This is a genomic window from Alteromonas sp. ALT199 (assembly GCF_018619335.1).
Lineage (GTDB): Bacteria > Pseudomonadota > Gammaproteobacteria > Enterobacterales > Alteromonadaceae > Alteromonas.
Window position 1 is genome coordinate 57672 of sequence record NZ_JAHHDX010000093.1, and the last position, 57671, is coordinate 115342.

Here is a 57671-nt window from a genome sequence, read left to right on the forward strand (position 1 = left end):
ACACAGGAAATATAATCACTCAACTCATATTGAGATAGGGTTTTCTCCACCGACTTTTTACTTCCCCCAGTCACAATACCAATGGTATAGCCGTCGCTTGCGCGTTGGATAATGGTTTCCTTAGCAAACGGCATTAAGGGAAACGCCTGTTTGTCTAAGTAGTCGCTAATGCTTTTGTGTTTCTGCTGTGCCAGCTGGCTTGGCGCTATATCGATATTAAAATGTTCAACTAAGTCGACAGCATTTTGCTTCACTGGAATACCCGCCATCACTTCACAGTAAAAATCCGCGCTAAGCTCAACATCGTACTCCAGCAAAATGTCTTTCCAGAGGTCAAAATGTACGGTTTCTGAGTCAATAAGGGTGCCATCGTGGTCAAATAATAGCGTTGTGGTTTTATCGCCTATCGCTAACTGACGTGTTGATGAAGATACTGAATGCAATGCCAAAATAAACCTCCTTGCTATTAAAATTAAATATCGGTTGTGAAAACATATTGGGCGCAATCGATACCGAAAAAACGATAACACCTATTGGTTATTAAACGTGTAGCACTTTATTAATGATATTTGAAATTGCGCTTGTACCAGAACAATACCAGCCCTGTGGTACACTGAATCTTTCACGAACTAGAACATTTTCAACGTGGAGCTGATTGCGTGCTTTACCACATTTTAGGCTTTGCCAGTGCCGCACTATTTTTACTAACGTGGTTAGGATTATGGTCACAAATTAAAGCTATGACGCACCATCAAGTGTCCGTTACAAGCGAGAAAAGCGATGCGAACCACAGCCTGTCGCTAAACCAGTTTGGGTCCAGCTATTTTGCGTTTTTCTCTATTTTCCTGTTTGGTATTTCGGTAGAGCCTTTTAACCACTACTTGGTATGGACGCGTTTTGGCGCCCTCATTCTAACCCTGGTAATCATTTGGAAAATATGGCAACACAGGCGTACTACAATTTCAGGCTACGTTGCCATGATTGCGCTATTTACCCTTGTCGGAGGCACTCTTTCCATTGCTTTTCGCCCTTTCCCAACGCTTGCACAGCTTGGCGCAAACACCCTAATGCTGGTTGTTACCGTCATATTATTTCAAGGCTCACTGCATCAATGGCTTGTGTTGCAGCGCAGACAAAAAGTAGGCTCGCTGTCCTTTGCGCTATTTCGTAATATATTGATAAAAGACGTTAGCACCTTAATGTTCGGCCTAACAATGCCATTGAGCCAAAGCTGGCCACTACTTATCTTAAATGGCACCAGTGTAATTATGCGGGGCAGTATTTTATTGCAGATGCACAAACTAAAACGCCGAGAACTCCTTGCGTCAGAATAGTATCTCGGCGTATACCAGTTATTTTAGTGTAGCGAGGCATAGGTTTGTCTAGCTAAGCACTGTTTTGATCAATGTTTTCGGTACCAATACTGTAAATCAGCACCAACGCGACGCGTTACAGTACCACTTCGGCCATATTACCTTTGCTTTCAAGCCATGTTTTGCGGTCGCCAGAGCGCTTCTTAGCAAGCAGCATGTCCATTAGCTCCATCATCTCTTCAGCATCTTCAATAGTCAGCTGAACAAGACGACGGGTGTTAGGATCCATGGTAGTTTCGCGAAGCTGTAACGGGTTCATTTCACCCAAGCCTTTAAAGCGCTGAACGTTTACTTTGCCCCGTTTCTTTTCCGCTTCGATGCGATCCAGAATGCCCTGCTTTTCACCTTCATCTAGCGCATAGTGTACTTCTTTGCCTATGTCTATTCTAAATAGAGGAGGCATAGCAACGTAAACGTGGCCCTGATTTACAAGCGTTCTAAAATGCCTTACAAATAGCGCACATAACAAAGTCGCAATGTGCAGCCCATCAGAGTCAGCATCAGCTAGAATGCAAATTTTTCCGTAGCGCAAACCAGACAGGTCAGTCGAATCAGGGTCAATGCCCAGCGCAACTGAAATATCGTGAATTTCCTGTGATGCGAGTACCTGAGAAGAGTCAACTTCCCAACTGTTCAGAATTTTACCGCGCAGCGGCATAATTGCCTGAAACTCTCTATCTCGCGCTTGTTTGGCCGAGCCGCCCGCCGAATCGCCCTCTACTAAAAACAGTTCAGAGTAGGAAATATCTTGGGATGAGCAGTCGGTTAGTTTGCCCGGTAGTGCAGGCCCTTGTGTCACCTTTTTACGAGCAACCTTTTTAGTTTGGCGCAAACGGCGCTGTGCATTATTAATACACATTTCAGCTAGCGCTTCAGCAATTTCAGTGTGCTGGTTTAGCCAAAGGCTGAACGCGTCTTTCACTACACCTGATACAAACGCACTCGCCTGACGTGAAGACAAGCGCTCTTTGGTTTGCCCCGCAAACTGCGGGTCCTGCATTTTAGTTGACAGGATATAAGCACAGCGGTCCCAAATATCGTCTGGCGATAGCTTAACGCCACGGGGCATTAAGTTTCTAAACTCACAAAATTCGCGCATTGACTCTAGCAAGCCTTGGCGCAGCCCGTTAACGTGTGTACCGCCTTGCGCAGTAGGAATAAGGTTTACGTAGCTTTCCGTTACCAAATCACCACCTTCGGGCAGCCACATCACGGCCCAATCGGCAGCTTCTGTATTACCACGGAATGTGCCCACAAATGGAGTATCTGACGGTAAAGTCTCAAACTCTTCTACCGCTTGATATAGGTAGTCTTTAAGACCATCTTCGTAATACCACTCTTGGCTTTCTTTGGTAATTTTGTTGTCAAAGCGAATGCGCAAACCTGGGCTCAATACTGCTTTGGCACGCAGATTATGCACAAGGCGACTAACTGAGAATTTTGCAGAATCAAAATATTGCGGGTCGGGCCAAAAATGAACACGCGTACCTGTGTTTCGCTTGCCGCAGGTATCGATAACTTGTAAGTCTTCTACTTTGTCACCGTTTTCAAAAGCAATTTGATAAACGTTACTGTCTCTTCGAATTGTCACTTCTACGCGATTTGAAAGCGCGTTAACTACCGAAATCCCTACTCCATGAAGACCACCTGAGAAAGCGTAGTTTTTATTTGAAAACTTACCTCCCGCGTGAAGCTTACACAAAATAAGCTCTACGCCCGATATCCCCTCTTCAGGGTGAATATCTACCGGCATACCACGACCATCGTCGATAACTTCCAACGATTGGTCTTCATGCAGAATAACTTTGATGTTAGAGGCATGCCCAGCGAGCGCTTCATCCACACTGTTATCGATGACTTCCTGTCCCAAGTGATTCGGGCGGGTAGTGTCGGTATACATACCAGGACGGCGTTTTACGGGGTCAAGGCCGTTTAAAACCTCGATAGCTTCTGAATTGTATTGATTTGACATAGTTATGGTTATTATTTAAGCCAGCGATAAGGAAAGAAAGCACACAGTGCTATGGTTAACTAAAATAATCACAGCACTGCTCTGCTGTATAATTGATGTTAGCAGGGCTAGTTGAGACTGGCAATGCGCTTATTTAAGCAAAAACTCGGCTATAGCGGGCAAGTGATTTTCGTAGCCTACAAAGCTGTGATCGCCACCTTCTTCAATAATCAAGTGACTTTGCGCGTACTTATCGGCAGCCAAGCGGTAATCCAGCGTTTCATCTGCGGTCTGAAGCAACACCTTGTAATTGCTTGGTTGTTTAATTAAAGCAGCGTCTAACGCTTGAATTACCCCCATATCACTTTCTACTATTTCAAACTTTTCTTTGCTATAAGGGTTTTCATGGGCACCGATAAAGTTTCGCAACAACTCGTACGGGCGTACCGCTGGATTAATTAGCACGGCTTTACCACCAAACTTTTCAAGCAAAAACGTAGAGAGATACCCCCCCATTGAACTACCAATAAGTTTAAGCCCGTTTTCGAGCAATGCTGGCGTGCTTTCAATAACCTCTAATAACTGTCTTTCTACTTTACTGGGAAAATTAGAAAGTTCGGGAATATGTAAGGTAACGTTTGTGTGATGCTGCTCAAAATACGTTTTTGTAGCTTGCGCTTTGATGGACTGTGGTGAACTCAAAAAGCCGTGAAGATATAAAATGTGCTGCATACTATTCTCTATTACTTGTTCTGTTTGGCATTTTTTTAGCGTTAAGCGAAAATAGGTAGCAACCTCAATAGAGAACGCTGCCTACTCTTTCCCGGACAAGCTATACCAGCCTAAATCGATACCGTCAAAGCTCAACTCGATTAACCACAACATCCACCGAGCCGTCATCCATCAAATTAACAACCTGATACCCCGACGCTTCGTTGCTTACTCCAAATTCAGATTGCATTTCCCATTGCCAGCAAGTGGATGGACTGCCGTAAGAAGGCGTATTGTTCGCACCTATGATCTGACGTAGTGGCGAATGCACATGCCCGTGAATCAAAGCTTTTATTTGCGGATGTTCTTCTGTGAGCGTTACAACACGCTGCGCGTTGGACAAAAAGTGCTTATCCATCCAACTGTTCGAAGGCAATATGTGGTGATGAAGTGCAATAAGATGATGAATTTGGGCGGACTTCGCTAGCGACTGCTTTATTGCCTTTAAGTCGTTTTCTTTTACCTCACCGGCGGCCGTGTATTTGTCGTCGGTGGCGCGAGTATCTAAGCCATGTATTTGCCAATTGGATAAGCTTATGGGCTTAGAGCTTTTCAAGTGCCGATTGCCCACATATTTCTCGAAATATGGATTATTGTCGTGGTTACCGGCCAGTACAAACCACTCTATATTAGCGCGCTCAATACATTGATGCATTAACGATGCAAAAAGTTGATAGCTTTCAGCTGAATTGTCGCCGCTAATATCACCTGTAACAAGCACTATAATTTTTTGATGTTTATTCTGCTTCGCTTCCTGTTCTATCCCGCCAGCAGCGTCGTGAAGCTTTTGGTTTTTGGTATCAGCGCTGTTACCTACGTACTTTTGAACATCGCTAAGCACACGCGCCAGCGAATGATAAGGTGCAATACCCGCATATGCCGCCTTATCTTTGTCCTTAAGTAAGTGGCAATCACTCAATTGTATAAGTGTTATCACGCTTCAGAAATAACGTTCGAGGAGTGTTGCAAACAGAAGTTTAACCACTCAGCTAGAAAGATATTTACCATATGCTTCTCGTTGCGTTGACGCATCTTGTTATTAGGGTAGTCATAAGAAGGCTGTAACGCCCCCGTGTTCTGACTATTTATCACTTCTGCCATGCGAGCATCGTGATAAAGGCGCACCGTCATCACAGGCGTTAAGTAAGAAGGCATATCTTTTGTTGTTTGTTTAATACTCAGTGTGCTCGTGTAGCGGGCAGACTCTACAATTCGAATCTCGTAAGACAGACCAGTAGCGACAGAAAACTCATACCTTAGGTCTTCCGTATCGCAGTCAGGCAAAATTCTTAGAACATGGGAATAGTTCAGTTCGCAAAGTGCCTGCATTGATGGAAGATGAGGAATGTATTTTCGTTGATTGCGTTGTGTCACGATGACTGCCATTGCTCCAGAAGTTGTGTTTTATGCATAAAGAACCATTGTAGCGCAATTACCGCTGCGGCGTTGTCAATATGGCCATTTTCCAGCCATTCAAGAGCGGTATTCTCTTTTACACGGTGCACTTTAATGTCTTCAGACTCGGTTTCTAGGCCGTGAATGCCTTGTGCCAAGCTAGCATCAGTCTTTGCTATAAATATATGTAATCTTTCCGTGGTGCCGCCTGGGCTCGATAAATAACTTAATGCCTTGGTCAAGTTTTGTAACTTTATTCCCGCCTCTTCCATCGACTCTCTATGACATACATTTTCTGGAGTTTCTCCTTTATCAATCATGCCGGCGATAATTTCTATTAACCAGGGGCTTGAAGATGTGGCTAATGCCCCAATTCTTACTTGCTCGATTAGCACGAATTCTTGCAGAATAGGGTCGTAGGGTAAAACGCCCACAGCATGACCGCGTTCAAAAATTTCGCGTGTAACTGTGTCGCTCCATTCTCCATTAAAACACTTGTGCTTAAATTGATACTGATTCATGGTAAAGAAACCACGATACACTGGCTTAACGTCGGTGATTTCGACATCATTTGAGGTAAATGAAAGGAATTCCTTGCTCATTTGCTGACACTTATGGTTCAAATAGATTTATCATACATAGTACATTTACACACCAACCATGTATACGCATGAAAAATGCGAAATGGCGTGTGAACGAATAACAGAAAACTCATATTACAAGTCGTCTATTACTATAATAATTGCGTGGGTAGATCACATATTCTGTTACAGTTAATCGAATACTGTTACGAGTTTGGACTTTCGGTTTGTGGTTGAATTTTCATACACTTGGTTTTATTAAGTCGTCTTAACGAATAAACGACGACACAACTTGAACACAACAGGAAGACGTAAGCATGAAACGAACACTTCTGTCGCTGGTTATCGGTGTTTCGATGACAACTGGTGCATTAGCCGATGACCTAGTGCAGGTTTATCAACAAGCACTAGCGAACGACCCATTGGTAAACCAAGCGAAAGCGCAACGTGATGCTGCGTTTGAAGGGATTAGTATTAGTCGCGCAAGCCTATTACCTCAAATTTCAGGCTCTGTAGGCTATACCATGTCTGATTCTGAGCGTTTTCAACAGGCAGCTGGAGACAACGGTCTTCAGGTATTCACGACAGATACAGAAGTCGATACCATCGATTACGGTTTAACGCTTTCAATGTCGCTGTACGACCACGCTAACTGGCTGGGTCTAGACCGCGCAGAAAAAATTGCCGAGCAAACTGACGCACAGCTTGCTGCAAGCATGCAGGACGTGATTGTACGTACTGTTACTGCTTACTTTGACGTTTTGCGCGCCCGTGACAACGTAGAGTTTGTAGGTTCAGAAAAACGTGCGATTGAACGCCAACTAGAACAAACCCGTCAACGTTTTGAAGTGGGCCTAACTGCTATTACTGACGTGCATGAAGCGCAAGCAAACTACGACAGTACCGTCGCCCAAGAGATTCAGGCTAAAAACGAACTTGAATTTGCCCTTGAAGCGCTGCGCGTTATTACAGGTAAATATCACGACCGTCTTTATGGTTTAAATAAAGATAATTTCTCAGCCACAATGCCGGTACCTGAAACCGTAGACAGCTGGCTAGAAACCGCCCAAGACAAAAACCTAGCATTGTTGGTGGACCGTTTAGCCATGGATGTGGCTAAAGAAGACATTGCCATTGCACGTTCTGGTCACCTACCCACTCTATCTTTGTCAGGCAGCTATGGCCGCTCTAAAGACGATGTAGACGCAGAAATTCTTAACGATGATGGCTCTACGACCCCATTTGGTTATGAAACGCCTTATCTAGATAGTAAGTCAATTGGTGTTACATTAAGCGTACCTATTTACCAAGGCGGCAGTGTTAGCGCACAAACATCACAAGCGAAGTACAACTACGTTGCTGCGAGCCAAGCTGCTGAGCAAACGTACCGTCAAACAGTACAGTCGGTTCGTAGCTCGTTTAACAATGTTAAAGCGTCTATCTCGACTATTCGCGCTCTTGAACAGTCAGTTGTGTCGGCAGACAGCGCACTTAAAGCAACAGAAGCCGGTTTTGATGTAGGTACACGTACTATTGTTGATGTACTTGATAGCACGCGTAATCTGTTTGATGCACGTCGTAACCTTGCTGGTGCACGCTATGACTTCATTCAGTCTGTTATTACGCTTAAGCAAGCGGCTGGAACCCTTACAGGTGAAGATGTGGCTATGGTCAACCGCGGTCTTAAGCCGGTAGAGAGCAATAACAACCAATAGGTTGTTTATACCGCTAAGTAAGCATTTGAGTACGACATAAAGAGGGTGGCGACTGGCTGCCTTTTTTTGTGCCTATGTCGGTATTTGAAATTGGTGATTTGAGGATTAGCAGGATTATCTACTCGCTATTTTGCGCAAGAAAACTTCTTTAATGCGCCTAACAACTGCCGATATTCATCACATAATGCTTCAGCGTTTTGCTTAGTCATTACAAAATTAGACAAACGCGTTGAAACGGCGCGTAATTTTTCTTGCAACAGCTGTAACTCATCATCCATGATTATGCCCCTAAAATATTGTTACCTTTGACGATGTTAGTTCTGCAGGATTAGTGGCTTTAAAAAAGCTTACCTGCCCCTACATTATTGGCACGTAAAGCGTGCAAACAACTACTTTAGTATAACGCCAACTAGGTTTACGACAAGCCTCTTGGCCAAACGATTTTTTCTTGAGTGATAAATAAAAATGCAAGCCTCTGAACTACAAAATAAATTTGAGCGCATAAGAGCAAATAAATGGTTTGAAGCCTTTGTTATCAGCGTCATTGTTATTTCAGCGCTACTCGTTGGTGCGAAGACCTATGAACTGCCTACCGGTATGTCATCGGTTACATTGTTTCTGGACTGGTTTATCAGCGCATTCTTTTTAACTGAAATAACCATTCGGTTTTTAGCAGAGAAACGAAAGCGTTATTTTTTTAAAAGTTTCTGGAACTGGTTCGACACACTCATTGTAATTATCAGCCTTATTCCGGCAGACGATACTGAACTTGCGCTGATCGCTCGTTTAGTTCGAGTATTCCGTGTGCTTCGTATGATTTCAATCATTCCAGAGCTTAGAATATTGCTCGTTTCTTTAGTCAAGGCCTTGCCTCAGCTAGCTTATGTCATGCTGTTGATGTTTATCATCTTCTACATATACGCTGCGGTGGGCAGTACGCTATTTGAGAATATTAACCCTGTTCTGTGGGGTGACATTACTATCTCTATGCTGACACTCTTTAGGATCATGACCTTCGAAGATTGGACAGATGTGATGTATGAAACCCAAGAAGTGTACTCACTAAGCTGGATTTTTTACTTAACCTTTATCTTCTTTACCGCATTCGCTTTTCTAAATATGGTTATCGGCATTGTGGTAAACGTGATGGAGAGGGAAAACGAGAAAGCACGGGCAGAAAAAGAGGCAGCCTTGCTTGAAGAGCAAATTGCGCAAGGTCACATTGAGCCTACATTGCATGATGTTATGAGAGAGCTGCGCGAACTTAAAGCTCAAGTCGCATCGCAAAATAGCAAAGCGTAAATAACTAAGGCAACAAGAACGCAGGTGGTAAATCAGCAGTTACCTAAGCAGACGATTAAGTAAGAATAAAAAGAAGGCCACTTTAAAGTGGCCTTCTTTCATTTCAATTTTTGCTGCACAAGAAAAATAAAGGTGTTAGCTAAAACCTTTATTAAAGCGCCTTATACGCCGTATTGCTGCTTAAGGCTTTCTGCTCTTTGCTTTGCAGCCTCAGAGTTAAACTCTCTACTTGCTAAGCGTCGCTTTGCTAACGCCTTTTTATCCAGTTCAAGCAACAAAGCTACGTGATTTAAATACACGTCATCATTAGCAATGGGGCCCGTTGATATTTGCTCATACAGTTTTAGCGCCTCTTCTTTCTCGCCTTTAGCGATATGAATTTGAGCTAACGTATCAACGGCATCTGCGTTTTCACGCTGCAGTGATACCGCTTTTTTCGCTAGCTCTTCAGCTCGCGTCAGGTCTTTATCTTCAAACGCTAAATAGGCCAAGTTATTAAGCACTACAAAATTGTCTGGAGTCTTGGTAAGTATAAGCTCGTAGGTTTTAATGGCGCTGGCTCTATCTTTACCAATTTGACGCTCGGCTAACAACATAGCGCTTTGCACATCGTTTTCGTGTGCTTTAACGTGCTTTTGTAGAAAACTAAATGCTTGCTCTCTTTTGCCCGACATCTCAAGTGCAGCTACAAGAAGCAGTGCATTATCCGAGTTTGCAGTAGCATCATAAGCCACTTTAGCGTGGTCTATGGCCTGCTCTGGTGCTTTATCTATAAGGTGTAAACGGGCGATTACCCCTCTGACAAACGGCAGCGATCTAACGTCGTCAGAAGTATTGTTGATAATTTCCCATGCAGGCTTAGCTTGACCAAGACGGCTATGAAAATAAGCCTTAAGCAAAGTCAACTGCGCATCAGGACGTTTCGCCAACACTTTATTAGTAAGCTCTAAACCTTGGTTGAATTGCTTTTGAGAGTCCACGATAAGCAGCTTACCCAGTACCGCATTTTTGTCTTGCGGGTAGACTGATAGCCAGTGATCAAAGAAAGTCGTTGCTTCTTTTACATTATTGGTGGCAATGAGCGCCTGACCTTTTAAGTTCCAAAATGCTTGAGGTGATGATTCATCGCCTTGAACGTCCGCTAATAGCGAAACAGTTTTATCTAACTGACTATTTAGCGAGTACATTCTTGCAAGTAAAAGTCGTAAGTTAATGTCGCCCTTGCTAGCATTGAACTGCGTTTGTGTATGTTTAACAACAGAATCGGCATTTCCGTTTTCCATTGCCAACGCGAACCACAACGCTAGCGCTTGAACGTCAGCAGGGTTCTCATCGATAAAAGCGCGGATAAACGCGACGGCATTTTCCTTCTTGCCCTCGGCAACGAGCAACTTAGCTCTGGAGTACGTAACTTCATTACCCGCGTCGTTAAGCTCACTCGCTTTATCTAAGTATTGCGCCGCTTCTTGATAAGCGCCTTCTGCCGTTGCAATGTTTCCTAAATAAATCAAAGGCGCTGCTGTATCTGGTGATGTCTCATGCCACTCTTTCGCAGCACTTTTAGCCTTATCAAGCTGATTAGTCGCTATGTAAGCGCGCAGTAACGTTGCTTGTGAGGTGACGGACTCAGGCGCCTGTTCAACAGCTTGTTCAAGGTTTACTAATCCATCGATGTCGTTTAATGATAATTGTAAAACACCTAAACGTGACAGATCTTCGGCTGTGGTACTGACCCCTTCGGATTTTTCTACCATCTGCTGCGCGCCAACTACGTTGCCTTCTTTAAGCAGTTGATAACTGGCTTTTGAAAACAGGGCGGCATCAACACTTTGCTCGCCTTCTACTCTTGCTAATACTTCAAGAGCCTCGTCGTTTTCACCTAGCTGCAGCATGCTGTCTGCCAGCATTCTAAGACCTGGGTGATTATCAGGCAGACTAGATGCCACCATAGTTAGATGACGCTGTGCCGCCTCGAAATCTTGTATTTGGTATGCACTAAAACCCGCTACCAGACGCACAACCTGGTCACTTCTACCGTTTTGAACGGCAATTTCTAAGTGCTCAAGGGCTTTAGCATAATTTTCGTTGGCCGACTCAATAATGCCTTTAAAGGTATTAAGCAGCGGATGATTTTCATTCAGCACCAATAGATCATCGACAATAGGCTGAGCTTTATCTAGGTCTCTTATCTCAATAAGAAGTGCGGCATACGCAAATTTGCTGGTTACGTCGTCTGGAAACTGACTAACATAAACACCATAAACTTCGGCAGCCTTTTCTGGCTCGCCATTTTGTAGGTATATCTTAGCCAACTGTTGAAGTACGTCTTTATTCGTCGGTGCTTGCTCACGCAGCGCCTCAGTTGCGGCTAATGCACCTTCCATATCGTTATCTAACACAAAAGCGTAACTATCAATTAGCCCTTTATAAACCGAGCTGGTATCAAGAGTGGAAAGATCAGCTAAGAGCGCTTGCGCCTCTTCGCTTTTACCAAGTTGCATAAGTGCTTGCAGCTTGTAGAAGCCCACTTCTGCTGATTCAACCGCCGTCATACCTTCTGCGCGGTAATCAACTTCAGCAAGGGCATTTTCCGCACCTGACTGCTGATAGGCAACTGATAACAATGGAATTACTTGGCTAACGGGGTGCCCTAGGTCTATCGCCTTGTTAAGCTCTTTTTCTGCCGCCGCATAATTTTTTTGTTGCAGATACAATTTGCCTAGCTCAAAGCGAGGCTCGGCGGCATTTGGGCCTTTTTGAATAGCATTTTTGTATTCAACGATAGCAGCATCAAGCTGCTGTTGAGATGCATAGTTCCTTGCATCAGCCAAATGGCTTTCCATTGACTTTTCACTACACCCTGACAAAAGTACACTGGTTAACATAACTGCTAGCGTAGTGCGTTTAATTAATTTATTTGTTTTATGCTTTGCCATTGTAATTCCTTGCCCTTCCTAAGATTTTTATCGTCACATTACCGCACATTGCAAAAAGCGCTCGCCAAACTGCTTATTATTTCATCGAATTTGTGCAATTTCGTGGCAACCTGTCCATTATTCGAATATAATACGTTTTTTTGCAACACTGCTGGCAAGCATATCGCGAAATACGCTAAGAATACGCTCTATAAACTCGCCCGAAAGGCCAGTTCATCGCTGTATAGCGTCTTGCGATAATAAACCGAAAAAGTACGGTTTAATCGTATGCCGCACCCTCCTTACTTAATGCACCAGGATCCTTAATGACCACAACTGTCGACATGACATTTAAAGACCTTAATTTACCAGAACCTATCTTACAAGCCCTTGAAAAAGTTGGCTACGAGAAACCGTCTCCTATTCAAGCCGAGAGTATTCCTCTTATCCTTGAAGGGCACGATTTACTCGGTCAGGCACAGACAGGGACAGGAAAAACCGCTGCGTTTGCCCTGCCTATGTTGGCAAATATCGATCCTGAGCAACGTAAGCCGCAATTACTGGTATTAGCCCCAACCCGTGAACTAGCTATTCAGGTTGCCGAGGCGTTTCAGGTTTATGCGAGCTTTAGTCAGAAAATTAAAGTACTTCCAGTATACGGCGGTCAGTCGTACGACAACCAAATTCGCCAGCTTAAGCGCGGCGTTCAAGTGGTTGTAGGTACTCCAGGCCGTATCATCGACCACATAAAACGTAAAACGCTAGACTTGAGCGAGCTTAAGTTCTTAGTGTTAGACGAAGCTGATGAAATGCTTCGCATGGGCTTTATTGATGACGTTGAACTCATTCTTAGCCACGCACCAGAAGAACGCCAAACTGCGTTGTTCTCGGCAACCATGCCTGGTCCAATCAAGAAAATTACCCAGCGTTACTTGAAAGACCCTAAGCACGTTAAAATTGCTTCCAAGGTAAGTACTGCTAGCACCATTCGCCAACGTTACTGCCAAATTGCACCGCACCATAAACTTGAAGCGCTAACCCGCATCATGGAAGTGGAAGTATTCGACGGTATGATCATTTTCGTACGCACGAAAACCGCGACTGTGGAATTGGCAGATAAGCTATCTGCTCGTGGTTACGATGTAGAGCCGCTAAACGGTGATATTCCGCAGGCAGCTCGTGAGCGCACCGTTGAAAAGCTTAAGCAAGGTAATATCGACATTCTTGTTGCCACTGACGTAGTAGCCCGAGGTCTTGACGTTGAGCGTGTAAGCCACGTAATCAATTACGACATTCCTTACGACAGTGAATCTTACGTACACCGTATTGGTCGTACCGGTCGTGCTGGTCGTCAAGGTGACGCAATACTATTTATCTCTCACCGCGAAAAGCGCTTGTTGTTCTCTATCGAGAAAACCACCAAGCAGCCTATTGAAGCGATGCCTATTCCTTCAATTAGCGAAATCAATGAGACACGCTTAAGCCGTTTCAAACAATCGGTTGCCGAAGCTACTCAAGACGATAGCATTGAGACACTTATGCCTATTGTTGAGATGATTAAAGAGGAAAACGAAGCGTCTCCAGAAGTATTGATGGCTGCTCTTCTTAAGATTGCGCAAGGCGATGAGCCGTTAATTCTTAAAGAGTCAGATCGACCAGACATCAACAGCAAGCCTCCGCGCGATAACCGTGAAAGAAACGCTCGTGATGGTCGTGATGGCCGCGAAAGAAAACCAAGAGTACCACGTGGCAACCGCAAGCCAGAAGAAGGCATGCAGCGCTTCCGTATTGAAGTGGGTCACGTTCACGGTGCTAAGCCTGGTAATATCGTAGGCGCTATTGCGAACGAAGCTAACATTAACTCGAAGCACATTGGCGCTATCGAAATTTATGACAACTTCAGTACAGTAGACCTTCCTGACGGCATGCCGAAGGAAACTCGCGATACGCTTCAAGGCACACGAGTTGCTGGACAACGTTTAAACATTCGCGAATGGTCTGATACGCCACCGGCTAAACGTGAAGGTCGTGGCGATCGCGGAAACCGCGGCGACAGAGCACCTCGCGGCAACCGTGAAGACCGTCCAAATCGCGGAGACCGCGAAAACCGTAAGCGTAAGAACTAAATAGCAACACATTTAGCCTTTATATAACTAATTGCAATATAAAGGCTGTTTTCGTTGTTTTCTAATTAAAAAGAATTGGCGCAAAATAGTGTCAGTTCTTTTTTTGTATTTAAAGCTAAGAAAACCTTTATGGATTACTTTCCGCTATTCCTAGACGCTAGAAAACTCGATGTCCTTATTGTTGGGGCCGGTGAAGTGGCAGCCCGTAAGCTAGAGCTTATTATGAAGACGCCTGCAACCATTACAGTTGTGGCGCCTTGGGTTTGTAATACCGTTAAGCAACTAGCGTCAAATGAGAAAGTAACACTCATTGAACGTGAGTTTGAAAATAGTGACCTTACTCACAAGGACATGGTTTTTATTGCCACCGACAAAGGCGATGTTAACCAATATATTCACGACTTAGCACGCGCTAACAAAGTGTTAGTAAACGTGGTGGACAATACGCCGCTTTGCCAGTTCATTACTCCTTCTATTGTTGACCGCTCCCCTATTATCATTGCTATGAGTAGTGGCGGCGTTGCACCTGTTTTACTGCGTTATTTACGTCAGAAGCTAGAAACGGTACTGCCCGCTAACTTAAGTAGATTAGGCGCGTTTTCTGAAAAATTCCGCGAAAAAGTAAAACAGACGCTTAACGGTGTAACCGCAAGACGCTACTTTTGGGAGGACGTTCTCGACGGCGACATTGCAGAAATGGTTGAAAAAGGCCAAGACCAAAAAGCTGATGAAGCGTTTGACTTAGCATTGCAAGCTGCCGCTGAAGACAAAAAAGTCGAAGGACAAGTGTATTTGGTAGGGGCAGGTCCTGGCGATCCAGACTTACTCACATTTCGCGCCCTTCGCTTAATGCAAAAAGCTGACGTTGTAGTTTACGACCGCTTAGTTTCGCCTCAAATTCTTGAGCTTGTGCGTCGCGATGCTGAAAAAATCTATGTGGGGAAAGCTAAAAGCAATCACACGCTTCCTCAAGACGATATTAATCAGCTAATGGTTGATGAAGCGAAAAAAGGTAATCGTGTAGTGCGTTTGAAAGGCGGCGACCCCTTCATTTTTGGTCGTGGCGGAGAGGAAATTCAGACCCTCATTCAGCACGGTATTGAGTTTCAAGTGGTTCCCGGCATTACCGCAGCAAGCGGCGCATCAAGCTATGCAGGCATTCCGCTTACCCATAGAGACCATGCACAGTCTGTCGTGTTTGCTACAGGCCATTTAAAAAACGGCACTATCGACCTCAACTGGCCTGCGCTTGCGCAACAAAATCAAACCGCGGTGTTTTACATGGGGCTTACAGGTTTGCCCATCATCTGTGATAAAATGATTGAGCATGGGCTTGATGCCTCAACGCCAATAGCACTTGTTCAGTCGGCCACCACTGAAAAGCAGCAAGTGTTAACGGGTACGCTTAAAGACATTGTCGCCAAGCAGGAAAGCGCGCAGCTTCAGCCGCCTACACTTATTATTGTGGGTAGCGTAGTAAGCCTTCACGATGAATTAAACTGGTTTCAAGAATAGGCGACATATGTCGCCTTTTAATTAAGTGCGACTGTTCGTGACCGAGTCTCTCAATCCCCCCAGACCGAATTCAGCATAAACTTGTATTTTACACATAGGCGCGCATACTCAGTTATATAATGAACATGTGGCTTATGGTGTGGTAAACGGTGTGAAGTGCGTTGAACAGACAGTGATTGGAAAAGCACTGAACCGATATGTTTTTGGATCTCAATTTCACGCGTTCAGCACATCAAAACCAGCCAGCATGCTTTTGCTGTTTTCTAGCCTCTTTTTAACATCTACTGCATACGGCGAACAGCTCAAATACAGCAAAGTTAACACGGATACTGGGATCAATTTTAGCTACGAATGGTTAGATAACGATAATACGCGACAATCTATTTCTTTTGAGTTATCTAATAGTGCATTGAAAGAAGCGCCCTCTCAGCAAGCTAACTACAAACCGAAAATAGCACAGCGATACATCATTGTTGCATTAACCAAAGAAGCTAAAAAAATAGACCCTAAAGTTGCGCGTGTGAAGATAACGCCCAAACGAGAGTCTATTGATATTCAGGTTACAGGCTCAGACGAAGCGCAAGTTGAAGAAATACTCGATAACTTAAAAGCTATTCAACAGCAAGAGTACGATAGGTACTTGCGGGATCATTACTTTACTCGCTTCACTACTTTGTTTAATCAAAAAGCGATAAAACCGGATCACGTGCGATATGTTGCCGAATCGGTAAAACCATTGATAGCAGCATCCCAAGCGTTTTATGAAAAGGTGGCTTCAGAATCAGATTATAGAGCCTATTTTTCATTGATTCTTAGTTGGCTTCAAAGTATCCCCTACGACACATTGGAAGACAGAGTAGTAAGTAATGGCTCTGGCTATGCGCCACCTATCAGCGTACTTATGCAGAACCTTGGTGATTGCGATAGTAAAGCGGTACTGGCGTCGTCGATGGTGCGCGCATTTTTACCGTCCACGAAAATGATTATGGTATTTTTACCTAATCATGCCTTGCTCGGGGTTGCCTTGACGCCCATGGCCGATGACAGAACAATAGAGCACGACGGCGACACCTACGTACTCTACGACCCGACCGGACCGGCACTTATTCCATTTGGACAAGTATCTCAAAACACCGAACTTCACATTGTAACCGGGCGCTATCAAGTGGAAGTAGTAGAGTAAAGAAATAAAAAGCGCCTTTTAGATTAAGGCGCTTTAGATAATACATTTGAGAAGAGTCACTAGTTAGAGGTTTTCTTCCGCAAAGCTCGCTAGTCGACTTCTTACTACGCCATCAAGATTAATGGTGGCACTACCCGAGAAATCTTTAAACTTCTCAACCAAGTAGGTCAACCCCGAGGTCACAGCACTTAGATAGTTACTGTCTATTTGTGCCAAATTACCACCTACGATGAGCTTAGTCCCCTCACCACAACGGGTGATGATAGTTTTAAGCTGTGATGCAGTTAGGTTTTGCGACTCATCCAATATCACAATAGCATTTTGAATACTTCGCCCTCTCATAAAGTTCACCGATTTATACTGAATATTGGCTTTTTCCATAATGTAATTCATAGAGCCTTTAGTATTTTCGTCATGCTTGTGAAGCACTTCGAGTGAATCGGTTATAGCTGCCAGCCAGGGCAGCATTTTTTCTTCTTCGGTTCCCGGCAAGAAGCCAATGGACTCGGCAATTTCTGGCGTACTACGCGTGACAATAATTTTGTCATACATGTTGCGCTCTACCACCATTTCAAGGGCAGCGGCTAGCGCAAGTAGGGTTTTGCCACTTCCGGCAGGGCCTGTAAGAATAACCATATCAATATGCGGGTCGAGCAGCGCATGAAGCGCCATGGCCTGACCGATATTTTTAGGCGTAATGCCCCAAGCGTGACGCCCCATTAGACGTTCATAACCTAAGTCTAAAACCTCTAAGTGATCATCAGTAATCTCTTCTACTAAGCCTGCAAACTGCCTAGTTTCATCAAGTAAAAACTCATTTACATACGCCTCAGGCAGCATAGATTTAGGGATGGTGTGAATGGTATCCCTTCCTTCGCTGCGGCTATCAACACTTTTCACACTGTCCCAGAAGTTTCCTTCAAAGGTATGAAACCCTCGAGATAAGTACTTAATGTCAGTGATTAGTTGGTCGGTGCGGTAGTCTTCAACATGAGCAAGGCCTGCCCCTTTCGCCTTAAGACGCATGTTTAAGTCTTTGGTTACCAACACCACTTTTTGCGGCGCGAACGTTTTTTGCAAGTGCAGCGCTACGTTAATGATGCGGTTATCATTCTCATTACTGGTAAAGACCTGCTGGGCTTCCACCATATTGAGGTCTGCAAATATAGATAGGCTTCCTGTAGGTGCCGTTTGACCCGCGCCCAACCCTTCCATCGATACGCCTGCAAGCATATCTTCTGGTGTTGCGTCGTGGAGCAAATCCTCCATTGCCCGAATGGATACCCGTGCATCTCGCGCCACGTCTTTTTTACTGTCTTTGATGTAGTCGAGTTCTTCCAATACGGTCATTGGAATAACAACATCATGTTCTTTAAAGGAGAGAAAAGCGTGAGGTTCGTGCAGCAAAATATTGGTATCGAGGACGTAAATCTTGGTATCGGTAGAATTTTTTTTTGGCATCCTTCACTCCGGTAAATAAAGCCAGGTTAGGCGTATAGTTCACTTAAGAACGCACGCACTAACAAGCTACAGTTACGGTCGTAGGAGAATGCCGCTCGAAACAGGACTTCTTCCCCTACTCGCGTCGACTGAGAAGCAGTATTACACTTTCTGCCTCACAGGTTCGTCAGTTGAATTAGCGAACCCTTAATTCCACCTTAATCCAGTTTTTGAGATTTAGCACTGTTTTTTCTTTTTTATTTTGTGCGCCACTCAACACTATCCATTTTGAACTCTCTCAATATTAGCTATTGTGCAAACAATCTACTTTTGTTTGTCAGCGAAGTATCCTGCCCGCTGCAAAATAATCTGCGTTTGCTTTTGTGCACGTTCTAAGGCCTCTTTCACGTTCTTTTCCCCGGTAACCGCATCGTTAATTTGTGCCCCTACTGCATAACCGATAGCGGTAAATTCTGGGATGGGAATAAACTGGCTTCCTATCATAGACTTACCTGCCCCACCGCTTGAAAGCATCTTCAACGCTTGATGTTCGAAGGCTGCATAAGGCACAACTTGTTGATAAGCGTTCGAATAGGTTGAATGTCTAGTACCTGAAGGGGCTGCGTATTCGCCGCGGACTTTCTTAAGGTCAACAATAAAGGCTTTTGACGTTAAAAAATAAGCGAGTCGCTGGGACTCTTGCACATAGCGCGATTGTTTCGGTATGGCAAAATTCCATGACCAAAACCATTGCGCCCCTTTCTGTTGTTTACCGAGCGGCGCATATGTAACACCGGTAAATTGAGTAACCTTAGAATAGCTTTTATCAAATAGAGCGCCACCTAAAGACGAGGCATCAACGAAAAACGCTAATTTCCCTTCAGCAAAGAGTTTTTGGTTCTCTTGCCACCCCATATCTTCGTTTTCAGGGGGGCCCAAGTTCTTTGCAAGATCAATATACATACTTACTGCATCAAACCACGCTTTGCTGTCTAACGTGGGCTGCATTTTTTCATCTAACCACGATGCGCCATAGGTATTGGCCATGGTACTCACTAATGCCATATTCTGCCCCCAACCCACTCGCGTTCTAAGCCCAACGCCATAAACTTCCTTTTCGGGCATATGTACTTGTTGAGCGAGTGCCTTTACATCGGCGTAAGTGAGCACTGAGGGAAGGCTTAAATTAAAATTATCAAGCAGGTCCTTTCGGTAGAAAGTTAGTGTGGTTTCAGCGACAAACGGTAACCCATAAAGTGTTCCGTCAACGGTGTTTGCATGAAGAGCAGCAGGAATGACGTCATTAATATTATAATCGGCAGGGTGAGAATTAAAAGGAACAAGAATGTCTCGCTTCGCCCAAATGGGAAGCCCATAGTTACCAATCAATACTAAATCGAAGCTGCTCTCGTTCACCGCAAAATCACCTAGCAGCCTTCGCCGTAAAACGGTTTCATCCATTATTCTCCATTGGATATTAGACTGCGACAGAGGAGAACCGTACTTATCTAGATATGCCTTGGCGTGAAAAATAGCATTAATATCTGGCGCCCCAACAATTAATGTTTCGCCATTTTGTGAACCTTCATAGATGCCATACTTTTCAAGTATTTGAGTCAAAAAACCATTCTGTCTTTGCTTTTGTAACGCTAAGTTAAACTTCGCAATTAATTTAAGCGATTCAGGATTTTTTTTGGAAAGTGCGAGATGATAATAACTAACTTCCTGTCCACCCGGCACAAAAATAAATTTTCCGTTTAGATTGGGACGCTCATTTACCAAAGTCTCTTTTGCGCTGTATTTATCAATAAATAAAACATCAACCCGACCCTTTCCGAGCAAATCCAAAAGATTGGCGGTAGTTTTGGCGGGATACAAACTGAAGAATGTTTCTTCTGATAATATTTTCGGGGCCGGCGTACCTCTTAGATAGCCGACTCCTCGTAAGTTCTGCCGTTTAAGCCAATCAACAAGCTTGGCGGCACCGCCAGAATTTTTAAAGTTTTCAGTTCTTATTAAGAACCCACGATCTCCTGCAGGAATAGGGTCGGATAACAGTAACGTGTCATCCAATTCTTCATAATTATGGACAGGAAATACGCCATCTATCGCTCCGCTCTCTGCTAACATGATTGCTCTAGCATGAGGGAAGTGCTCAACAGTGAGTTGCTCATTCAACTCTTCAAAAATTTTAAACACTACTTCATTCACGTATCCTTTCGACACATCTTTACTGTCACTGAAAGGGCTAACTTCTGAAGTTGCAAGCACAAAAGGGCGGGCAAAGGCCAAGTTAATGCAAGTGAGGTAAACAATACATAGTAGGTAAATAGCTACTGTTATAACCTGTCCCGATGGCGCGGAACGAAAGCAAACATCCTTTCCAGATACCTTTGACATAATGCAATTCTCTGTATTCATCAGGTGTATTTAAGTAGCGGATAAAAGCAAAAAGTGTTTTACTGTTACCAAATAAACCTCCACTTAATTCGCCAGCGCTTATTAACATTATCCTAACATGACTTTCCAAGTATAAGCATAAAAACTAGAAATACAGATAATCGCAAAACCCAGTATCCCGCCATTATCACTGCACTTAAAAAGGACTTTTTGTCGTGTCAGACGCTCAACGCATTTTAAAAACACTGCTTTTTTCTCTTTTTATGTTGTTAACCACTAGTGTTACAAGCTATAGCAGTTCCGCGAGTGCTATCGATACCACAATTGAAAAAGTGCAAACAGAGAACGGTACCACTTGGGTACTAAGTTATACCCTAAATACGCCATCCGATCGGTTAGTGTTTATAAGAAACCCCGATTCTTCTAGAACAACTCGTTGGCTACCAAAAAACAGCGATATTGAGATTATTTACAACACCGTTGAGCAACAAGAAATTGTACGCTCTAAAACGGGAAAACCTATTTCTAAGGTTTCCTTTTTACTCACTCCCACTTACAAACACCTGGGTAAAGACTATGCGCCGTTTTCGCCCTTTTCAAACGGTGGCAATGCTTTTCATTCTGGTCGTCTGTTTGCTTGTGCTAATACTTGTAAAGATGAATATAATGAATGGCCTATAACCCTTAAAGTGCCAAGTGGCGAACATATCGTTTTAAACGGAAAAGTAGTTAGTGGCAGCGCCTCATGGGTAGATAAAAATAATGGCAGACAGGTTTATGTAGGTAAGCAGCAACCTATTATCACAGACAGCGCTGTTGCTCTTATTGACCCAGCCCTACCTGAAAGCATTCAAGCAAAACTTAAAAACGACATGCCCAAAATAATGGCTTATTTCTCTCACTCTCTTAACCCACTTGCCGCTGAGAAACCTATGCTATTTGCTTCTTACGCCATGGTTGACGGTCATTCATCACAAGGCGGCACGCTGCCAAATCAAATCTTTATGCACTGGAATAGAAATGATTTGGACAAGCGCGCTGAGAATAGCGACTTTGCCAATAAGACATTGTGGTTCTTTGCTCATGAAGCAGCACATTTATTCCAGCCCGGAAATACCGATGGTGTTTCAGAGAATGACGAACAATCTTGGTTACATGAAGGTAGCGCTGACTACTTTGCCGCACTAGCTATGAATTACCTTTATGAAGATGCCAATAGCTATGTAAAAAGGCGTATAACCCACGCGTTTGAAAGCTGTACGCAAGGTTTAACGCAAAGCACACTTGCCAACGCTTACAGGAAAGGACACTTCAACCTTTATTACTCGTGCGGAATGGTAATACACCGCGCCATCGACAGCGTAGTGCAGCAAAAAACGTTAGGTGAGGAGTCGCTGTTTACCGTATGGAAACGACTTCAAAAAGCAGTGAGTAGAGGCATGCCGCCTGGCACAGCGACCTTCTTAGCATTACTTGAGCCTTATAACGCACCTGAACTTATTAACGCCATAAATAATGCAACAAGCGATGATGCATCAAAAGCCATTCAAGGAGTTGAAGCGCTATATCAGATGAACTAGTCCTTTCAACGCTTATGTAGTAAAAACGACAACCAATGGTCTAGTATTAATGACTTATCACAACGCAATGCGTACAATACCGCCCCCCGAAAAATAGGTTGGTGATTTATGAGTTCAGATAGTCAATTTTTAGTTGGTCAGCGTTGGTTAAGCAACACAGAAATAGAGCTGGGGCTGGGCGTGGTTATCGGTAACGATTTCCGCTCAGTTGAAGTGTTGTATCCGGCAACAGGCGAAGCGCGAAAATACACAAAGCAAGATGCGCCGCTTACGCGACTAATATTTGAAATTGACGAAACGGTCAAAAGCCAGGATGGCTGGGAAATGACCATTACTGAAAAAGAAGAGAGCCAAGGTTTATTTATTTATCACGGGCTTCGTGAAGATACCAAAGCCCAAGTGCGTTTACCTGAAACCATGCTAGACAGCCACATTCGCTTAAACCAACCTGAAAAGCGCCTGTTCAGTCAGCAACTAGACAATCCGAAATGGTTCGACTTACGGGAACGCGCCCTAGATCATCAATATGAATATTTACGTTCAAGTACTATCGGCCTTGCCGGTGCGCGCATATCACTTATTCCGCACCAGCTACACATTGCATCAGAGGTAGGCGGCAGACATGCACCTCGCGTATTACTTGCTGATGAAGTAGGGCTTGGTAAAACTATTGAAGCAGCGTTAATTATTCACCAGCAGCTTAAAACTGGTCGTGCCGAGCGCGTGCTTATCTTGGTTCCAGACTCGCTCATGCACCAGTGGCTAGTTGAGATGCTGCGCCGAGTAAACCTTCCCTTCGCCATTTACGATGAGAGTCGTTGCGAAGCAATTGAGAAGAGCGAAGCAATAGAGAAGAGTGAAAGTCTAGAAAATGACGAAACGACTGACACAAGCACAGTAAACCCTTTTGAAAGCGATCAGCTGGTACTTTGCAGTATCGACTTTTTAAGTAAAAGTGAAAAACGACAGCAGCAAATTCAAGCCGCAGGTTGGGATTTAATGGTTGTCGATGAAGCTCACCACCTTGCGTGGTCAAGTGAGGCTCCCTCTGCCGAATACCTGTGTGTCGAAGCACTAGCTAATCAAACACCTGGCGTATTGCTACTTACCGCAACGCCTGATCAACTTGGTCACGAAAGCCACTTTGCCCGCTTACGCTTACTCGACCCGGCACGCTTCCATAGTTACGACGCTTTCTTAGATGAAGAATCGAAATACAGCCAGCTCGCTGATGCGGTAGCGCCATTACTTTCAGACGCCGAGCCTAACGACAAACAGCGTAGCAAACTCGCTGAATTCGCGCCCGACGTAATGGAACATGCGGGAGACTTAAATTCACCGGAAAACCGCCATGCGTTGTTGCATCAGCTCATCGACTGTCACGGCACAGGGCGCATGTTGTTCAGAAACCGCCGTGCCAATATTGAAGGGTTTCCAGAGCGTAAATTAAGCGCTTATGAATTAACTTTACCTGAGGTTTATTCAGAGGCAATTAACGGCGGCGACTTAACCTATTCACTTTATCCTGAGCGTATTGCAAGTGTTGTTAACAGCTGGACTAAGCAAGACCCGCGTGTTGAATGGCTGCTCGATTTTATGCAAAGCGTTAAGCCAGAAAAGATTCTGCTTATTTGCGCAAGCGCCCGCACAGCACAAGAACTAGGCGAAGTCATTCGAACGCAAACCGGCATACGCCATAGCGTATTCCACGAAGGCATGAGTATAGTAGAGCGCGATAAGGCGGCCCATTACTTTGCCGACGAGGAAGACGGCGCACAAATTCTATTGTGTAGTGAGATTGGCAGCGAAGGCCGTAACTTCCAGTTCGCTCATCACTTGGTATTGTTCGACTTGCCTATTACGCCAGACCTGCTTGAACAACGTATTGGTCGTCTTGACCGTATTGGTCAAATTCAAACTGTACAAATTCACGTGCCTTATTTAGCGAAAACCGCTCAGCACGTATTGTTAGATTGGTATCACGAAGGGCTTAATGCCTTTGAGAAAACCTGCCCTACGGGCTCTGGCGTGTTCGACGACGTTAAGCCTTTGCTTATTGGTGCCTGCTTACACCCTGACGATATGAGTGCCCGTGACGAGCTTGTAAACATGAGCGTTACGCTAAATAGTCAACTGGTGGCACAGCTTGAAGCCGGTCGCGATCGTCTTCTTGAGCTTAATGCCTCGGGCGAAGGCCGTGTAGAACAACTGCTTGAAGATATTATCACCCTTGATAGCGAACAAGATTTGTCGCGCTTTATGGGGCGTGTGTTTGACGCTATTGGTGTTCAGCAAGACGAAAAAGGCAATGATTGCTTTATTCTAATGCCAACCGAGTCAATGGTGAGCCAGCTTCCGGGGCTTGACCCAGAGGGCATGACGGTAACTTACAAGCGCCGTGTTGCTACCACGCTTGAAAACGTACAGTTTCTAAGTTGGGATCATCCACTTGTACATACTGCCATGGACGTAGTACTTACAGACGTACACGGAAAAAGTAGCATGGGCTTTATTGCTGAGCCTTCATTACCGAAGGGCGCTTACTGGATAGAAACCCTTTTCGTGCTGCATGCACAAGCGCCGAAAGCGCTTCAATTAGGCCGCTTCCTGCCGCAAACGCCGGTACGCGTTTGTTTAGATGCGCAGGGCAATCCGTCTGATTTGAGCTTTGATGTTAAGCGCAAAATTGGTCGCAAAATTTCTTCTCAACTTCTAAAAGCACTGCAACAGCCACTAGAACTTGCTATCGAGAAAACGCGTAAGCTTGCTCATCATCAAGCTAACCAAAAGCAGCATGATGCCCTTGACGATATGCACAGCACATTGAATGAAGAAATACAGCGCTTGCGCGACCTTCAAAAGCGCAACCCTGCCGTACGCGACAGCGAAATTGAATTTATTGAAATGCAAATGAATGCCCTTGATAAAGCTATTCAGGAAGCAGATGTTCAGCTAGACGCAATACGTATTGTAGTGAACAACCCGTAAATGCAAAACGTGTAACATTACAAACGCGATAATGAAGTAACGAGTACATAATGGCAAACCCGAGTTTTGTTTATAACCCGCCTATGACGCCTTATCTTGATATTTTGTATAAAGATGAGGATATGGTGGTAGCGCATAAGCCTAGTGGGCTATTGAGCGTGCCTGGTAAGGCCCTAGAGCACCGCGACTCGCTCATTAGCCGGGTGAACTGTGTATATCCTACTGCCACGGTAGTTCATCGGCTAGATATGGCGACATCGGGTATCTTAGTGCTGGCACTGAATAAAGATAGTCATCGCCATATATCAAAACAATTTGAGCTTCGACAAACTAAAAAGCGGTATTTTGCCCGAGTACATGGTCATGTAGCTCAAGACAGTGGAGAGGTTAACCTTCCCCTTATTTGCGACTGGCCTAACAGACCAAAGCAAATGGTAGACTTCGAGCGCGGTAAGAAAGCAGTAACGCATTTTGACGTTATTGAGCGTACCCATGATGAAAAAGGTTTGCCCTACTCTTTAGTTGCCCTTTATCCCATTACAGGTCGCTCTCACCAATTGCGCGTTCATATGCTTGCTTTAGGCCACCCTATTTTGGGGGATAGACTTTATGCCCATGAAGAAGCGCTATCTATGGCCTCTCGCCTACAACTACATGCAGAAAGCTTGAGCTTCTCACACCCAACTCGTGGGTATTGGCTGCATTTTCACATCCCTATTCCTTTTAGCCTGTACCAACCCAAAGCCCTTTCTGAAAGCATTGAGTAGCGTTTTCGCGCTACGTAATGCTGCTCAAACACATTATTTTAGTTTTAAAGTGACTTGCCGATAACCTTTCTAGAACGACTCGGTTTATGAATGGATTTGATGCTAGCAAAGCTGTCCATATCGATGATAGCTAAAGGCAAACTACTTTTTATGACAAGGCACGCTCTCCTTTTAACATTTGCAGTTATTATTTCGATGCTGCCTACAACTGCTCACTGTGACTTTTTCACAGATGTCAGTAATGCCTATCTACCTGACGAAGTAAAATCTTTGATGATTGGAGAAGTCGAAGCGCCAATTATAGAAATTGAAGCGCAAACACCATTACCTTTGGGAGTTGCTGTAGTGCTCACAGAGCCATTTCCATCTAGCCTTACTCTTGCGCAGGCAAATAGCCTTGCAAGCGTGCTTGCGGAAAAAGGCTGGAATGTAGTAATAAGCCCTTTCAATTTACCGCTAAACTCGCCAATTGATAAGATCAGAGAGGTAGAGGGTTCAGGTTCAGAAGCACAAGAGGCCCTTCCATCGGCTGATACCTCGCAAGTCATTCACCCTCGAAGTAATCAACTGGGTCAGTACTTGGATTTTGAATTGACGACAACTGCACTAATACTGCAACTCAATGCTCTAGATAATTATTTACAAGATAGAACAGGCTACCGAATGGTCATTGCACAAGGTATGCTTGCAACCGCTTACCTTACTGCAATAGAAGCGCAAACCAATTTACAGCCAGACACATTTGTAGCTATTTCACCATTTTGGCCACAGAAAGAAACAAATAACTTAGTGATTGATACCATCGCAAAAGCCAGCTTTCCTATTCTTGATTTATCCCTTAGTAATTTTAACGATTGGGAAACAAGCACTGCGATGAAGAGGAAAGTTAGAGCAAGAAGTGAACTAAAGTTGCATTACCGACAAGTAACCCTACCAAATAACTCTTTAACCTTTAGTATAAGAAAAATTAAAAAACCCTCAAATATTCATTTAGTTGCAAATAGCACCATAGGTTGGACAAGACACTTAGGCTGGTAATTTTTTTGTCTAAGGCTTACGCTAAATTAACATCCAAAACAGTTACCTACCTTTGAAGAGACCAATAATCGGTTTTGCGTTCTGTGGTAATGACGTAATGGGCTATACTAATCTAAGCAAACAGAGACGGTTGAGTTACTTGTGAATGTTCAGAATTTTGTAGATAACAAAGCGAAACAGCTGTGTTTCTATTTGAGAACATTTTGGCAAGGAGAGCTTCCTATCGAGGAGATCGAACTATTCTTTTGGGATAGTATGGAAGAATGGGGACAAATTGAGTGCAAATTAACGCAGCCTTATACGCAAAAAGAGCGCGTCTTTTGGCATTTACTTCACCAAGTGCATTATTGGAATGAAGATAAATTGACAAAAGACCAGTTTCTCGTGGATGAATTAACAAACTGTGTCAAATTTCTAGAAGGCCTAGGGCACTGTCCTCTGGACTGCGTTGGTATCCGCCCTTAAATTTCACGCACCGAATACAGGTTAGATTAACACCATAAAGTTTTCTGATCGCCAATAAATTATTTATTACGCCCTCACAGTTTTATTGCTAAACACAATGGTTCGTGGCTCAATATACTTTTGAGTTACCGCCAAAGGCCGAAGTATTGCTTAGTGCATTAAAAACATTCAACGACAAACGCTATCTAACTATTTTTCTTTTTGGCATTTCCAGCGGATTTCCTTGGATCATGATTGGTTCCGTACTATCGGCATGGCTAAAAGATGAAGGTTTATCGCGCTCAGCTATTGGTTTATTCGGCATTATCTTCGCCACCTACTCTTTCAATTTTCTTTGGTCGCCCCTCGTTGACAAACTCAAGCCGCCACTATTAGGGCAGCGACGCGGCTGGATTTTTTTGATGCAGAGCGGTGTAGTATTACTATGTTTGGCCATGTCCCAGCTCACCGCAGATAATGATCTGTTTTACGTTGCATTAATCGGTTTACTAATTGCCATAGCCTCTGCTACGCAAGACATAGCAATTGATGGTTTTCGCATTGACTGTATTGAACAAGATGATAAAGATGGCATGTCTGCCGCCTCGTCTGTGGCCACTGCTGGGTGGTGGACAGGCTATGGTGGCCTTGGCGCCATCCCCTTTTTTTTGGCAGATCTAACTTCTTGGACATGGCCAGATATCTATTTATTGCTAGGCGCTATCATGGCTTTTTTGGCGCTAGCTACTTGCTTAGCCAGTGAGCCCATTGTGGATAGAGAAGCTTTGCTTAACAGGATAGCCTCTCCCCACGCTAATAGCAGTGCAGCTTTAAATTGGATGAGAACAACACTAATTACGCCATTTTCTGAGTTCTTCAGTCGAAATGGCATCAAGCTGGCCGCTTCATTCTTACTGTTTATTTTCCTTTTCAAAATTGGTGAAGCTTTTCTAGGTCGTATGAGCATTGTCTTTTACAAAGAAGTGGGTTTTTCCAATAGTGACATTGCTACGTATTCAAAGTTACTTAATTGGTGGGTGACAATTGTATTTTCACTTCTTGGTGGCTTAGTAAACATTCGCTATGGTATTTATCGGGGGTTAATGATTGCGGGGGTTGCTATGGCGGCTTCAAACCTTATGTTCGCTCTTATCGCACAAACCGGACCTTCTACTTCACTATTAGCCATCACCGTTATAGTCGACGGTTTTACCGGAGCATGGAGCACTGTTGCAATGGTCGCTTTCATTTCACTTTTATGTAACCGTGCTTTCAGCGCTACTCAATATGCACTCATGGCCTCGTTAAGTGTCGCAGGAAGAACCTTAGTTGCATCGAGCAGCGGTTTGGTCGTCGACAGTCTGAATGGAAACTGGAGTTCATTTTTCATTTTAACGGCTGTTATGGTAGTGCCTAGCCTTTGCTTTTTGTATTCCATTAGGGAGCATATTAAGCGCGTGGAAGCGCCATAAAACATTTTCACTAACTTTACTCACGTTTCCTTGCAAGTTCGCGTTAGTTGCCTACATTTAAAGAAGGCAATTTATGCAAACATTTGCAAGGAAGATAGTTGAGCTCAAACAAAGCTGACACGCTACAGCACAAACCATTAAACTCTGCTGCTTTTACCTTCTCAAAAGTAAATGTAACTGCCTTATTACTCGCTCTCGTCGTTATCTCGATTTTGCTTGTGTTAATCAGCAAACAACAATCTTTTATTGCTAACCTAAAACAACAAAGCGATATACAAGACAACCTCATTATCTCTGAGAATCGAATCAATCAATTTAACACTCAGGTTCAAAACGACAACCACGCTTACACAGCTTTAAAGTATCGGCTACAAGTCAACTATCAAGAAATAAGTCAATTTTTGCAATACAGGTGGAAGGCAGACACGGCTCTCCTCCCCCTATCTAAAGAGGAATTTACCGAGAAGAACAAGACGTTAAGTAAAGATTCCGTGCAAGAGAGTGCCAAAACCACGTTAACATTACTTCATACGCTTATTGAATTGCCCAACAACGAGATAGTGCGTTATATGCAAGGTGGATTTAGCTTACTCCCTCTTCTACATGCCCTGCAGGCAGAAGAAAAAGCACTGATACTCGGTGTTCAATCACATCGACAAAAAATGCTACTCACTACACTTTTTGGCGCAATAGCCTTGGTTTTTGGGTATCTGGGTGCGTGTTTTTTTGCTACAAATTCGCCAAGAAAATCTCTACGAAAACTACATAAGTCAAAGGTAAGACTCGCCATAGCCGATGATGAAGGTGACTTGCAAAATAAAGAGTTTTTGAAGCTTATCAGCCATGAATTTAGGGCGCCGATTAGCGCCATAATTAGTGCCTTAGAGCTTATACCAAACTTAGAAGACCAGCGTACAAGGTTAATTCGACAAGCTGAGCAATCCAGCTACCGACTGCTTAATTTAACGAATAACCTTACCGATATACTTAACAATCACGTAGAGGATGACCTTCAGTATTCAAAGGTAGACTTAGTTAGCTTGTTGGACGAGTGCATATCTCCTTTCTCAGTTAAAGTAAAAGACAAACAACTCGAACTCAACATGCATTGCAGTCACAGCGTACCTAACTACGCTGAAACCGATCCCGTGTTCTTTTCCAAAGCCATAGTAAATATACTCGATAATGCCGTAAAGTTTACTTCAACGGGGTTGATTGACGTAGCGGTCACAACATTGGTTAAAAACAAAGCCGTTTTTTTAGTAATCATTGTCAATGACACCGGCATTGGCATTGATGAGGATACGCAAAAGCGCATGTTCGAGCGCTTTTATCGAGGAGAGCATCCACAAAGCCAGCGCTATCCGGGCGCAGGTATTGGCTTATCAGTTGCCAAGCGCAGTATTGATAAGCTTGGTGGCACATTAAAGGTTAGCAGCACTGTAAATGTAGGTTCAGAGTTTAAGATTTCACTTCCTATTAAGCCTCTCGAAGGCTCACATTTGGTAAAATCGCCCCCTTCAAATGCTAAATTTGCGGTTGTCGACGATTTAGAAATATCAAGGCTTCACCTACAGTCCATTATTGCTAAAGAAGGGTTTAGTGTTCGCACATTTTCGTCTGGCGCAAACCTTTTAAACCTCCACGAAGAACTGCTTCAGTTCTCTGGAATTATTGCTGATTTGTATATGCCTGGAATGAACGGCCTTGAATTGGTTAAAACACTCACAGCCATTTACGGGGAGCGCGTACCGCCAGTCATCGTATTGTCTGCCACACCGGATATTGCCAATATTATCGCCAAAAGTGAGCTACCTATATTTCAGAGTTTTGTTAAGCCCATCGACAGAAACCGGTTTGTAGATGCCATCCACCAGCTAACAGGGAATAACACAAAGGCCGTAAAAGCGTTGACCAAAGCGAACATCTTAGTGGTAGAGGATGAGCCAATAAATGCAGAAATGGTTGAGTACATGCTACATACTATGGGCCACGATGTTTCAGTAAGCTACACGGGCGACGACGCAATAGGTCGGGTAAATGAGACGGCCTTTGACTGTATATTACTCGATATCAACCTGCCTGATATTAACGGCTTAGAAGTCGCAAAAATAATGAAAGAAGGTCACCCTGACCTTCCCATTATTGCGCTTACCGCCAACGCTCACAGAAACGATAAAGAAGCTTCACTGCGAGCAGGTATTCGATATCACTTAGTAAAGCCTGTTACCTTTCAAGAACTGAAAAACACCTTGCGCCTCGCGCTTTCGTAGGAAGCTTTTCAACCATAGACACGGTACTGATTTCTACCTTTTTCTTTCGCTTCGTAAAGCGCTTGGTCAGCACACTCAAGCCATGTCATTGCTCCCTTAAAGTCAGGAGAGAACTGGGCAAGACCTAGACTTACTGTGAAATTTATCGACTCGTCATCGTGCTCAACTACTAAACGCTGTGCAAATTGACGAATGCGCTCAGCTACCGCTTTCGCATCATCTACTGTTGAGTCGTTAAGGATAATAGCAAACTCTTCACCGCCATAACGGCCCGCAAGATCGGTTTCTCGCACACAACGTTTAATAAGTGCAGCAAGCATTTTAATAACCTTGTCGCCAGCCTGATGGCCGTAAGTGTCATTAATCCGCTTGAAGTGATCGATATCCAACATTAGGGCAGTGCTCGGCTTTTCTCTTCGAACACACAGCTTATGCATTTCATCGAAGCGTTCTTGCCAATATCGACGGTTAAATAAACCTGTGAGACCATCCACTCGACTTGCAGTTTTCAACTCTTCGTTAAGATGCTCCATTCCAAGCTTACCAAGAGCCTGCTCCGTTACATCGTAAACCAGCATACAAAACCGCTCTACATGACCGCTTTTTTCTACAATAGGAAACACGGTTACGTTCTGATACATAGACTCTGCGGCGCAAGTAACAGGTCGGTTACAATCGAATTTAAACAAATACGGTCGCTGCTCCCAAATGATAAACACAGGGCTCTTTAAGTTAAATACAGGGTCAATTTTGGTCCTAAGCCACTTCTCTTCTATTTCTGGAAAGTGAGAAAACAGACTGGTACCAATAATAGCGTGCGCTTTCTTGGCACTGTGGTTCTCAAGAAACTTGTTCCAGACTTGTACTTTGAAGTTGCGATCTATTACCGCAATACCTACTTCAATTGAATCGAGTAGTTCCGAAGGTACGTGAGATAAACTAACGAGAGCGCCTGCAGCTAATGCACCAGTTGAAGCATTCATTGACTTTCCTTGCCTTGTGTTACAAAACCATCATCGAACAATCGCACGTAAATGTGATTCATTGCATCACCAGGAAACAGCAGCAACAGGTCGAAGGAGATATTTCTCGATTTTATTGCGTATCCAATTTCAATGGCCATCAATTTCCCCCAACGCTGTACGTTATCACTTAATAACGTTGATAACCCCTGATGCTGCCCGAGCAAGACAGGATGAGTATGGCTAAAAGCGACGTCAAGTTGTTCAGACAAGCCGTTCAGACAAGCGCCAATAAGAATATTGGAAACGTCCATCAACGCTTCTAGTGCCAATTTATCCGATGACGCCGATGGCGGGTACTTTAGAAGCTCTACAATATTCTGAGAGTTAGTATCGTTAAAGATAACCAGAGCTTCACCGCTAATACCTTCGCTAATAAACCCTTTTGAAACCGCAGAAACACTGTCGTTACGATTAATTTCGGCTATTGCCATAGACAGTTCATTGCTTTCAATTAAGTTTACATTTGGTATGGGTAAATCAATGAACTCACCTAGCAACTGAGCAAGGTTTTCTCCGGCTCGCCCCATAGCGATGTTCACCATTTCACGGCACGCATCTAATTGCTCTTCTTTACTTGTTTCGGTCTTGGGTTGAGCGTTACTCAGCTCACTCTGTGCCAGTGATTTTTCTAAACTAGCACCTGAAGATTGACTCTCGCCGCTGTAAATACCGTAGGAAGCTAAGATATGACTAAGCTTTTCATTATCAATTGGCTTTCGAATGAAATCTAAAGCACCGAGGGCAAGCATTTTTTCCCGCGCTTGCGCCTGAACATCACCGGACACGACCACAACTAAACAAGGCAAGTCCTGTTGACGAATGGCTTCCATGGTTTGATAGCCATCCATTACCGGCATGTTTAAGTCGAGAAAAACCACGTCGCCTTTACCCTCTCGGATAAGCGCTAAGGCTTTTTCACCATTCTCGGCAAACGAGACATCTACATCCCACCCATCGGGTAAACTACGCGCCATTTGTCGCCTTGCGAAGCCTGAATCATCGCAAATCAATATTGGAGTACTCATGGTAACTCCTTAAATAGCGACTGGGGCTTTGATATGTGGGTGTGACTGGTAGTTTTTAAGCGTAAAGTCATCGTAGGAAAAACCAAAGATATCCTTAATATCTGGGTTAATTTCCATAGTAGGACGCGCAAACGGTTCGCGACTAAGCTGCAGTTCTACTTGTTCAAGGTGATTAGAATACAAGTGCGCATCACCTAGCGTATGAATAAAATCACCCGGCTCTAGGTCACACACTTGTGCAATCATCATGGTAAGCAGTGCGTAGCTTGCAATGTTAAACGGAACGCCAAGAAAGATATCACCGCTACGTTGGTACAGCTGACAGCTTAGCTTGCCTTCTAAAACGTAAAATTGAAAAAGCGTATGACAAGGGGGGAGCGCCTGCTTACCCATTGCCGCATTTTCTTTTGGTGAATAGCTAGTATCAGGCAAGACCGCAGGGTTCCAGCCGCTAACGATAAGACGACGTGAATCAGGGTTATTTTTAATTTGCTCAACCACTTCGGCAATTTGATCAACCGAAGTACCGTCACCGCGATCCCAGCTACGCCATTGGTGACCATATACAGGGCCAAGCTCGCCTTCTTCGGTAGCCCATTCATCCCAAATTTTTACGCCATGCTCTTTTAAATAGGCAATATTTGTTTCGCCTTTTAAGAACCAAAGTAGTTCGTGGATTATTGATTTAAGGTGACACTTCTTTGTTGTCACCAAAGGAAAACCTTCCTGTAAATTAAAACGCATCTGATAGCCGAATACACTTAACGTACCTGTACCAGTTCGATCTTCCTTTTTCACACCCGTATCACGTACATGGCGCATGAGAGCGAGATATTCTTTCATCGTTATTCTTATATTTTTTGTTGTTCAACACGGTCTTTTCCGCGCATGTATGCACGGACTATTAATCCTATTCCTAAAGCTATCATAGGTAAACAAAGAAGTTGCCCCTGGCTTAGGCCCATTTGATATAAGCCAATATGAGCGTCAGGCTCTCTGAAGTACTCAACGATAAACCTAAAGCTACCGTAACCGAGCAAGAATAAGCCACTCACTGCCCCTACTGGCCGTTTTTTGGCGGAATAAAGCCATAGAATAATAAACAGCAGCACGCCCTCTAGAGCAAACTCGTAAAGCTGTGACGGGTGGCGAGGAATATTACCTGCATTAGGAAAGATAACAGCCCAAGGCACATCTGTACTGCGGCCCCAAAGCTCCGCATTTAAAAAGTTACCTATGCGCCCTGCACCTAAACCTATAGGCACAAGAGGTGCAACAAAATCCCCTAAACGTAGGAACGTGGTATTCATACACTTTGCGCGCCAAAACAGGGCAGCTAATACCCCTAGCAAGCCGCCGTGGAAAGACATTCCACCTGCCCAAATTTTGAATAGATACAGAGGGTCATCTAAGAACATGCTAAACTGGTAGAAAAACACATAGCCAATGCGACCGCCCAAAATTACGCCCACAAAGCTCCAGAAAAGCAGGTCGCTTAACTGCTCTCGGCTCCAGTTGGTTTGTGATAGGCGTTTTTGCGCTAACAAATACGCGGCGATAAAACCTACCAAATACATTAAGCCGTACCAACGTACGCTTAGTGGTCCCATACTGAAGATAACGGGGTCGATACTGGGAAATACCAGATAACTGCTCTGTTCCATTATATTATTCAATTCCTAAAATCATTCTAATGCTTACTAAAACAAGTAAACATGCCAACATCGCTTTCAACACGCGTACATTTACTCGTTGCCCTAGCTTCGCACCTATATTTGCGGTAAACATGGAGGTGGCCACAATACCAGCTGTAGCGGGTAAATAAACATAACCCATACTGTATTCTGGTACATCTATCTCACCCCACCCAGCGACAACAAAACTGGTTGTGCCAAAAACAGCGATAACTAATCCACAAAAAGCAGCACAGCCAATTGCTGCGCGTACATTAACACGGAACCATACCAACGCAGGAACCAATAATGCACCGCCTCCAATGCCCATAAGTGCACTTAGCATACCGGCACCACCACCAACAGCGATTAACGAAACTTTAGAGGCTTCGTTCTCAGAAGCTTTTTGTTTACCAAAAATCATCTGCAGCGCTATTAATATCACCAGAACAGCAAACACATCTTTGAGTAACTCTCCGGATATATGGCTTGCTACCTGCGCACCGGCAATAGCGCCAAACGCAATACCCAACCCCGTATAAAGCACAATGTGACGTTGAATATTACCGAGCTTGTAGTGAGCAAAAGCGGACGACATTCCAGTGAAAATAATGGTAGATAAAGAGGTAGCTATAGCGACAGGCATAACCGTTTCGGTGGTCATGCCCAGAAAGTGAATCATTAGGTACGACAGAGCGGGTACGATAATTAAGCCGCCGCCAATGCCCAGCATACCAGCCAAAATACCGACAATAGAACCTAAGATCAGGCAGCTGACAATTATTACAACGATTGGGTCCATTCGTTAAGCACCTGCTCGGATGAGGCCTCCTAGGCCTTTAGTTTCAAGATATTGATTCAAGTGCACAAACACTTCTTCTTGGCTAACTGAGGTCAACGCTAACGATAGTAACTGCTTACATTCATCAAGCGTTACTTTTCGAATAAGCCAGTTTATTTTTCGTAAGTTAAAGCCGTTCATACTCAAACGGCGATAACCCATCCCCATAAGCAGCAGCGCACCAGCAGGCTCCCCAGCTATTTCTCCGCAGATAGTCACAGGTACTTGATTTTGATTGGCCTTTTGAACCACATCGTAAAGTGCCCCTAATACGGCCGGGTGATAACTATTGTAAAGTCCCGCCACCCGCGTGTTGTTTCTATCTACAGCCAGTAAGTACTGAGTTAAATCGTTGCTGCCCACTGAAAAGAAATCAACATGCTTGGCTAATTGAGGTAGTTGATATAATACCGACGGCACTTCAAGCATTATTCCTAATTTCGGCTTGTTGAGCGTTTCCCCTGATTCTGCTATTTCGTCAGATATTTCATAAAACGCCTGATTGATTAATCGCTTAGACTCTTGCACTTCAGACACAGTGGAAATCATTGGCAGCATAATTTGTAAATTACTTAGGCCTACACTTGCCCGAAGCATAGCGCGAACTTGAACCAAAAATATTTCGGGATGATCAAGGGTAAGACGAATACCACGCCAGCCTAAAAACGGGTTTTCTTCGTTAATAGGAAAATAGGGAAGCGGCTTATCGCCCCCCACATCCAAAGTACGCATAGTGATGGGTAATGACGGCGCGGCTTCAAGGACTTCGCGGTACAGTTTGACCTGCTCTTGTTCCGAAGGAAAGCGCTCGCGCAGCATGAAAGGAATTTCTGTACGGTATAATCCAACACCTGCGCCAATCTGGTCGGCGTTAAGTTCTACTTCAGCAGAAAGACCCGCGTTGATATACAAAGACATTCTACAACCATCAACACTTTCACACGGCTTGTCTGCCTCTGCGTCGATTTTCTCTGTTATGGCCGATTCTTCATCGATAAGCTGAATAAATTCAGTCTTAATATTGCGTTCTGGCGAAACAATGACTTCGCCAGAATAACCATCAAGCAGTATTTCTTTGTCTTCAAGTAGCGCTGGTGTCACGTTCTGACAGCCCATGACTGCGGGCACACCCATGGCCCTTGCTAATATCGCAGCATGAGAGTTGTTCGAGCCACGAATAGAGATAATCCCTTTTAGCTTATCCCGTGGAAATTCCGCAAGCATTGGCGCTGACACCTCGTCAGCCACTAGAATACTAGCTTCAGTAATTACCTTTTCGGTAACTTTCTGCCCGTTCGCTTCATACAAAATATTGGCTAAGATACGGTCTGACAAATCGACAATATCTATAGCGCGTTCTTGCATGTAAGGGTCGTCCATAGCCTGAAAGCGCGCGGCATACCCCTCTACCACCATTTTCAACGATGATGCCGCATCCCAGCCTTGACGAATTTTTTCCTCTACTTCACGTCCTAAACTATTAGCATCTAGTAGTTGGTGATAAAGCTGAAATATTGATTTAACGTCATCGGGAATGCCGTCATCTAATCCATTGGATAGCGCATCAACATGGCCTCGTGTTACCTCAACGCCTTTGCGGTAAAGCTGAATTTGCTCTTGCGGTGATTGTGTACGCTTCACCACCCAGTTTTTGAGGTTGATAGACTTATCTGGCGAGACCCCTTTACCAATAGCTAAACCTGGTGAGCCTGCGATACCACGAACGTTTTTTTGGCGCGCGATGTTGTCGTTAGAGTTTGATAACGTCAATGCGCCGCGTATATCAGCATTGGTGATCTCTAGCGCAAGCTGTGCAGCGAGGGTAACTAAAAACGCCTCTTCATCTTCGCTAAAGCGTCGCATCTGAGATTGCTGAAGTGTGATAACACCCAGTACGCGCCTTTGATTGATAATAGGCGTACCTAGAAAAGCGTTATACTTTTCTTCTTTTACTTCGGGGTAGTGTTTGAATCTGGGGTGGTTGTGCGCATTGACGATATTAAGCGGTTCTTCACGTTGACCGACTAAACCAATTAGACCTTCTGAAAAGCCAATGCGAACTTGTTCTACCGCATCGGGATGGAGCCCATTAGTGGCTTTAAGAATAAATTCTTGCGTGTCGTAATCTGCAAGATAAATGGAGCATGAGTCAACGCCAAGCGTGTGCTTTACACGAGATGCCAGCCTAAACAGAGCCGTATCGAGTGCAGAAATTTGATTCATTTCCTGCACGATACGTTTCAAAGTGGTTAACATTGCACCTTGCTGGCTTTTAGGGCTCACTGGTTTTTCCTTGTGTAATCGCAGTTTACTCGTCGCTTATTGTTGCACATCGCTGCATTTGACACTTTTACCATCTCACACCTTTATCCGCGCCTGCGTTTTTTACCGCGCTTATGCGGAGCCACATTTTGACGCTGTTGAGGTCGATGTTGCACAGACATAACTACAGGCGAGAACTCTTTCATTACTCGTCTGTATACATCTCGTTTAAACGATACAACGTTTCTTATGGGATACCAGTAGCTTACCCACCTCCAGTCATCAAATTCAGGATGACCTGTTTTAAGCACATTAACATCACTCTCGTTGCAATCTAACTGCAACAAGAACCATTTTTGTTTTTGCCCTATACAAACAGGGTTGCTGCCTTGTCGAATTAATCGCTTCGGTAGCTTATATCTAAGCCAGTTACGGGTAACACTTAAAATAGTGACATCTTTCGGTGTCAGCCCTACTTCTTCGTGAAGCTCGCGGTACATAGCTTGTTCAGCAGATTCCCCTTCATCAATTCCGCCTTGAGGGAACTGCCATGAATGTTGACCATAACGTCTTGCCCAAAATACTTGACCCATTTTGTTGCAAATCACTATGCCCACATTCGCACGGAATCCATCGGCATCTATCACATAGACTCCCGGGCACACTATACTTATATATGTTTTCATTCTTCCACAAACTATGCTCCAATCATAGTCTTAATGTTCGCCTTAGCTTTCAAACAAGGAATTAACCACCTTTATGCAGCCTCCTTCGTCTCCTCCACCTTCGCCGGACCATCTTTTAGCGCGATGTCACGCTATTGCAGGTTTGACACTGGGGGAACTGGCTGAGATGGCGAGCATTGCCATTCCACCTAATTTACAGCGCCATAAAGGGTGGCCGGGCATGCTAATTGAGAAATGGCTTGGGGCAAGCGCTGGATCAAAACCACAGCAGGATTTTCCTGAGTTGGGAATAGAACTTAAAACTATCCCTATAGATGCTAACTTTTCACCACTTGAAACCACTTACGTTTGTTTTGCGCCCCTTTTGATGTCGCCTGGTATTACGTGGGAAACCTCGAATGTGCGAAATAAGCTACAACAGGTATTATGGCTGCCCATAGAGGGAGATAGGGCCATTCCGCTAGCACACCGACGGGTAGCAACAGGCTTTTATTGGCGACCTAACGAAGCAGAAGACAGTCTGCTTCGCCTAGACTGGGAAGAACTGGTCGAGCAAATCGCGACAGGACAAGTAGAGTCAATCACGTCTCGACAAGGTGAAGCCTTGCATATTCGCCCCAAAGCGGCGAATGGAAAGGTACTTACCGACGCATTAGGACCAGAGGGACAGCGCATTAAAACCCGCCCCCGAGGTTTTTACTTGCGCAAAACCTTTACCCACCAAATACTGCGCAATGCATTTAGTGTTTGATGTAGGCCGTGCGAACTGAAAACGCCCTTCACTTTGTAGGAGCAGTATTCAAATGTTTTACAAGGTACTCGCTTAAGAATTTTTCTGAATTAACGCCAAGGCGTTTTGCTACCGCGTCTAGTTTCGCATCGCTATGAAGCAGGACTTTTTTCGCATACTCTAGACGGTAATGAAAAATAAACCGCCTGAAGTTTTTCTTTTCAGTAAGCTGAAGCGCTATGGCTAAAGATGTAGGGTCGATATCAGCCCCTTGGCAAAACGTACTAAGCGTCAGGAAACGTGTTTTGTAGGCTTTTGATTCAATGGTATAGCGCTCTGCTTTAGAAATTACACTGCTTATTTCATAGGGCGTTGCCTTACCTTCATCCAGACGCTCATAATCTAGCGGAGATGGTGCAGTGCGGCGAATAAATGTCAGTGAAAAAAGTACCACCAACAATGCAGATCCAATCATTAAATGGTGAAAGCTTTCCCAAAAAGGTACGGGGAAAAAACCAAAAGTAGCCGCGGTGACAAGTAAAATACTCATAAATGCCACCCCAACTAAGCTTCCCATTACACCAGCGAGTTTAGGCATTTTTAAGTTTTTAATATCCACCGCCTGCTCAGGTAAATGCCTGTGATACATTTGAATATGTTCGGTGATAAGAATGCCAATCAGCAATACGCTAAAGCCTGTTAAGAGTGAGGCGAAATAGGCAGGCCATAACAGTAAAGGTTCGCCGTTAGGCGACGATGAAAGCCACTGCTGTTTGTCATCTACCGGTATGAGAAGCACGGTGCACTGAAAAATTGCCGTTACTACAACAGGCCACCAAAGGCGCTTTCTAGCAGTAGGGTAAGCTAATAACATAGGCTTTATCGCACGATAGCAACAGGTAATAGCAATTACCGCAAATACGTCAGATAAACCATACATACCAGCTAATGACGTAGCATGTGCTGCTCTTAGCCATTCATCGAGCATAAAGAGAGGCCAGCAAATAAAAGCGCCGACTAACCAGCGCATGCTGCTTAAATTTACTTTCTGAACGAACAGGCGTGCAAAACAGAATAAATAAACGCCTAGTAATATATAAAGTAAGTAATCATAGTAATTTGAAGTCATCAGCGCCTTCTTCCTTGAGATAAAAATTGCTAACGCAATACGTACCCACCGGCATAATTTACCAGTAGACTTCACGTTGCATAGCTACCGTGCGCGTTCGCTCCATAATTCGAATTAGCGTACTGAGTTTCTCTGCTGTCCATCTACGCACCTCATCGTGAGAGTCTACTTCGGCATCGTCAATTGACTGCTTTAACATGAGCAAGGCATTCAGTTCATCAATGCCGGTAAGTAGGTCTAGCCACGGCGCTCGAAAATTACCTCGCTCTTCAACAAATAGGTCACCGAGCAAAAAGCCGCTCCACAACGTTTGTCTAAGCATGATCTCAACAGCACTGTAATTCGCTGGCCCCATGGTTTTGCTTAGCGGCATGCTCTGCTGCACAGTTTGCCATCCTTGCGACAGCCACCCCTTGGCGTGATCTAGCACTGGATGGTCAAAACCCGTCGCAACCGTCTGCCACGGTTTATTTTGAACAAGGCTTATAGCGAGTATCTTAATGTCGGTAGCATCGTTATCGAAAAACAGTTTCTCTGGCTCGTGTGCCTGCATCAAGCCTGTTTGTCGTCCTTGCAGGTAGCTCACCACTGCAGGGTGCTTACTTAGGGTTTTGTTAAACATGCTCTTTTTAGACAGCAAGTAACGCAAGCTTTGTAAGTCGTCTTGCCACCCCCATTTTTGCGCATGAGCCACTAATTTTTTATGCAAAGCCAATAACTCTGGACACTGTAGAACGGGCAAATAAAGCGACACACTTTGAAGTAACAAACGCACACTTTTAGCAACTTCGGCTAACATTTTTATTGAGCCACTTTCGCAAAACACATGCTCATGGTGCTGCCAATGAACCAATGCGGTTTGAACCGCTTGGCAGAACGCATCCTCTGTGGTGGTAGTGTCCTCTAGCGCTAGAAAGTCTGGTAGATGACGAATTTTTGCGTTAAAGCCGTGGAGTAGCTGATAGCCCTGCGCGGCTTTTGAAACATCACTCAGTCGTACCGGCATATTGTCATTTATCAACACTGCCAATGAGAACAAACTGTTGATATCTCCTGACATCAACTCTAGCTCTATTTCGTTTATTGGGGAGCTCGCTTTGTCCGTACTTGCTTCACCGCAATCCAGTACAATTTCAACTACGCTATCGCCTAAAGCAACCACGTAAGCATTGCGTGTAAAGTGAGTGCTGAACTGTTTAGATAAGCTGGCATTTTTAGCTACTATATCCCAGTTTTGCGGCCAAACGTTTGACTCAAATAATGTGAGATCGGGTCTTGAGTTATCGAGACTTACATTATACTCCATGCGCTTGTGCAAACCACCGCTTACCTCGCCGTTGGTTTTTAGTGTTTGTTCGTATTCACCATTATTGCCACGAACCCGAAAGCCCATTTTATTGTTCTGAAAATCGAGCTTATCTGTATCGTAGTAGTCATTCTCAAGGCGCATTTCGCTGTGAGAGTTAACTTGAATACTGTTTTTTTCGAAAAGAGGAAGCACGCGTTGAGTAAACGCTTGGTGAGCATTGTCACCCGTAACAAATTTTAATTCTATTTCTGACATGGTTGCGCTAAGCACAGCTTATGATGCTGACACCTTACCTTTGTCGCTCACTTTTCGCAATGTTGCTGCTGTTAAACAAGTCGCTTAAATTAGACAAAAGTGGAACAAACTTGCCTTTATCGCGGTCAACCAATACCATCTTCACGTTTTAAATTCTAAAATTGGACTTCATATGATTCGAAAGTGGTTAGCAGCAGCCCTTATTGCATGCTCTTTTCAAGCATTTTCGCTACAAGATACCGCTGATTTAGAAGCGTCTTCTTCACATTACATTAGAGATGACCTTTTTATTTTCATGCATACTGGACCTGGTCGTAACTACCGTATTTTAGGTTCAATTGAAGCGGGCACACCTATTACTGTGCTTTCGCGCGACAATGATGCTGAATTCACGGAGATTACCGATAACGAAGGTCGTAAAGGCTGGGTTGAAAGTAAATTTGTGTCGAATACTATGTCGCAAGCAGAGCAGTTGCCCATTGTTAGTGAAAAGCTTGCTAAAAGCCAAAGTGGCCTTCAAGCTGCCCAGTCAGAAAATGCCAGACTTCGTCAACAGCTTAACGACGCGCGCCAGCAAGTGTCTAAACTTACGACCACCAACGACGAACAAGCGTCCCAAATTATTCGTTTAACGGCGAAGGTTGAAAGCGCAGACAAAGACGAATTGGTCATGTGGTTTACGCGCGGCGGTTTAGTGGCCGGCATAGGTATTTTGCTTGGCGTGATGCTAACTTACCTACCAAAGCGTAAGCGCAGAAACAGTGAATGGATGTAGTGCTAGCATTTAAAATGAGCGCTTAAACAAACAAAAGAACGCTGATGTTAACATCGGCGTTTTTTATTAGGTGCTTTTGGAATATCTAGTAAAATGCCCCTAACAATAGACTAATATTAATAGTGTATTAACTTGTGCGTGCCTATCATGTTTGCTCGGCTACTGCAGCGTAAGCACAACGCTATACCCCTGTGCAACCGAACGCACATCACCCTGATAATCTTGTGTATCTTCAGCAATGACTACCTTGTGCGCATACCCCCATTCAAGCTTCGCACATAGCTTATCAATGAGCTTTAAGCCTATCCCAAAGCCGCCATCTAACTCACTATTAGGCGTTATCGATAACGAGGCATTTTCGTCTAGTTCTAAACCTTCTTCTTCGTTAAGTACAGTAAGCGTAGCACCTGAAAGTGTGATTGTGACATTGCCTTGCTGGGTATGTTGGTAAGCATTTCGAATAACGTTGCCTATCACTATTTCGCTTGCTGTTTTTGGCAGCAACAATACACATTCACTCAAGTGCAGCTGTACATTTACCTCTTTACCTGAAAGCAAATACATTAGGTCTTGGCTAAGTGCCTCAACCATGGCTTTTAGATCAACTTTTTCTTTAGGCAGCGCTGTCTCTTCATTTCTCCCTAACCACAGTAAAGTTTCTGTCAAATCCGCCATGGTTTTTGATGCATGATCCACACGCGCAAGTGCGTTATTGCCTTTGATATTTTCGCTATCGATAACGCGATGTAGCAATGCTGCACTGCTTCTAATAACGGCAATGGGCGTTCTGAGCTCATGGCTGGCGTGATTAACAAACTCCCGTTCTCGGTTAAGCGTAGTGCGTACGTTCTGCAAGCTACCGTGTATTATCGCCGCGAGCGCGTTAAGTTCTTTGTAACGAAACTCAGGAATAGGCTTGTCGAGCTCCTTCTCATCAAGAGAGGCTGCCCAGCGTTGTAATGACTCTATGGGGCGGGACACGCTGCGCATTAAAAAAAGGAGCGCGACAGAAAATGAAATCAGCGCTAAAACACCCACAATAGCACTGTAAATAGTGTGGTTTATTCTCAAGAATTTTTTACCATCAGACGGAGGCGCAAGAAATACTTGGGTGACATAGCGAAGGTTTCCATCGTCTAACGGGACTAACACCGCAAAATGAGCCGAGATAGGACGGGAAAACCAATCTGGCTTGTTGATATCCTTCAATAAGGAATAGGGTTTGAAGCTGTCTTTAGGAAACCTTTGTTTTACTTCATCAGGCAAATCATCGTAATTAGCATGAATATGTAAATCGAGAATTTGCGCATGATTGTTGTTATCAAGCTCTGCACTTTGCGCCGCCCGAACCATGGTATTTCTTAGCATGCCATCCATACCATCGAAAAAGCTATCGCTGCTTTGTATAGAAAAGAGCACAATGACTATGGTCGCTAAACTCAGTAACGACCATAAGACATAACGCCTTAAGCTAATGCGAAGGCCGTTTACCATTGCTTAGTATCCTTATTTTTGTTCGGTAACAATGTACTATCAGAGCCCCCATTTGCCGCTTGGTCAATTTTTAACGCAGCACAAAACCCAGCGCCCGGTACGGCTTTAATTTCTATGTTTGCGTTCGCTTGAGCCAGTGATTTGCGCAAATTGTGAAGGTGAACTTTCAGCGCATTACTTTCGGGCGCGTCCTCTCCCCACACAGCATCAAGTAACCGCTGCCGTGGCATAACCTTTCCTTGCTGCTGCAATAATGATTTTAGAAGGGTAAAGCCAGTAGGACTTAGCTTAACAGGCGTGTTATCAACACTTGCCACCTCGCCACTTAATTCTAAACTTACATTACCAAATTTTAGCCTTTTCACTTGCGATGAGCGCCTGTGCGCCAGCACTGAAACCCGTGCAACCAATTCAGGCATATCAAAAGGTTTTACCAAGTAATCATCAGCCCCCTTTTGAAACCCTTCGAGCTTATTTTCTAGCTGATCACGAGCTGTAAGCATAATGATAGGCGTATCGTTGCCGTCACCGCGCACTTTTTCGCATACACTTAAACCATCGAGCCTTGGTAAATTAATGTCTAACACCACGACATCAAACGGGTGTTTCTGAATAAGCGTCAGTGCTGCTACGCCATTAGCAGCGTGGTCACATACCATGTCTTCAAGCTCTAAATAGTCGATGATATTGCCCGCCAGGCCCATATCATCTTCCACTAGTAACACGCGGATCATTAACCGAACTCTCCGTTAAGGGTTTAACAAAATACCTTGCCATCAAACGGCTTACATCTTCATAAATTAGCAGCAATGCCGGAATTAATAAAAGCGTGATAAGGGTGGCGAACAAAATACCGTAACCTAATGACGCCGCTGCCGGAATTAAGAACTGCGCTTGCACCGAGGTTTCTCCCAATATGGGGTATAAGCCTACAAAGGTAGTAATTGAAGTTAAAAGCACAGCACGCAAGCGACTGGTACACGCTTCAATAACCGCTGTATGCGCGGGCATACCGTCTTCACGTAAAGCATTAAATCGCGAGACCAATAACAAGCTATCGTTAACTACCACGCCGCTAAGCGCCAATATTCCGTTTAAAGAAAGTAGGCTTATCATAAGGCCATTTGACCAGTGCCCGATAATGGCTCCCACAATACCAAAAGGAATTGCAGTCATGATAATAAGCGGCTGCACATAGGATTTAAGTGGTATCGCTAACAATGCAAAGATAGACAACAAAGCTAAAATGAACACGCTTTGCATTGAGCTTTGTGTTTCCGCCTGTTGTTCAGCTTCACCGGCAAAGTAAAGCGATAAGTCTTGGTATTGGCGTTCCAACTGAGGTACAAACTCACTATTGAGGTAGTTGACCAATTCTGTAGAAGTAATAACATCGCTATCTACCGACGCACTTACTGTAAGAGCGCGCAAGCCGTCAATACGCACTACCTGTTTTTCTTGTACATCTTGAATAACATTCGCCACTACAGAAAGTGGTACCACAGTGCCATCATCTAGGCGCACTTGGGTATTCATTACATCTGAGGGGTTCATCCTATCCTTTTCAGGGTAACGTACCCGCACCTTCACTTCGTTTTTATCGCGCAGGTAACGCTGAACAATTTCCCCGCCAAAAGCTTTTAAAAGCTGCTGCGACAAACTTTGCGTATTTAGCCCCAAGACTCGCCCTTCTGGGGTAAGTTCAAAGCGCATCATGGCTTCGCCAGGTGTCAGCGAGCTTTCTATCGCATACACGCCATCAATATTGTTAAGCGCTTCAACAAAGGCATCGTTGGCAGCTGTTAGGGTATCATCGTTGATGCTTTTAATTTCAACATTAAACCCGTCGACCATTTCTCGTCGAGAGCGTATTTTTAAGCTTTTTACGCCTTCTAAGCTGCCGGTTAAGGCATTCCAGCGTGCCGAGAGCTCATCTAGAGAATAAGGCGAGTCTTCATCAAGTGATATGGTGATTGTGCCGCTTTGATCGCCACTTGCCGTCACCTGTAAACTACTAATACCGCTTTGATCTGCGCCGCTTTCTTGCGTTAGTTGTTGGTCTGCTTCAAGCGCATTTTTCTCTAACAGCATTAAGTTACGTTCGTTTTGTCCGTAGCTAGCATCGCTATAAAGCGACATATTGGCCGAAACAGTATCACCTTGCATGCTGGGGAAAAAGCTAACTCGTACAGCACCCGTTAGCGGTAAACTAACAACGAAGATGAAAAGCGCGATAAACAGTAAAACGGCTGCATAGCGGTAGGCTACAGTGACCTTCAACAAACGTTGATACACGCGGTAGTTAAACCATTGAAGTCCACCATCCGCTTTTTGCTGCACTTTATTCCACAGGCCGCCTATTCCTTTTCGGGTTTTCTGTTTGGTTGGAAGGTGGGCTAAATGCGAGGGTAAAATCAGCTTCGACTCCACTACCGACAACAGTAAACACAAGGTAACAATAGTACCAAACTGCGAGTACAAGGTACCTAAACCGCCTGATACGTTCGATAAAGCAAAGAAGGTTGCCACTGTGGTGAGTACACCAAATAACGTAGGCACAGCCACTTTATGGGTACCTAAAATAGTATTGTGAAGCGTATCGCCGTGCTGTTTTCGCGTGGAGTAAACGCTCTCCCCCACCACTACAGCATCGTCCACCACTATGCCAAGGGCCATTATAAAGCCGAACGTGGTCATCTCGTTTAGCGTCATTCCCGTGTAGCTATCGGTCATGAAGTACAAAGTGCCGAAAAAAATAAACGGTAAACCAGCCGCCACCCAAAATGCCACACGCAAATTGAGAAACACAGCTAGGGTAATGAACACCAACACAATGCCCATTAGCGCGTTGCTAGTAAGTAACTCCAGACGCTCGGTAATAAGCGTGCTTTTGTCGTACCAAGCTTCAAGTTCGACACCTTGAGGTAGCAAGTCTTTATCATGCCACGCATCCACTACCTCGTGGGCTTGCTGCACCATTTTCGTTACATCGCCATATTCATCCATTAGCACCTGAATACCATATCCATTGGTTCCGTTGTAACGAGACAAGTGATAGCTGTCATCGGCAAACATATCGCGTACCGTAGCCACATCGCCAACAGAAAGTATTACGCCATTGGTATCGGTAATAAGGGGAATGTCAGAAAAATCTTTCGCCCAATAAGACTGCTCAGAGGCTTTTAAACGAATAACCTTTTCTTTGTTACGCAAACTGGTTGTAAGGGCGGTGTTAGACTCTTGATTTACCGCATCTGCTACATCAGATAGTGTTAAACCATAGGCCTGAAGCTTGCCCTCGTCTATTTCAATAGACATCATGGGGTCTACAAAACTGCCCGCGCTGACCTCCCGAATATCGTCTTTTGCCAGCAAATCCCGCTCTAGTTGTTCGCCTAGGTACTGAAGGGTAGCGTGGTCGACATCGCCATAAAGCTGTACCCAAATAGCGTGATCTTGTCTTCGTGCTTTGCTAATAACTGGGTTTTCAGCATCCGACGGGAAGTTAGAAATACTATCTACTTCGGTTTTGATGTCGGTGAAAAGGGTATCTAAATCGTATTCAGTTTCTTTTTCTACCTGCACACTAGCACCGCTGGCATTCGAGGTAGACGTGATTCGCTTAATACCGGGAATGGCCTCCAGTGCGGTTTCAATTTTAATGGCGATACCTTCTTCTGCTTGCTTAGGGTCACCGCTATCGTATGTCATCGAGATAGTAACAAAGCGCGGCTCCATGCTTGGGAACGCCTCTTTGCGTATATCGTTCATGGAAACCAAACCCAGTACGATAAGACTAACCATCAGTAAATTAGCCGCCACCGAGTTTTGCGCGAACCAAGCAATAATTCCACTAGGATTATTTCTGCTATGCTCGCGTCCGTTGCTATTATCACCTTCGTCGAAAGGCCCACCATTTCGATTATTGGTCATTGGCTTGCCCTCCCGTTTGCCCTTCCACAATAGGCTTGACTTTAATGTCGACCAGGTAACTATTTAAGGGGCGCACAACGACCATCGCTTGGCGTATTTCGCTTTCACGCTCTGGCACGGCCTCACTCCCCGTATTGCCCCCAGTCTCACCCGTAATGTTGCCAGTAACTTCACTCGCCTCAGGTGGAGTGATATAAACATAGCCATTGCTTTCAAACAGTACTGATGGAGTAAACTTCGCTAATTGCCCGGTGGTCGGCATAACCAACCATACTTCTTGTTTTTGTGAAATGGCAGACGCCGGCAGCTTCCATACATTTTCGAGCTGTTTTCCTTCAATTTCTGCCTGTACAAAGCTACCAAATAAAAGAGGGGTTGCTTGGTCTAGCGGCTTATCAACAACCGCAATGGCGTTGCGCTGGCGAGTTGTATCGCTTTGATGCCATTCAGCGCGAACGATATTGGCATCCCATGTATGTCCTGTAGTGGTGTCGGTAAGCGTAACCGACCAACTGAGAGAAGCATCATCAGATAGCTGCGCTCCAGAAACTGAAGGTAGTTGTGTCCATTGGCTTGGAGAAAGCCCTATAGCAACTTCGGCAACATCAGTAGAATAAAGTGTTGCTACAGCACTGCCAGCTTGAACAAAGCTCCCAAGAGCTATATCACGGCCGACAACCAACGCATTAAAGGGTGCACGTAACGATGTAAAAGCTAAGTCTCTCTTCGCAGAGTTTACCGTCTGCTCGGCTTCATCCAAGGACGCTTGCGCGGCTTTTAGCTGTGGCTCTCTTAATACCAGTGCGGATAATGGCTCACCGTCAAGCCCTGAACGAGTCCACTCGTCTTTAGCTTGTGTTCCCTGTAAGCGCTCTTCTTCCAGGCTTACTACAGCGGCTTGATAAGCCGCATTAGCACTTGCTAATGCCTGTTGATAGCTTGTGTTATCTATGCGCGCTAAAATTGTGTCACTTTCCACTAACGCGCCCGTTTTAAAAGCTGGCGATACGTGGGTAACCTGCCCGCTAACTTGTGCGACTAAGCTCAAGCTATCTTGTGGAACAACCTGACCATACCCCTTCACTTTCGCCCTATAGTTGTCGGTGGTTACCTTGATAACCCCTACTTGAGCCAGTTGAGAATCAGCACTTTGTTCTCCTTTTTGGGTTTGGTAAGTAGTGCTATCACCAGATGGCCTTTCGCCTGCCTCTTTAGCTACTTCAGACTCGCTTTCCCTAGGTGGACGATGCGTAGCACCTTCAGCCATATCACCTTCAGGTGGCCTTTCCCCCCTTGTCGGTCTCGTTGCTGCAGCGTCACCTTTTACTTGCTCAGCATCAGCAGGTAATTGCGAAGACGACGACGTTGATTTAGGTGCCCCCTGCGGTCGAGCTCCAGGGTGCGACGCCCCCATATTCATCATGGTATACATGATCGCCAGTACAATACTTGCAGCGGCGAGTAAGGTTACAATAATTCGTTTGTTTCTCATTGTGACACTCCAAGGCCAAGGGCTAGACCTAAGTCAATTCGGTTTTGTAATTTTTGGGCGTGAAGCTCAACAGCTTGAACTTTTAAGTCAAAGCGCGTGTTATACACAGAAAGTAAATCCAAGATATCAGCAAGACCTTGTCGATATTGACCTTCAATAGTAGCCACACTGCGCTCAGCATTGGCAAGCGCCACATTTGTGTGGCTAATTCGCGCGCTGAAGGCCGTTTCACTATCCAATGCGTTTTGGGTTTCCTGCACCGCAGTTAATAGCGTTTCGCGATATTGCCACCAAGCATTTGCTGCGGTAAGTTTTGCGTCTTCAACTTGCGCCCTCAATGCGCCTCCCTGAAATAGCGGAGCGGTCATTTGCCCCAGCAAACTCCACAAAGGGTTAGTAAATAAGGCTTGTGAAGGTGTAGAGGCACTATCAGATAGAGAGGCAGACAAGCTAATGCTAGGCAACAAGGCCTTATAGGCCACATCAACTTCAAACTCTGTTGCTTGTATCGTATAGAAGGCCGCCTGAAGGTCAGGTCTGCGAGCAAGGTCTTGTTTCGGCAAATTAGCAAGCGGCAGCAACACATCTGGGAAATTAACCTGCGTATCAAGCTCGCTTAGCGATTGGTCTTGTCTGCCTAAAAGCACTGCTAAAGTGCGTTTTGCTGATGACAGTGCATTTTCATATTGGGCTATAGTAGCGCGGGTATTTGCGCTGCTTGTACGCGCGGTATCTAAATCGTCTAGGCTTCCCAGGCCCGTGCGATAGCGCGTTAAGATCACGGCTTCATTATTTTCTAGTACCGATAACCGAGCCTGTTCAATATTTAGTAGTTGCTGTTGAGTGAGTACATCGATATAGCTTCTTACTACGCTAGCAACTAAAGAATCTTTGGCCGACTGATAACTGGCTCTGGCACCTGCTGCATCAAGGTTTGCGGCACTTATGCCATCGCTAATTTTTTGCCACAAGTCTAGTTCCCAACTTACATTTAAGCTTGTGCTATAGCTTGGGTTGTTTAGCTGATTACTCGTATTTATTACCGTACTATTAGATGAGCTACTGCTTGTAGTTTCACTTTTAGATGCCGAAAAACTTGCGTCAACATTCAGGTTTCTGTCTGCTTTTGCGCTATCAATGGCTACTTGTGCTTTTCGCAGCGTAATTAACGACTGCTGTAGACTTGCATTAGATGACAAGGCTTCATCAATGTAGTCTGCTAAGTGCGGCAGCTGATTAATAGCAATAACGTCTGTTAATGCCGTGTTTGAATTCAGTACCAATGTTTGCGCTGATTCTTGCTGTTGCGCTTGCGACTGCCACACAACATGGTTTCCCGTAATTGAGAATGCCGATTCGCTCAACGCCCTGTCATCGGTACTTGTACATGCAGACAACAAAATACAAAGGGTAACAACATTTACCGTCAGTTTTGTCTTGCCCATAATTTATGCCTATTGCTTGGCGCATAGCTTACTTTTAAAGGTCTATACGCAACTTTTTTAAATTAACTGGCACTAGTATTTCAAACACAGGGTTAAGGCAGGGTTAAGGCAAAAAAACTCTACAAAGGTTTAAGTAGAATGGGTGTAGGGAAAAGAAAAGGCCAGCGCTATGCGCTGGCCTTTGATTCTCGTTTATTATGAAAACAGCGACTTCGTTGAATAGCCGCTAATAAAGCGCTAGGGCTTATTCATCATCTTCAACAAGGGTCATTAGTGACGTGTTACCACCTGACGCTGTAGTATCGATACTAATGGCTTTTTCAGTCATCAAGCGCTGAATAAGGTTATCGTTATACTCTGCTGTGATAACCGGCAAGATAGCCCCTTCGCGTGACGAGAGCATTGCAGTTATACGCGCAGTTCGCTCAGTACTTGAATCAACTACCACGCCCGACAAGTCTTCGTCCATTAGCAAAGTATCTAAATGCGCAAGACGAGCCACTTGGAACAAGCCTTTCGGCGCACCTGTAGACTCAAATTTATTCTGAATTTCTACCGCTTCTTCGTAGAAAATTTCAGAAACTACTGACACTACTGGGTTGCCCGTTGACAGCGCCGTTACGATAGACAGCAGCCAGTACTCAAAGGTTACTTCTTTATCGGCGAAACATACCAGGATACCACGAGGTTCTAGATAAAGTTTATTCGACTCACCTGTTGGACCTGGCAGAGTCATTGGCTTGGCGAGTTTACGTTCAACGCTGGTTAGCTGCTGACGTGCCGTCGCTAGGGTACGGTTTAAGTCGTCGGCCAGCTCATCAACAATGTCTACTTTGGCAATTTTCGCCATAAGCTGACGCACCATTGAAATACGGTCATTAAGCGGCGTATGACGCCACTGAATTTCAACTGCTTTAGCCTTATCCATCATTACATGAGCACGTTCAGCAATTTTTTCATCACCCACTAGCGCTGCATCGGTACCGTCAACGTCATCAATTTGAGATGGTTTAGGCGTAGCTCGTTCCATCATTAAGCGAGGTAGATAGTTTGGACCACCCGCTTTAGGGCCTGTACCCGATAGACCGCGGCCACCGAATGGCTGGACACCAACAATAGCACCAATCATGTTACGGTTAATATAAACGTTACCCGCACGGCTCTTTGCAGCAAGCTCGTTAGCTCGCTCTTCAATGCGCGAGTGAATACCCATGGTCAAGCCGTAGCCTGTGCCATTAATTTGCTCTAATACACTATCAAGTTCTTTTGATTTAAAGCGTACGATATGAACCACAGGGCCAAACACCTCTTTTTCAAGAACGTTAATATTCTTGATTTCATACAAGGTAGGTGCGAAAAAGGTCCCGTTTTCAAAGCCTGTAGGCATTTCGTTGCGGTAAAGTAACTTCGCTTTATCTTCCATATACTTTTGATGATCGGTAAGGCTTTTAAGTGCCTTCTCATCAATTACCGGGCCGACATCGGTAGCAAGCTGCGTAGGATCGCCAACGGTGAGCTCTTTAAGCGCCCCTATCAACATTTCTATTAAATCATCGGCGATGTCTTCTTGTACAAAGAGTACGCGAAGCGCAGAACAGCGTTGACCGGCACTTTGGAAACCAGAATGGATTACGTCGTCAACCACCTGCTCTGGCAGTGCAGTTGAGTCAACAATCATACAGTTTTGACCACCCGTTTCTGCAATAAGCGGTACCTGTTCGCCACCGCGCTCTGCAAGCACCTGTGAGATCAGGGTACCGGTTTGCGTTGAACCTGTGAACATGACCGCCTTAATGCGCTCGTCAGGCAGTAGGGTTTCGCCTACTTCTTTACCCGGCGATACAATAAGTTTTAATGCGTCTTCAGGTAGACCTACCGAATGCATAATATCTACTGCGCGCTGAGCAACAATACTTGTCTGCTCTGCCGGTTTAGCGATGACAGTGTTACCTGTTACCAGTGCGGCAGTTACTTGGCCTAGGAAGATAGCCAGTGGGAAGTTCCAAGGGCTAATACAAAGCACAACGCCACGCGGTACTAAACGCTGATCTTCTGCGAGCTCTTCGGCGCGCGCCGCATAATAGCGACAGAAATCAACAGCTTCACGCACTTCATCAATACTGTCTTGTGCCACTTTACCGGCTTCTCGCATACAAATAGCGATAAGCTCAGCCATGTGACGTTCAAGCGCATCAGCTGTACGGTTAAGAATTTCAGCACGTTCGCCTACATCGCGTTTAGACCATGCGTCGAACCCAGCTTCGGCTTCATCTAGCGCTTTACGCATGTCATCAGGTTTGGGATAGTAGTGATAACCCACCACGTCATTATGGTTTGTAGGGCTTAGTACAGGTGTAGCGCCTTCAGGTACTTCACCAGTAACTTTGTAGTAATCCTGCCAGCGCTCTAGCTCGTGTTTAAGCGCCATTACCGCGTTAGTGTCGGTAAGGTCTAAACCCCGCGAGTTGTCGCGCTCTGGCGCATATAGCCCACGTGGCGTTTTAATTAACTTGTTATAACGCACTTTTAAACGTTGGGTTTTCTCTACTGGGTCTTCAAGTAAGGCTTCTACCGGCTTTTCATCATCAACAATGGCGTTTACAAATGATGAGTTAGCACCATTTTCAAGAAGACGGCGCACTAAGTAAGCAAGTAAGTCTTCGTGCTCGCCAACGGGTGCGTACACGCGGCACTGAATTTTATCTTCAGTCACCACTTGGTCGTAAAGGGTGTCACCCATGCCGTGTAAACACTGGAACTCGAAGCCTTCTTTGTCATCACCAGCAAGCTCAACAATAACAGACGCCGTGTAAGCGTTGTGGGTAGCAAACTGCGGATAAATAGTGTCGCGATATTCAAGCAAGCGGTTAGCACAAGCGTGGTATGAAACGTCGGTTGACGATTTACGCGTAAATACAGGGAACTCTTCAAGGCCCGCTTGTTGGGTAAGTTTGATTTCAGTATCCCAGTAAGCACCTTTAACTAAGCGCACCATCAGCGGGCGGCCCACTTCAAGGGTAAGCTGGCGTAAGTGCTCAATAACGTGAATAGCGCGTTTTTGGTAGGCCTGTACAGCCAAGCCAAAGCCAGTCCAGCCGTTTAAGTCATCATCGCGGAATACGGCTTCAATAATATCTAACGAAAGCTCAAGACGGTCGGCTTCTTCTGCATCAACGGTTAAGCCGATATCGTATTCTTTTGCCATCATACACAAGGCTTTTAAGCGCGGCGGTATGTCAACCATGGCACGTTCGCGGTGAGAAAACTCAAAGCGTGGATGGATTGCAGAAAGTTTTACTGAGATACCTGGTGAGCGTTTTGGCCCGCGACCATTGGCCGCTTTACCAATAACTTTAATCGCTTTTTCATAAGACTCATAGTAGCGATCAGCGTCAGCCATAGTACGTGCCGCTTCACCTAGCATATCGTAGGAGTACACGTAGCCTTTAGTTTCTTTCTCTTTAGCGCGCTCTACTGCATCTTCAATAGTTTCGCCCATAACAAATTGGCGGCCCATTACGCGCATAGCAATGTTCATTGCGCGGCGGATAACTGGCTCTCCTAGGCGACCAAGGGTTTGCTTTAGCAAACCAAACTGCTCTTTTTTGCGCTTGTCGGCATAGTTCACCATGTTACCGGTAAACAATAAGCCCCATGCAGAAGCATTAACAAACAAAGATTCTGAATTACCCAAATGCGGTGTCCACTGGCCTTGAGATAGCTTGTCACGAATGAGCTCATCTTGGGTAGCTTTATCAGGCACGCGCAGCAAGGCTTCAGCCAAGCACATCAATACCACACCTTCTGCTGTAGATAGCGAGTATTCATTTAATAGTGCGTCAACACCACCGTGTCCCTCTTGTTCTCGGCGAATTTGAAGCACCATCTTACGTGCGCGTTCCCATGCACGACTTCGTGCACGTGGGTTGACCTCGGCGATAGGAAGAATTTGATCCACAGCCACCGACTCACTAATGCGATAGTAGTCTCTAATACGCTGGCGTAGGGATGAAGTTGTATGAAGTGTGTCGTTAATGAGCATTGCAACCCTTTCATAGAAATAGCTGTAACAAAAAGCGTTCCCGCCGTGTAAGACTGCCCACGGTCACATGGAAGCGGCTAAAAAACAAGCAAAGTCGAAACCCTGCGTTGACCTGTCGTTCTTCTTTTAACTTTATACTTTTGGATGAAGATCACGACGGTGCCAAATTTGCGCGGATAGTAGCACACAAAAATGCCCTGCCAAGACCCCACAATCAAAGTTTTTCACTTTCTCTGTCAAGCTACGTATTCAGTGCGTTAGATGACATATATTAGCCTTTGAAAAACACGCTGTTTTTAGATAATTAGACCATTTGCTAACTACGCCTAAGGTCGTAGAAAAAGATTCAGGAAAATAACGTATTTTTAGTTGCAATAAAAAACGGTTAACTAAAAACCGACTACAATATTAAAAAACTAAAAACAATTAGGTATTGCCGATGTGGTTACGAAAATTCAGTTTAATTCAACGCCTGGGCATTATTGTTGCTCTTATTACGCTGCTGTTTATATTATTAACCGCAGTTGTATTAAACAGGCACTACGAAGCATTAAAGCAAAAGTCATATGATGAAAATCAGCACCTTGTCGAGGTGGTTCATACCATGCTCAGTAGCTTCGAAGCGCGCACTGACGTCGACGAGGCTACGGCTAAAAAACAGGCGCTAGAAGCGGTAAAGGCACTGCGATATGACGGCAGCAATTATTTTTGGATCCAAGACCAAACCCCCTCTATGGTTATGCATCCCATTAAGCCCGCTCTCGACGGTAAAGACTTAAGGACATTTAAAGACGGAAACGGCAAAACCTTCTTTATAGAAATGGCGCAGAAAGTAAAAGCTAAGGGAGATGGCTTTGTCGATTATGTGTGGCCCCTTCCCGGCGAAGAAACTCCTACTGACAAAATCTCGTATGTAAAAGAGTTCAAGCCATGGGGCTGGACCGTAGGTTCGGGAATATACCTCACAAATCTTGAAAAAGAGTTCGCACACCTTCGCAACCTTATTCTGGTGTTTTGCTTAGTGAGCATTGTACTGGTTGTACTACTCATCTATGTAATAGGTGGAAGCATTGTAAAACCAGTCCAAGAAGTGACTGAACGGATGAAAGATATTTCTCAGGGAGAAGGCGACTTGACCCGCTCTCTTCCTGAAACCGGGCAAGACGAAGTTACTCGTTTAGCGCGCTACTTCAATGAGTACACCGATAAAATGCGCCAGTCTTTGCTGGGTATTCGCGAGAATATCAACGCACTAACACAACAGGCTGAACTGGTAGAAGCTTCAAGCCAAAACAGCAATACCCAAGCAGCCACTCAAAATGAAAACATGCTTCAGGTTGCCGCTGCGATGGAAGAGATGACCACACAAATAAATGAAGTAAGCCATAACGCTGACTCTGCAGAGAAAAGTACCAGCAGCGCTCAAGGTAATGTTCAAAACGGTGCTCTAGTTGTAGATAGTACTGTTCAGGATATTCGTTCTTTAACGTCAGACATTGAAAGCGTGAGTAACGTGGTTACTGAACTGGCTGCGCAAACTGACAGCATTGGAGCGGTACTTGATGTTATTAGAGGTATAGCTGAGCAAACTAACTTGCTTGCATTAAACGCCGCGATAGAAGCCGCTAGGGCTGGTGAACAAGGCAGGGGCTTTGCGGTAGTAGCCGACGAAGTTCGAACACTGGCCAGCCGCACAGGGCAAAGTACTGATGAAATTCAGGCGATGATTGAAAAGCTTCAAAGTAATGCGAAAAATGCGGTAGACGCCGTTAAAGTTAGCCAAGCCGCGTCCAGTAAGACCGTAGATAACGCCATGCAAGCGAATCAAAATTTAAAAGATGCGGATCGCTTGATGTCAGAAATTGCAGGTACGAGTAGTGAAATAGCAAAAGCAACTGAACAGCAAGCTGAAGCCGCTAACGAAGCCAACATGAGGATAAATGAGTTATCTGGCGCGGCTGATAGCAGCTTGCGAACCGCAGATGAACTAGCGGCTGCGAGTCAGGCTTTACGAAGTAGCTGTTTGGCGATTATGGATATAGCAAATCGCTTTAAGCTGTAGGTGAGCGCTAAATTTCACGCGCAATCAGCGTAGTTTTGTTAGCAACTTTGAAGCCCGTCTCTTCCCTCGGGCTTTAGCCATACTAATAGGAAGGTCAAAAGACTCAGTTATCATTCTGAGTCTTCCTTCTATTTTGTAGCGGAATCACGTTTCACATTTCTCTTGGTTATTAATAGCAAATTATTGTTTATTGAAAGTAAACTTTACGTCTAGTTGGCTCTCTATAGCTAATTAGCATTTCAAAAACGGACAGCTAATCACCCT

At 44.7% G+C, this 57671-nt stretch carries 41 protein-coding genes (1 of these 41 only partly in view); 16 read left to right on the forward strand and 25 right to left on the reverse strand.

Annotated elements, in window-relative coordinates:
- Positions 1 to 449, reverse strand: the 5' portion of a protein-coding gene (locus KL866_RS10455) for an HAD family phosphatase (protein WP_025256597.1). Its footprint begins 253 nt before the window's first position; 449 of the gene's 702 nt are visible here — the first part of the coding sequence; its start codon is at positions 447 to 449; its stop codon lies off the left edge, out of view.
- 210 nt (positions 450 to 659) lie between these two features.
- On the opposite strand from KL866_RS10455, the gene KL866_RS10460 reads away from it, so the two are divergent.
- The gene (locus KL866_RS10460) at positions 660 to 1334 is read left to right on the forward strand and encodes a hypothetical protein (protein WP_025256598.1); all 675 of its coding nucleotides are present in this window, start codon (positions 660 to 662) and stop codon (positions 1332 to 1334) included.
- Between the two features lie 115 nt (positions 1335 to 1449).
- On the opposite strand, the gene parE is transcribed toward KL866_RS10460, so the two are convergent.
- From parE to nudF, 5 genes are all read right to left on the reverse strand, one after another.
- Positions 1450 to 3345: a DNA topoisomerase IV subunit B gene (gene parE, locus KL866_RS10465; RefSeq protein WP_214994944.1), complete on the reverse strand. Its 1896-nt coding sequence runs from the start codon at positions 3343 to 3345 to the stop codon at positions 1450 to 1452.
- 129 nt (positions 3346 to 3474) lie between these two features.
- Positions 3475 to 4056 carry a YqiA/YcfP family alpha/beta fold hydrolase gene (locus KL866_RS10470; RefSeq protein WP_025256600.1) on the reverse strand — a complete coding sequence of 194 codons (582 nt, stop codon included), beginning with the start codon at positions 4054 to 4056 and terminating at the stop codon, positions 3475 to 3477.
- A 124-nt stretch (positions 4057 to 4180) separates the two neighbouring features.
- Complete coding sequence (locus KL866_RS10475) at positions 4181 to 5032, reverse strand: metallophosphoesterase (protein ID WP_025256601.1); 852 nt, start codon at positions 5030 to 5032, stop codon at positions 4181 to 4183.
- Entirely contained in the window at positions 5029 to 5469 is a 441-nt protein-coding gene (locus tag KL866_RS10480; protein ID WP_025256602.1) for a DUF1249 domain-containing protein, read from the reverse strand. Before KL866_RS10480 ends, KL866_RS10475 begins: the two co-directional genes overlap by 4 nt.
- A complete protein-coding gene (gene nudF, locus KL866_RS10485) occupies positions 5466 to 6092 on the reverse strand; it encodes an ADP-ribose diphosphatase (protein WP_029661505.1) in 627 nt (208 codons plus the stop codon). The genes KL866_RS10480 and nudF overlap by 4 nt, the downstream gene beginning before the upstream one ends.
- A gap of 296 nt (positions 6093 to 6388) precedes the next feature.
- Between nudF and tolC the strand changes: the two genes are divergently transcribed.
- On the forward strand, positions 6389 to 7786 hold the full coding sequence (gene tolC, locus KL866_RS10490; protein WP_025256604.1) for an outer membrane channel protein TolC: 1398 nt from the start codon (positions 6389 to 6391) through the stop codon (positions 7784 to 7786).
- A 125-nt stretch (positions 7787 to 7911) separates the two neighbouring features.
- Here tolC and KL866_RS10495 read toward each other — a convergent pair whose 3' ends face one another.
- The gene (locus KL866_RS10495; RefSeq protein WP_197025463.1) at positions 7912 to 8064 is read right to left on the reverse strand and encodes a hypothetical protein; all 153 of its coding nucleotides are present in this window, start codon (positions 8062 to 8064) and stop codon (positions 7912 to 7914) included.
- Positions 8065 to 8251: 187 nt separating this feature from the next.
- Here KL866_RS10495 and KL866_RS10500 point away from each other — a divergent pair, with 187 nt between their 5' ends.
- Entirely contained in the window at positions 8252 to 9088 is an 837-nt protein-coding gene (locus KL866_RS10500) for an ion transporter (protein WP_025256605.1), read from the forward strand.
- A 161-nt stretch (positions 9089 to 9249) separates the two neighbouring features.
- On the opposite strand, the gene prsT is transcribed toward KL866_RS10500, so the two are convergent.
- Positions 9250 to 12024: an XrtA/PEP-CTERM system TPR-repeat protein PrsT gene (gene prsT / locus KL866_RS10505; protein WP_214994946.1), complete on the reverse strand. Its 2775-nt coding sequence runs from the start codon at positions 12022 to 12024 to the stop codon at positions 9250 to 9252.
- A 305-nt stretch (positions 12025 to 12329) separates the two neighbouring features.
- On the opposite strand from prsT, the gene KL866_RS10510 reads away from it, so the two are divergent.
- The 3 genes from KL866_RS10510 (at position 12330) to KL866_RS10520 (ending at position 16827) form a co-directional block, all read left to right on the forward strand.
- Positions 12330 to 14129 (forward strand): DEAD/DEAH box helicase, encoded by a 1800-nt coding sequence (locus tag KL866_RS10510; RefSeq protein ID WP_025256607.1) that lies wholly within the window; start codon positions 12330 to 12332, stop codon positions 14127 to 14129.
- Between the two features lie 129 nt (positions 14130 to 14258).
- Positions 14259 to 15644: a siroheme synthase CysG gene (cysG, locus tag KL866_RS10515; protein ID WP_214994948.1), complete on the forward strand. Its 1386-nt coding sequence runs from the start codon at positions 14259 to 14261 to the stop codon at positions 15642 to 15644.
- Between the two features lie 151 nt (positions 15645 to 15795).
- On the forward strand, positions 15796 to 16827 hold the full coding sequence (locus tag KL866_RS10520; protein ID WP_311236140.1) for a hypothetical protein: 1032 nt from the start codon (positions 15796 to 15798) through the stop codon (positions 16825 to 16827).
- 63 nt (positions 16828 to 16890) lie between these two features.
- Here KL866_RS10520 and KL866_RS10525 read toward each other — a convergent pair whose 3' ends face one another.
- Together KL866_RS10525 and KL866_RS10530 are read right to left on the reverse strand one after the other, a co-directional pair.
- Positions 16891 to 18288 carry a PhoH family protein gene (locus KL866_RS10525; RefSeq protein ID WP_025256610.1) on the reverse strand — a complete coding sequence of 466 codons (1398 nt, stop codon included), beginning with the start codon at positions 18286 to 18288 and terminating at the stop codon, positions 16891 to 16893.
- A gap of 303 nt (positions 18289 to 18591) precedes the next feature.
- On the reverse strand, positions 18592 to 20667 hold the full coding sequence (locus KL866_RS10530; protein WP_214994950.1) for an extracellular solute-binding protein: 2076 nt from the start codon (positions 20665 to 20667) through the stop codon (positions 18592 to 18594).
- Between the two features lie 215 nt (positions 20668 to 20882).
- On the opposite strand from KL866_RS10530, the gene KL866_RS10535 reads away from it, so the two are divergent.
- The 7 genes from KL866_RS10535 (at position 20883) to KL866_RS10565 (ending at position 31229) form a co-directional block, all read left to right on the forward strand.
- Positions 20883 to 22247 (forward strand): hypothetical protein, encoded by a 1365-nt coding sequence (locus tag KL866_RS10535; protein WP_034325338.1) that lies wholly within the window; start codon positions 20883 to 20885, stop codon positions 22245 to 22247.
- 108 nt (positions 22248 to 22355) lie between these two features.
- A complete protein-coding gene (gene rapA, locus KL866_RS10540) occupies positions 22356 to 25235 on the forward strand; it encodes an RNA polymerase-associated protein RapA (protein ID WP_214994952.1) in 2880 nt (959 codons plus the stop codon).
- Between the two features lie 50 nt (positions 25236 to 25285).
- Positions 25286 to 26002, forward strand: a complete 717-nt coding sequence (gene rluA, locus KL866_RS10545) for a bifunctional tRNA pseudouridine(32) synthase/23S rRNA pseudouridine(746) synthase RluA (protein ID WP_214994954.1) — start codon at positions 25286 to 25288, stop codon at positions 26000 to 26002.
- A 150-nt stretch (positions 26003 to 26152) separates the two neighbouring features.
- Positions 26153 to 27040 (forward strand): DUF3530 family protein, encoded by an 888-nt coding sequence (locus KL866_RS10550; RefSeq protein WP_214994956.1) that lies wholly within the window; start codon positions 26153 to 26155, stop codon positions 27038 to 27040.
- Positions 27041 to 27181: 141 nt separating this feature from the next.
- The gene (locus KL866_RS10555) at positions 27182 to 27505 is read left to right on the forward strand and encodes a hypothetical protein (protein WP_025256615.1); all 324 of its coding nucleotides are present in this window, start codon (positions 27182 to 27184) and stop codon (positions 27503 to 27505) included.
- 104 nt (positions 27506 to 27609) lie between these two features.
- Positions 27610 to 28956, forward strand: a complete 1347-nt coding sequence (locus tag KL866_RS10560) for an AmpG family muropeptide MFS transporter (protein WP_025256616.1) — start codon at positions 27610 to 27612, stop codon at positions 28954 to 28956.
- Between the two features lie 98 nt (positions 28957 to 29054).
- Positions 29055 to 31229, forward strand: coding sequence for a response regulator (locus KL866_RS10565; protein ID WP_214994958.1), 2175 nt, complete (start codon positions 29055 to 29057; stop codon positions 31227 to 31229).
- Between the two features lie 8 nt (positions 31230 to 31237).
- Here the strand turns inward: KL866_RS10565 and KL866_RS10570 are convergent, their stop codons facing one another.
- The 7 genes from KL866_RS10570 to rppH all read right to left on the reverse strand — a co-directional run bounded on the left by KL866_RS10570 (position 31238) and on the right by rppH (position 38702).
- Positions 31238 to 32212 (reverse strand): sensor domain-containing diguanylate cyclase, encoded by a 975-nt coding sequence (locus tag KL866_RS10570; protein ID WP_025256618.1) that lies wholly within the window; start codon positions 32210 to 32212, stop codon positions 31238 to 31240.
- Positions 32209 to 33279 carry a response regulator gene (locus KL866_RS10575; RefSeq protein ID WP_214994960.1) on the reverse strand — a complete coding sequence of 357 codons (1071 nt, stop codon included), beginning with the start codon at positions 33277 to 33279 and terminating at the stop codon, positions 32209 to 32211. The genes KL866_RS10570 and KL866_RS10575 overlap by 4 nt, the downstream gene beginning before the upstream one ends.
- Positions 33280 to 33288: 9 nt before the next feature.
- Entirely contained in the window at positions 33289 to 34122 is an 834-nt protein-coding gene (locus KL866_RS10580; RefSeq protein ID WP_025256620.1) for a thymidylate synthase, read from the reverse strand.
- Positions 34123 to 34130: 8 nt separating this feature from the next.
- Positions 34131 to 34943, reverse strand: coding sequence for a prolipoprotein diacylglyceryl transferase (lgt, locus tag KL866_RS10585; RefSeq protein WP_214994962.1), 813 nt, complete (start codon positions 34941 to 34943; stop codon positions 34131 to 34133).
- 4 nt (positions 34944 to 34947) lie between these two features.
- The gene (locus KL866_RS10590) at positions 34948 to 35754 is read right to left on the reverse strand and encodes a sulfite exporter TauE/SafE family protein (RefSeq protein ID WP_214994964.1); all 807 of its coding nucleotides are present in this window, start codon (positions 35752 to 35754) and stop codon (positions 34948 to 34950) included.
- A gap of 3 nt (positions 35755 to 35757) precedes the next feature.
- Positions 35758 to 38049, reverse strand: a complete 2292-nt coding sequence (gene ptsP / locus KL866_RS10595; RefSeq protein WP_214994983.1) for a phosphoenolpyruvate--protein phosphotransferase — start codon at positions 38047 to 38049, stop codon at positions 35758 to 35760.
- A 110-nt stretch (positions 38050 to 38159) separates the two neighbouring features.
- The gene (gene rppH, locus KL866_RS10600; RefSeq protein WP_025256624.1) at positions 38160 to 38702 is read right to left on the reverse strand and encodes an RNA pyrophosphohydrolase; all 543 of its coding nucleotides are present in this window, start codon (positions 38700 to 38702) and stop codon (positions 38160 to 38162) included.
- Between the two features lie 112 nt (positions 38703 to 38814).
- Here rppH and mutH point away from each other — a divergent pair, with 112 nt between their 5' ends.
- Positions 38815 to 39492, forward strand: a complete 678-nt coding sequence (gene mutH, locus KL866_RS10605) for a DNA mismatch repair endonuclease MutH (RefSeq protein ID WP_025256625.1) — start codon at positions 38815 to 38817, stop codon at positions 39490 to 39492.
- A gap of 28 nt (positions 39493 to 39520) precedes the next feature.
- On the opposite strand, the gene KL866_RS10610 is transcribed toward mutH, so the two are convergent.
- A complete protein-coding gene (locus KL866_RS10610) occupies positions 39521 to 40600 on the reverse strand; it encodes an AraC family transcriptional regulator (protein WP_025256626.1) in 1080 nt (359 codons plus the stop codon).
- 58 nt (positions 40601 to 40658) lie between these two features.
- Positions 40659 to 42164 carry an inorganic triphosphatase gene (locus KL866_RS10615; RefSeq protein ID WP_025256627.1) on the reverse strand — a complete coding sequence of 502 codons (1506 nt, stop codon included), beginning with the start codon at positions 42162 to 42164 and terminating at the stop codon, positions 40659 to 40661.
- Between the two features lie 172 nt (positions 42165 to 42336).
- On the opposite strand from KL866_RS10615, the gene KL866_RS10620 reads away from it, so the two are divergent.
- A complete protein-coding gene (locus KL866_RS10620; protein ID WP_025256628.1) occupies positions 42337 to 42939 on the forward strand; it encodes a TIGR04211 family SH3 domain-containing protein in 603 nt (200 codons plus the stop codon).
- A 159-nt stretch (positions 42940 to 43098) separates the two neighbouring features.
- On the opposite strand, the gene KL866_RS10625 is transcribed toward KL866_RS10620, so the two are convergent.
- The 6 genes from KL866_RS10625 to putA all read right to left on the reverse strand — a co-directional run bounded on the left by KL866_RS10625 (position 43099) and on the right by putA (position 55345).
- Positions 43099 to 44433: a HAMP domain-containing sensor histidine kinase gene (locus KL866_RS10625; RefSeq protein WP_025256629.1), complete on the reverse strand. Its 1335-nt coding sequence runs from the start codon at positions 44431 to 44433 to the stop codon at positions 43099 to 43101.
- Positions 44427 to 45167 (reverse strand): response regulator transcription factor, encoded by a 741-nt coding sequence (locus KL866_RS10630; RefSeq protein WP_025256630.1) that lies wholly within the window; start codon positions 45165 to 45167, stop codon positions 44427 to 44429. Before KL866_RS10630 ends, KL866_RS10625 begins: the two co-directional genes overlap by 7 nt.
- Positions 45139 to 48366 (reverse strand): efflux RND transporter permease subunit, encoded by a 3228-nt coding sequence (locus KL866_RS10635; protein ID WP_214994966.1) that lies wholly within the window; start codon positions 48364 to 48366, stop codon positions 45139 to 45141. The genes KL866_RS10630 and KL866_RS10635 overlap by 29 nt, the downstream gene beginning before the upstream one ends.
- A complete protein-coding gene (locus tag KL866_RS10640; protein WP_214994968.1) occupies positions 48356 to 49858 on the reverse strand; it encodes an efflux RND transporter periplasmic adaptor subunit in 1503 nt (500 codons plus the stop codon). Before KL866_RS10640 ends, KL866_RS10635 begins: the two co-directional genes overlap by 11 nt.
- On the reverse strand, positions 49855 to 51303 hold the full coding sequence (locus KL866_RS10645; RefSeq protein ID WP_025256633.1) for a TolC family protein: 1449 nt from the start codon (positions 51301 to 51303) through the stop codon (positions 49855 to 49857). Before KL866_RS10645 ends, KL866_RS10640 begins: the two co-directional genes overlap by 4 nt.
- Before the next feature lie 244 nt (positions 51304 to 51547).
- Positions 51548 to 55345: a bifunctional proline dehydrogenase/L-glutamate gamma-semialdehyde dehydrogenase PutA gene (gene putA / locus KL866_RS10650; RefSeq protein ID WP_214994970.1), complete on the reverse strand. Its 3798-nt coding sequence runs from the start codon at positions 55343 to 55345 to the stop codon at positions 51548 to 51550.
- 439 nt (positions 55346 to 55784) lie between these two features.
- On the opposite strand from putA, the gene KL866_RS10655 reads away from it, so the two are divergent.
- Positions 55785 to 57407, forward strand: a complete 1623-nt coding sequence (locus KL866_RS10655; RefSeq protein ID WP_025256635.1) for a methyl-accepting chemotaxis protein — start codon at positions 55785 to 55787, stop codon at positions 57405 to 57407.
- Positions 57408 to 57671 lie beyond the last annotated feature (264 nt).

Coding starts and splice junctions, on each gene's coding strand:
- parE (WP_214994944.1), bottom strand. CDS start 3,345: ATGTCAAATCAATACAATTCAGAAGCTATCGAGGTTTTAAACGGCCTT.
- KL866_RS10470 (WP_025256600.1), bottom strand. CDS start 4,056: ATGCAGCACATTTTATATCTTCACGGCTTTTTGAGTTCACCACAGTCC.
- nudF (WP_029661505.1), bottom strand. CDS start 6,092: ATGAGCAAGGAATTCCTTTCATTTACCTCAAATGATGTCGAAATCACC.
- tolC (WP_025256604.1), top strand. CDS start 6,389: ATGAAACGAACACTTCTGTCGCTGGTTATCGGTGTTTCGATGACAACT.
- KL866_RS10495 (WP_197025463.1), bottom strand. CDS start 8,064: ATGGATGATGAGTTACAGCTGTTGCAAGAAAAATTACGCGCCGTTTCA.
- KL866_RS10500 (WP_025256605.1), top strand. CDS start 8,252: ATGCAAGCCTCTGAACTACAAAATAAATTTGAGCGCATAAGAGCAAAT.
- prsT (WP_214994946.1), bottom strand. CDS start 12,024: ATGGCAAAGCATAAAACAAATAAATTAATTAAACGCACTACGCTAGCA.
- KL866_RS10510 (WP_025256607.1), top strand. CDS start 12,330: ATGACCACAACTGTCGACATGACATTTAAAGACCTTAATTTACCAGAA.
- cysG (WP_214994948.1), top strand. CDS start 14,259: ATGGATTACTTTCCGCTATTCCTAGACGCTAGAAAACTCGATGTCCTT.
- KL866_RS10525 (WP_025256610.1), bottom strand. CDS start 18,288: ATGCCAAAAAAAAATTCTACCGATACCAAGATTTACGTCCTCGATACC.
- KL866_RS10530 (WP_214994950.1), bottom strand. CDS start 20,667: ATGTCAAAGGTATCTGGAAAGGATGTTTGCTTTCGTTCCGCGCCATCG.
- rapA (WP_214994952.1), top strand. CDS start 22,356: ATGAGTTCAGATAGTCAATTTTTAGTTGGTCAGCGTTGGTTAAGCAAC.
- rluA (WP_214994954.1), top strand. CDS start 25,286: ATGGCAAACCCGAGTTTTGTTTATAACCCGCCTATGACGCCTTATCTT.
- KL866_RS10550 (WP_214994956.1), top strand. CDS start 26,153: ATGACAAGGCACGCTCTCCTTTTAACATTTGCAGTTATTATTTCGATG.
- KL866_RS10570 (WP_025256618.1), bottom strand. CDS start 32,212: ATGAATGCTTCAACTGGTGCATTAGCTGCAGGCGCTCTCGTTAGTTTA.
- KL866_RS10575 (WP_214994960.1), bottom strand. CDS start 33,279: ATGAGTACTCCAATATTGATTTGCGATGATTCAGGCTTCGCAAGGCGA.
- KL866_RS10580 (WP_025256620.1), bottom strand. CDS start 34,122: ATGAAAGAATATCTCGCTCTCATGCGCCATGTACGTGATACGGGTGTG.
- lgt (WP_214994962.1), bottom strand. CDS start 34,943: ATGGAACAGAGCAGTTATCTGGTATTTCCCAGTATCGACCCCGTTATC.
- KL866_RS10590 (WP_214994964.1), bottom strand. CDS start 35,754: ATGGACCCAATCGTTGTAATAATTGTCAGCTGCCTGATCTTAGGTTCT.
- ptsP (WP_214994983.1), bottom strand. CDS start 38,049: ATGTTAACCACTTTGAAACGTATCGTGCAGGAAATGAATCAAATTTCT.
- mutH (WP_025256625.1), top strand. CDS start 38,815: ATGCAGCCTCCTTCGTCTCCTCCACCTTCGCCGGACCATCTTTTAGCG.
- KL866_RS10610 (WP_025256626.1), bottom strand. CDS start 40,600: ATGACTTCAAATTACTATGATTACTTACTTTATATATTACTAGGCGTT.
- KL866_RS10615 (WP_025256627.1), bottom strand. CDS start 42,164: ATGTCAGAAATAGAATTAAAATTTGTTACGGGTGACAATGCTCACCAA.
- KL866_RS10620 (WP_025256628.1), top strand. CDS start 42,337: ATGATTCGAAAGTGGTTAGCAGCAGCCCTTATTGCATGCTCTTTTCAA.
- KL866_RS10625 (WP_025256629.1), bottom strand. CDS start 44,433: ATGGTAAACGGCCTTCGCATTAGCTTAAGGCGTTATGTCTTATGGTCG.
- KL866_RS10630 (WP_025256630.1), bottom strand. CDS start 45,167: ATGATCCGCGTGTTACTAGTGGAAGATGATATGGGCCTGGCGGGCAAT.
- KL866_RS10635 (WP_214994966.1), bottom strand. CDS start 48,366: ATGACCAATAATCGAAATGGTGGGCCTTTCGACGAAGGTGATAATAGC.
- KL866_RS10640 (WP_214994968.1), bottom strand. CDS start 49,858: ATGAGAAACAAACGAATTATTGTAACCTTACTCGCCGCTGCAAGTATT.
- KL866_RS10645 (WP_025256633.1), bottom strand. CDS start 51,303: ATGGGCAAGACAAAACTGACGGTAAATGTTGTTACCCTTTGTATTTTG.
- putA (WP_214994970.1), bottom strand. CDS start 55,345: ATGCTCATTAACGACACACTTCATACAACTTCATCCCTACGCCAGCGT.
- KL866_RS10655 (WP_025256635.1), top strand. CDS start 55,785: ATGTGGTTACGAAAATTCAGTTTAATTCAACGCCTGGGCATTATTGTT.